This is a genomic window from Pseudomonas sp. FP2254, from assembly GCF_030687695.1.
Classification (GTDB): Bacteria; Pseudomonadota; Gammaproteobacteria; order Pseudomonadales; family Pseudomonadaceae; genus Aquipseudomonas; species Aquipseudomonas quebecensis.
Window position 1 is genome coordinate 57672 of sequence record NZ_CP117444.1, and the last position, 56022, is coordinate 113693.

The following is a 56022-nucleotide window of genomic DNA, read 5'->3' on the forward strand; positions in this document are numbered from 1 at the left end:
CGCGTTCAAGGCGTCACGCTTGAAGGTGAGCCTGATTGATCTGCCTCAGGACGGTGAGATGGAGTTGCGCTTGATCGGCGCGGCGACATTTCTCAAAGTGCCGGCGCTGACCCAGGTGCTGTCGACCGTGCCGGCCGGCACCACTGTGCATGTGCCGCTCAATAACCTGAGTTACATCGATCATTCCTGTCTGGAGTTGCTGGAGGAATGGGGGCGGGCCAATGCTGCCAAAGGGTCGAAGTTGGTGATTGAAGCGCGAGGGTTGAAACGCAGGCTCGAAGGCCGCATCAGGATGACGACGGGGATCGGCTCGGCACCCTCTATCGGCTGACCGAGTCGAATCAACATGTGGGAGAGGACCGGCTCCCTCCCACATCAGATTGAAAGTTTAAGCCGGGCGATCCAGCGCCAGTTCAACCCCCAGCTGGCGGGAAAGGCAAGGCCAGCGCTTCCACGCCGCTTCCGTCTCCGGGCTTTTGAGCTGCTCGCGATAGGCTTCGACGGATTCCAGCGCAAAGCTGTCTTCGTTGAGCATTTCATCCACGGCATGGTGTACGACTTCATCCAGTTGGTTGGCGAACGTTTCGCCGATCAACTGATGGGCAATCACGTTGGCCACGGTGGTATCCGCCGGAATCAGAGGCTGGCCAAAGTGTTTGATATACAAGTCGTTGACCTCTTCCACCAGACGATGGGCCAGGTACGCTTCGTCCAGCAGGCCGTCGAGCCCTTCATGACCTTCCAGCATGGCGGGCGGCTGCAGGAAAAAATGCTCGGCGATCTTCAGCACAGGCTTGATCTGGCTTTCGATACCGGCTTCGCGGGCCACGTCGTTGGCGGCCTCGAGCAACTCCGGGACAAGATCGATGTAAGCAGTGACGAAGCGGGTCATGACTAAGTTGCGATCATCAGCAGCAAGGGAAATGGCCGAATGCAGATCCGGCAATTGTTTTTCCAGTTGCAGGGCAAGCTGGCCCGTTGTGGCTTCGTGTTGATGGGCACGGGAAATCTGCTCGCGCAATGCGGCGGTGTTCATGAAGGCTCCAGTCAAGCAGGTGTAGGAATAGGGACAGCATAAGTTAGCTCGTTTATACGAGCGGCTAAGACGCATTTGTCATAATTATTTCACGGTTATGCGCAGGGGTTATATCGAATAGCCATCGTTCGTCGGAAAAACGATTCCGCACCCGGGTTTATTGAGTTTCTCCGATCATTTTCGCTCATTTGCCCCTACACATTGCGGGGTTGCAGACCCTGTCTATACTCGGATTTGTACGCGATTAGCTGATGACGCCAGACTGCATAAGCAGGCAAGGCTAAGCGGTTGTAAGCAGTATGGAAGCCGCTCCCTTCGACGCAGGTGCACAACCGGCGGGATAACAAGAACGATAAGGGGAACTCGCAATGATGCGACATCCACATGTTTGGATGGGCCTCCTGTTGTGGTCGGTATTCGGCCAGGCGCACGCCGCCTGGACCACGAATATGGCGCCAGGGGCGACAGAAGTCAGTCACGCGGTGTTTGACCTGCACATGACCATTTTCTGGATCTGTGTAGTGATCGGCATCGTCGTGTTCGGCGCCATGTTCTGGTCGATGATCGTCCACCGCCGCTCCACCGGCCAGGTCGCGGCCAAGTTCCACGAGAGCACCACCGTGGAAATCCTCTGGACGGTCGTGCCCCTGCTGATCCTGATCGCGATGGCCATCCCGGCCACCAAGACCCTGATCAATATCTATGACAGCAGTGAGTCGGACATCGATATCCAGGTCACCGGCTACCAGTGGAAATGGCATTACAAATACCTGGGCCAGGATGTTGAATTCTTCAGCAACCTGGCCACGCCGGCGGAGCAGATCCGTAACCAGGCCACCAAGGGCGAGCATTACCTGCTGGAAGTGGACCAGCCGCTGGTGCTGCCGGTGGGCGCCAAGGTGCGCTTTCTGGTGACCGCCGCCGATGTGATCCACTCCTGGTGGGTGCCGGCGTTTGCGGTCAAGCGTGACGCCATCCCCGGATTCGTCAACGAAGCCTGGACCCGTATCGAAAAGCCTGGCCTCTACCGTGGTCAATGCGCTGAGCTGTGCGGCAAGGACCACGGCTTCATGCCCATCGTGGTGGAAGTCAAATCCAAGGCCGACTACGACACCTGGCTCGGCGAGCGCAAGGCCGACGCCGCCAAGCTCAAGGAGCTGACCTCCAAAGAGTGGACCCTTGAAGAGCTGGTGGCCCGTGGCGACAAGGTTTACCACACCACTTGTGTGGCCTGTCACCAGGCTGAGGGCCAGGGCTTGCCGCCGATGTTCCCGGCGCTCAAGGGCTCGAAAATTGCCACCGGGCCTGCGGCCGATCACCTGAGCCTTGTCTACCACGGTAAGCCTGGCACTGCGATGGCCGCGTTCGGCAAGCAGCTCTCGGAAGTGGATATCGCCGCCGTAGTGACCTACGAGCGCAACGCGTGGGGCAACAACAAGGGCGACATGGTCACGCCTAAAGATGTGTTGGCCATCAAGCAGGCGGAAAGCAAATGACTTCTTTCATTGCAAATGCCCTGAACCGCCCCGCCCCTTCTTTTGCAGGAGAACGGCCATGAGCGCTGTGATCGATGACCATGGCCACGCCAGTGACCACGCCCACGGCCCCGCCAAAGGATTGATGCGCTGGGTGCTGACCACCAACCACAAAGACATCGGCACGATGTATCTGTGGTTCGCCTTCACCATGTTCCTGCTGGGCGGCTCCTTCGCCATGGTGATCCGCGCCGAGTTATTTCAGCCGGGGTTGCAGATCGTGGAGCCGGCGTTCTTCAACCAGATGACCACGATGCACGGTCTGATCATGGTGTTCGGCGCGGTAATGCCGGCGTTTGTCGGCCTGGCCAACTGGATGATCCCGCTGATGATCGGCGCGCCCGACATGGCGCTGCCACGCATGAACAACTTCAGCTTCTGGCTGTTGCCGGCGGCGTTCCTGTTGTTGGTGTCGACCTTGTTCACGCCGGGCGGAGGGCCGAATTTCGGCTGGACCTTCTATGCGCCGCTCTCCACCACGTATGCGCCGGAAAGCGTGACGTTTTTCATCTTCGCCATCCACCTGATGGGCATCAGCTCGATCATGGGTGCGATCAACGTGGTCGCCACCATCCTCAACCTGCGCGCCCCCGGCATGACGTTGATGAAGATGCCGCTGTTTGTGTGGACCTGGCTGATCACCGCCTTCCTGCTGATTGCGGTGATGCCGGTGCTGGCGGGCTGCGTGACCATGATGCTGATGGATATTCACTTCGGCACCAGCTTCTTCAGTGCCGCCGGTGGCGGTGATCCGGTGCTGTTCCAGCACGTGTTCTGGTTCTTCGGCCACCCCGAGGTGTACATCATGATCCTGCCGGCCTTCGGCGCCGTCAGCTCGATCATCCCGACTTTTTCGCGCAAGCCGCTGTTCGGTTACACCTCGATGGTCTACGCCACGGCGAGCATCGCGTTCCTGTCGTTCATCGTGTGGGCGCACCATATGTTCGTGGTGGGCATTCCGCTGGTGGGCGAGTTGTTCTTCATGTACGCCACGTTGCTGATCGCCGTGCCGACGGGGGTGAAGGTGTTCAACTGGGTGAGCACCATGTGGCAAGGCTCGCTGACCTTCGAGACGCCGATGCTGTTCGCCGTGGCCTTCGTGATCCTGTTCACCATCGGCGGTTTCTCCGGCTTGATGCTGGCCATTGCGCCGGCGGACTTCCAATACCACGACACCTACTTCGTGGTGGCGCACTTCCATTACGTACTGGTGCCCGGCGCGATCTTCGGCATTTTCGCTTCGGCGTACTACTGGCTGCCGAAATGGACCGGCCACATGTACGACGAAACCCTGGGCAAGCTGCACTTCTGGCTGTCTTTCGTGGGCATGAACATGGCGTTCTTCCCGATGCACTTCGTGGGCCTGGCCGGCATGCCGCGGCGGGTGCCGGACTACAACCTGCAGTTCGCCGACTTCAACATGGTGTCGTCGATCGGCGCGTTCATGTTTGGCGCCACGCAAATCTTCTTCCTGTTTATCGTGATCAAGTGCATCCGTGGCGGCCCACCGGCACCGGCCAAACCGTGGGATGGCGCCGAAGGGTTGGAATGGAGCATTCCATCGCCGGCGCCGTACCACACCTTCACCACGCCGCCGGAGGTCAAATGAAGACGCTGATCCCTTGTGGGAGGGGACTTGCCCGCGATGACGGTATGTCAGCCGACATCAGCCTGGTTTGCGGCGCAGCAGGTGGACGCCATGGCTGACTCCGTGCCCCTCAAGCGCCTGGTCACCCGGCTGTTGATCCTGGTAGTGGCGATGTTCGCCTTCGGCTTCGCGCTGGTGCCCATCTATGACGTGATGTGCAAGGCGTTCGGCATCAACGGCAAGACCGCAGGGCAGTACGAGGGCTCGCAGGTAGTGGACCCGTCGCGCCAAGTGCGCGTGCAGTTTCTGGCCACTAATGCCATCGACATGGTCTGGGAATTTCGCTCCAAGGCCGATGAGCTGGTGGTCAACCCCGGGGCGGTCAACGAGATGCTGTTCGTAGCCTACAACCCCAGCAAAAAACCGATGACTGCGCAGGCGATCCCGAGCATTTCCCCGGCCGAAGCGGCGGTGTACTTCCACAAAACCGAGTGCTTTTGCTTCACACAGCAAGTGCTGCAGCCCGGCGAGCGCATCGAAATGCCCGTGCGTTTCATCGTCGACCGTGACATGCCCAAGGATGTGAAGCATCTGACCCTGGCGTACACGCTGTTTGATATCACCGCGCGCCAACCGCCCGTGGCCGCCCACAGCGGCGGCTAGCTACTGTTTGCCCGCTCAATCAGGAGAGCGAATACATGTCGACTCATGATACGTACTACGTACCAGCGCAAAGCAAATGGCCAATAATTGCCACGTTCGGCCTGTTGACCACCGTGTACGGCCTGGGTCTGTGGTTCAACGATCTCAAGGCGGCGCGCCCGGAATCCCACGGGCCGTGGATCTTTTTCGTCGGTGGCTTGCTGTTGGCCTACATGCTGTTCGGCTGGTTCGGCGCGGTAATAAAGGAAAGTCGCGCCGGTTTGTACAGTGCGCAGATGGATCGCTCGTTCCGCTGGGGGATGAGCTGGTTCATCTTTTCCGAAGTGATGTTCTTTATCGCGTTCTTCGGCGCGCTGTTCTATGTGCGCCATGTGTCCGGTCCCGCGTTGGCCGGCGAAGGTCCCAAAGGCATTGCGCACATGCTGTGGCCGAACTTTGAATTTGCCTGGCCGTTGCTCAACAACCCGGACCCGAAACTCTACCCTGCGCCGGAAGGCACTATCAGCCCGTGGGGCTTGCCGCTGGTCAATACGATTCTGCTGGTCAGTTCCAGCGTCACCATCACCATCGCCCACCATGCCCTGCGCAAAGGCCATCGCGGCGCGCTGAAACTCTGGTTGGCTATCACTGTTCTGCTGGGCCTGGCGTTCCTGGGGTTCCAGGCTGAGGAATATATCCATGCATATAAGGAACTGGGCCTGACATTGGGCTCGGGCGTGTACGGCGCGACGTTCTTTATGCTCACCGGTTTCCACGGCGCCCACGTCACCATCGGCACGGTCATTCTATTTGTGATGCTGATGCGCATCCTGCGTGGGCATTTCAATGCCGAGCACCAGTTCGGCTTCGAAGCGGCCAGTTGGTATTGGCACTTTGTGGATGTGGTGTGGATCGGCCTGTTTTTCTTCGTATACGTGCTGTGAGGCGTTTCACCACGGCGCGTGCGACACCAGCTGGCCGCTGAAAAAGCCCCAGGTGATCAATCCCAGGGTGATCACGGCCAGCACCACGCGCACGGTCAGGGCGGTGACGAGGCGGCTGGAGTGGCCCTCGTCCTTGACGAGGAAGAACAAGCCACTGAACAGGCTCACGACGGTCGCGATCAGCATCAGGGCAATGGCTGCTTTGAGCATGGTGCGGCTCCTGGGCTTTCAAGGGGAGGGGCGATGGAATCCAGTATAGCCAGTGCCTGGCAGCGCTTTCGTCCCGGTATCGCGCCGACGGTAGTGGTGCTACTGCTGTTACCGCTGATGGTGGGGCTGGGCTGCTGGCAGCTGTCTCGCGGCCAGGAAAAGCAGGCGTTGATGGACAGCTACGCAGAGCGCCGCGCCGCCGAACCCATCACCAGCGACCAGCTCACGCAACAGGTGGACCCCGCATTTCGCCGAGTTCACCTGCGCGGGCGGTTCGATGCCGAACACAGCGTACTGCTCGACAACCGCATGCGCGATGGCAAGGCCGGCGTCGAGCTGCTGCAACCCTTCCATGACCAGGCCAGCGGTCTGTGGTTGCTGCTCAATCGCGGCTGGCTGCCCTGGCCGGACCGGCGCACGCCGCCGGCCTTCACCACCCCTGAACAACCGCTGAATCTCGACGCCTGGGTGTACGTGGCACCGGGCGAGACCTTCCAGTTGCAGGCCGACCCGGTCGTGTCGAGTTGGCCGCGCTTGCTCACCGCACTGCACCCGGTCGCATTGTGGGCGGAGCTGGGCCGCAGCGGTTATGCCTACGAGCTGCGCGCCGAACCTGGTCCTGCCACCTACGAAACCCAGTGGCCGGTAGTGGCCATGGGGCCGGAAAAACACTTGGCGTATGCCGTGCAGTGGTTCGCCATGGCAGTGGCGCTGCTGGCGCTTTATCTCTATCTCGGATGGCACCACACAAAAAAGGAGAAGCCCCATGGGAGCGGCCATGAATCCACCCGACCTGTCTGAGCTGCCCGACCGCCGCAAAGGTCGCTGGCAATTGATCCTGATCCTGCTGATGGTCATCGGCCCGATGGTGTTGGCCACGCTCATGTACAAGCTGCAGTTCTGGGTGCCTGACAGCCGCAGCTATCACGGCGAGATGATCGGTGATGGCCAGACCCGCGCCGATATCGGCGTGCAGGCCGACGAGCAGCGCTGGCAACTGTTGGTGACCGCGCCCACCGCCTGCGCCACCGATTGCCGGCAACTGGTGTATCTGGCCCGGCAGCTGCAGATCGGTCTGGGGCGCGATGCCTCCCGCGCCAGCCACGCGCTGGCCAGCGCGCAGCCGCTGAGTGCGGACTACGACGCCAGGCTCAAGGCCGAATATCCGCAGTTGCAACGCTATGTGCTGGATCTGTCGACCTTCAACCGAAACGCCGCCGCGCCGGGTGAGGCGCAGCTGTGGATCGTCGACCCCCACGGCAACCTGGTTCTGCGCTACGACGCCACGGTCAAGGGCAAGGATCTGCTCAACGACCTGCGTCACCTGCTGAAACTGTCAAATATCGGATAAGGGCATCGTCATGGCCAAACCTGGATTTCGCCTCGCGTTGTTTGCCACCCTGCTGGCGCTGATCGTCGTGCTGCTCGGTGCCTATACGCGCCTGACCCACGCCGGCCTGGGCTGCCCTGACTGGCCCGGTTGCTACGGCTTTATCGCCGTGCCCAACAGCGAAGCCCAGCTAGCCCATGCCGAGCTGCATTTTCCCGATACGCCGGTGGAGGCTGGCAAAGGCTGGAGCGAGATGATCCACCGCTACTTCGCCGGCACCCTGGGGTTGGTGATCGGCGTGCTGGCGGCGCGGTGCTGGAGCCATCGGCGCGATTCCGGCCAGCCGGTGAAATTGCCGCTGTTTTTGTTGGTCGTTGTAGTTGCCCAGGCCGCGTTCGGCATGTGGACGGTGACGTTGAAGCTGTGGCCCCAGGTCGTCACCGGGCATCTGCTGGGCGGCTTTGCCACCTTGAGCCTGCTGTTCCTGTTGACCCTGCGATTGTCCGGCGTACTGCCGGCGCTGGTCGTGCCCAGGCGCCTGCAGTATTGGGCGACGGCCGGGCTGGTGCTGGTGATCGGACAGATCGCCCTGGGCGGCTGGGTGAGCTCCAACTACGCGGCGGTGGCCTGCATCGACCTGCCTACCTGCCATGGTCAATGGTGGCCGGCGGCGGACTTTGCCAACGGCTTTCACCTGACCCAGCACATCGGCCCGAACTACCTGGGCGGGCAACTCGACAGCGAGGCGCGCACGGCCATTCACCTGACCCACCGCGTGGGCGCGGTTATCGTCACTTTGGCTCTGCTCGGCCTGGCCTGGCAACTGCGCGCAGTGGGCATGACGCGGCTGGCGGGCCTGTTGCTGATCGCCCTGGCCGCGCAGATCGGCCTGGGCTTGAGCAATGTGTATTTCCATCTGCCGCTGCCGGTGGCCGTGGCCCATAACTCCGGTGGCGCCGGGTTGTTGCTGACGCTGGTGCTGGTCAATTACCACGCGCGTACCAGCCTGGTGCGGGCGCGCAGTCAGCGGCCGTACGGCTGGCGTTTTATCCCGCGCAAACCGGTATCGGGCCTGATCACCCTTAAAGGAGAGATGCCATGGCGACCTTGACCGGCGCGCGGCACGACCAGGCGCTCTGGCGCGACTATCTGGAGCTGACCAAGCCGAAAGTGGTGGTGCTGATGCTGATCACGTCCCTGGTCGGTATGTTTCTCGCAACCCGCGCAGGGGTGCCGTGGACAGTACTGGTTTTCGGCAACCTGGGGATCGCTCTGTGCGCCGGCGGCGCGGCGGCGATCAACCACGTGGTGGACCGGCGGATCGACGCCGTGATGGCTCGCACCCACAAGCGGCCGCTGGCGCAAGGGCGCGTGCAGCCCGTGGCCGCGCTGGCCTTTGCGTTGGTGTTGGCGGTGGCCGGGCTTACGCTGTTGCTGGCGTTTACCAATGCGCTGGCGGCGTGGCTGACCTTGGCGTCGTTATTGGGCTATGCGGTGATCTACACGGGTTTTCTCAAGCGCGCGACGCCGCAGAATATCGTCATCGGCGGCCTGGCCGGGGCCGCGCCGCCGTTGCTGGGCTGGGTTGCGGTTACCGGGCATGTCAGCGCCGAGCCGCTGCTGCTGGTGCTGATTATCTTCGCCTGGACCCCGCCGCACTTCTGGGCCCTGGCCATTCACCGCAAGGAGGAATATGCCAAGGCCGATATTCCGATGCTGCCGGTAACCCACGGCGAGCATTACACCAAGGTGCATATCCTGCTCTACACCTTCGCCCTGCTGGCGGTAAGCCTTATGCCCTATGTGATCCATATGAGCGGCCCGCTCTACCTGGGTTGCGCGCTGGTCTTGGGTGCGCGCTTTCTGCAATGGGCCTGGGTGTTGTACCGTGGCGGTCGGCCGCACGCGGCGATCAACACCTTCAAGTACTCTGTCTGGTACCTGTTCCTGCTGTTTATCGCGCTGCTCGTAGACCACTACTTACTGTTGAACCTATGACTCGAACTCAAAAAACCGTCTTTATCCTGGTGGCCATCGTCGCGTTGATCATGGGCCTGACCGTCAACAAAGTGCTCAACGGCAAAGGCCAGGGCGACCCGACCGCGTTAATCGACGCCGGCATTATCCTGCTGCCGCAAAGCCGTGCGCTGCCGCCGGTGACCATGGCCAATCAGGACGGCCAGCCGGTGCTGATCAATGAATTGAAGGGCAAGTGGAGTCTGCTGTTCTTCGGCTACACCTTCTGCCCGGACATCTGCCCTACTACCCTCGCCCAGCTGCGCCAGATCAAAAGCGAGCTGCCCAAGGACGTTGTGGATAAACTTCAGGTGATCCTGGTGAGCGTCGACCCCAACCGCGATACCCCGACCCAGCTCAAGCAATACCTGGGCTATTTCGATCCGCAATTCCAGGGTCTGACCGGCGCAAATGTGGCTGAGGTGCAAAAGGTCTCGAACGCCGTGAGTATCCCGTTCATCCCGGCCGATACCAGCAAGCCCAACTACACCGTCGATCACAGCGGCAACCTCGCGCTGATCGGCCCGGACGGTACGCAACGTGGTTTTATCCGCGCGCCGTTGAACAACCAGAAGCTGGTGGCGCAATTGCCAGGGTTGTTGCAGCGTCAGTAATAGCCGACACACCACACATGTGGAAGGGGGCTTGCCCCGATAGCAGAGTGTCAGCCGATGTAGATGCCGACTGAAGCACTGCCATCGGGGGCAAGCCCCCTCCCACATTTGCTTTGTGTTGCCTGAGGGATCGGGGCCAGCGTCTGCTGTTGATCGGAATCGAGTTCACGCCGTAATGCTGAATCGAGATGCAAGCCCATCAGGTGGCCGATGTCAGAGGCACTACGGTTGGTCGTCGATTAGCACATTCGAATCTTGCACAAACCTAATGTGGGAGGGGGCTTGCCCCCGATAGCAGAGTGCCAGTCGATGTAGATGCCGACTGAAGCATTGCTATCGGGAGCAAGCCCCCTCCCATATTGTTGATCGCGAGTGGACTGGGGATCAGGTTGTTTCTTCAGGATCAGAACGCCGGCTTGATCGCGCCTTTGTATTTTTCTTCGATGAATTGCTTCACCTCAGGGGTGTGCAAAGCGGCGATCAGTTTCTTCACGGCGTCCGCGTCCTTGTTGTCTTCGCGGGTGACCAGGATGTTCACATACGGCGAGTCGCTGCCTTCAATCAACAGGGCGTCCTTGGAAGGGTCCAGCTTGGCTTCCAGGGCGTAGTTGGTGTTGATCAGCGCCAGGTCGACCTGGGTCAGCACGCGCGGCAGGGTGGCGGCTTCCAGTTCGCGGAACTTCAGGTTTTTCGGGTTGGCGGTAATGTCTTTGGTGGTCGACAGAATGTTGGTTGGGTCCTTCAGGGTAATCAGGCCGTTGTTGGCCAGAAGCAGCAGGGCTCGGCCGCCGTTGGTGGCGTCGTTCGGGATCACAACGTTGGCGCCGCTTGGCAGCTCGTCCAGCTTCTTGAATTTGCTCGAGTACGCGCCCAGGGGCTCCAAGTGCACAGCGCCGACACTCACCAGGTGAGTGCCTTTGGCTTTGTTGAATTCATCCAGGTATGGCTGGTGCTGGAAGAAGTTGGCGTCCAGGCGCTTTTCGGCCACTTGTACGTTGGGCTGCACGTAGTCGGTGAAGACTTTGATCTGCAGGTCCACGCCTTCTTTGGCCAGCGCAGGCTTCACGAATTCCAGGATTTGCGCATGCGGCACTGGCGAAGCAGCGACCTTGATGGTCTCGGCGTGAGCGGAAAACGCGGCAACGGCGGCGAAAGCAACCAGTAGTTTTTTCATCCAGCAAGCTCCTTGTTCGGGCATCTGCCGGCACCAGGCCGGCCATGGCCGTTATTTGCGAGAAAAGTGCACCACCAGCTTGTCGCCGACGGTTTGCAGAATTTGCACCAGGATCATCAGCATCACCACGGTGACCACCATTACATTGTCCTGGAAACGCTGGTAACCGAAACGGATCGCCAGGTCGCCCAGCCCACCGGCACCGACCACGCCGGCCATCGCCGTATAGGAAACCAGTGTAATCGCGGTCACGGTAATTGCCGCGAAAATGCCGGGGCGTGCTTCGGGTAGCAAGGCGTTGGTGATGATCTGGCGCGTGCTGGCACCCATCGACTGCGTGGCCTCGATGATGCCGCGGTCCACTTCACGCAGGGCGGTTTCCACCAGACGTGCGAAGAATGGCGTGGCGCCGATAACCAGCGGCGGAATCGCGCCCGCAACGCCCAGCGTGGTGGCCTCGTCCATGTATATGCCGGTGATCAGTTTGGTTAATGGAAGCATCACGATCAGCAGGATGATGAACGGCAGCGAACGCAGCATGTTCACGACCAGCGACAGAAAGGCGTACAAGCCTTTTTGCTCGAACAGCTGACGTGGGCTGGTCAAGAACAGCAGCACGCCCAGGGGCAGGCCCAGCACGACCGTGAAGAACAGCGAGCCGAGCAGCATGGTCATGGTATCGCCGGTGGCGAGCCAGATTTCGGACCAGTCGATGTCGGCGAAGAAATTCAGGAACAGGTCCATTAGCGCAGCACCTCCATGTGGACGTCGGCGGCGGTGAAGCGCGCAAATGCGGCTTCCATGTCACCGCCAGTGAAGGCGAGGGTCAGTTGCCCGTAGGGGATGTCTTTGATGCGGTCGATTCGGCCGGCCAGGATGCTGTAGTCCACCCCCGTTTCGCGGGCGACGGTACCCAGCAATGGCGCGTAGGTCGCCTCGCCTTGGAACGTGAGCCGCACGATGCGGCCTGGTACGTGGGCGAAGTCATCGCGCTGTTCGCCTTCGTCGACCTGTTCGGCTTCCTGTACGAAACGCTTGGTGGTCGGGTGCTTGGGGTGCAGGAACACATCGGCCACAGGGCCTTGCTCCACGATCACACCGGCGTCCATCACGGCGACCTGGTCGCATACGCGACGGATCACGTCCATTTCATGGGTGATCAGCACGATGGTCAGCTTCAACTCGCGGTTGATTTCAGCCAGCAGTTGCAGGACCGACGCGGTGGTCTGCGGGTCGAGTGCGCTGGTGGCTTCGTCGCACAGCAAAATCTTGGGCTTGGTCGCCAGGGCGCGGGCGATGCCGACGCGTTGCTTCTGGCCGCCGGACAATTGCGCCGGGTACTTTTTGGCGTGGTCCGACAAGCCGACGCGGGCCAGCAGTTCAGCCACGCGTTGGTCGATAGCCTTGCGCGACAAATCGCCGGCCAGGGTCAACGGCAGCGCCACGTTGTCGGCGACAGTCTTGGACGCCAGCAGGTTGAAGTGCTGGAAGATCATGCCGACCTGCTGGCGGAAACGGCGCAGGCCGTTGGCGTCCAGGGCGGTGACTTCTTCGCCATCGACCGTGATCTGACCGCCACTGGGCTCTTCCAGGCGGTTGATCAGGCGTAGCAGTGTGCTTTTACCCGCACCCGAATGGCCGATCAGGCCGAACACCTGGCCGTTCTCGACACGCAGGCTGGTGGGATGCAGCGCGGGGATATCCCTACCGTCGACACGGTAGGTTTTATGGACGTTTTGAAACTCGATCACGTAGCGAACCTTGTGGGGCGCATGAAAAGGGGATCAGCGGTTAGCCGGGCGCGCATTTTAGCCTGTCCGTTTAGCGTTTCTTAGCATTTATTTCGCATCCAACCAGCGATTTGGCAATAACGCGATCAAAGGTCATAAAAAAGGAACGGCGCAAAACCCTGTCAGTCCCTATTTAAGCAACTCGATTTCTCAGGTGCCGTGCCTGGGGTTTTGCTCAAACGAGCCGGGGGAACGCTCTGGCCACTTTGAATAAGGAGTTTTGACTGATGAGCGACAACAAGCCAGCTACCCCGCCCAAGAGCGAACTCGCGGGGACCGATACCCTGGACCGCGGCAATACCAATGCCAAGCTGCAGGCCTTGGAAGCTTTCCGCTCCGACGCCACCGGCCAGGCTTTGCGCACCAACCAGGGCGTGAAGATTTCCGACAACCAGAACAGCTTGAAAGTTGGCTCCCGGGGCCCCTCGCTGCTCGAAGATTTCATCATGCGGGAAAAAATCACGCATTTTGACCATGAACGTATCCCGGAGCGCATCGTGCATGCTCGCGGTACCGGTGCCCATGGCTATTTCCAGACTTACGAAGACCACTCGGCACTGACCAAGGCCGGGTTCCTGCGCACCCCCGAGCATAAAACCCCGGTATTTGCGCGATTCTCCACCGTGCAGGGCCCGCGTGGTTCGGGTGACACGGTGCGCGACGTGCGCGGCTTTGCCGTGAAGTTTTTCACCGAAGAAGGCAACTTCGACCTGGTGGGCAATAACATGCCGGTGTTTTTCATTCAGGATGCGATCAAGTTTCCTGACTTCGTGCATGCGGTAAAACCCGAGCCCCATAACGAAATTCCTACCGGCGGCTCGGCGCACGACACTTTCTGGGACTTCGTCTCCCTAGTGCCGGAGTCGGCGCACATGGTGGTGTGGGCAATGTCCGACCGTGCGATTCCTAAAAGCCTGCGCGCCATGCAGGGCTTTGGCGTGCACACCTTTCGCCTGATCAACACCGAGGGCAAGTCCAGCTTCGTCAAATTCCACTGGCGTCCGAAGGTGGGCACCTGCTCCCTGGTGTGGGACGAAGCGCAGAAGCTTGCCGGTAAAGATACCGACTACCATCGCCGCGACCTGTGGGAGTCCATCGAGAGCGGTGACTACCCCGAATGGGAATTGGGCGTACAGATCGTCGCCGAAGAGGACGAGCATAAGTTTGACTTCGACCTGCTCGACCCGACCAAGATCATCCCCGAAGAGCTGGTGCCGATTACGCCGCTGGGCAAGATGGTGCTTAACCGCAACCCGGACAACTTCTTTGCCGAAGTCGAGCAGGTGGCGTTCTGCCCTGGGCATATCGTGCCGGGTATCGATTTTACCAACGACCCGCTGCTGCAAGGCCGTCTGTTTTCCTACACGGACACGCAGATCAGCCGCCTGGGTGGCCCGAACTTCCATGAAATCCCGATCAACCGACCCGTGGCGCCGTTCCATAATGGCCAGCGCGACGCGCAGCACCGCAGTGTGATCGACAAGGGCCGTGCGGCGTACGAACCGAATTCGATTGATGGCGGCTGGCCGAAAGAGACCCCGCCAGGCCCGACCGATGGCGGTTTCGAAACCTATTACGAGCGCGTCGATGCCAATAAGGTGCGTGAGCGCAGTGAATCGTTCGGCGATCACTTCTCCCAGGCCACGCTGTTTTTCAACAGCATGAGCCACCACGAGAAAGAGCACATCATCGCCGCCTACAGCTTTGAGCTGGGCAAGGTCGAGCGCGAGCATATTCGTGCGCGCCAGGTGAACGAGATCCTCGCCAACATCGATCTGGAACTGGCCAAGCGCGTGGCGCAGAACCTGGGCCTGCCGGCGCCGACCAAGGGCACCGTGCCGCCACGCGAGACCTCGGTGAAAACATCGCCGGCGTTGAGCCAGGTGAACCTGCTGTCGGGGGATATCAAAACACGCAAAGTCGCGATCCTGGCGGCCAACGGTGTGGATGGCGCCGCGATTGATGCGTTGAAAAAGGCTCTGGAGGCCGAAGGTGCTCACGCCAAACTGCTGGGGCCGACCTCGGCGCCGGTGAAGACGGCCGATGGCAAAACCCTGGCGGTGGATGCGTCGATGGAAGGTATGCCATCCATTGCGTTCGATGCGGTGTTTATCCCAGGCGGCAAAGACTCGGTGAACGCCTTGAGCGGTGACGGTGTGGCGTTGCATTACGTGCTGGAAGCCTACAAGCACTTGAAGGCGATTGCCGTGGGTGCGGACGTGAAACCGCTGCTGGATCAGCTGAAGCTTGAAGCGGATGCGGGACTGATCGTCGGCTCGGATGCCAAGGCGTTCAAGGCGTTTTTCGCCGCGATTGCGCAGCACCGAGTGTGGGAGCGTGAGCCGAAGGCCAAGGCGATTCCGGCTTAAGGCAGGAGTTGTTAGTTAGATAGCTATCGGGGGCAAGCACCCTCCCACATTTGAATGTATTCACAGTTCAATGTGTGGGAGGGGGCTTGCCCCCGATGCTTTTACTTCACTGCGCCTTGCGCGGAATCAACACGATCTGCGCCGGGATATTCTTCAGAATCTGCCGGTGGATCTTCAGGTCATACCCCGAATCGATGCGCTTTACCCGTTTGGTCAGCAGGCTGGCCAGCCACGGGTAATCTTCCGTGCGTGGCACCTGGATGCTCACGTCGCACTGGTAATTCACCACGTCGGTGGCAATGGCGTCGAGCTGATGGCGCATGTCTTGAATGTGGGTGAGGTCCAGCGCCACTGTGGTGCTCGGCGCTGCCGGGTCGATGACCTTGGCGGCAGGCTTGGCTTCAGCGGCTTTGAGGGCCTCCTCGGCTTTATCCAGCTCGACTTTGCGGGCATGGGTGATTGCGCTGTTGACGCCGCCGGTCAGCGCCGGTGCCTTAGGCATCAGAGCCCGGGCGCGGCTCAGGGCGGTGGCGGCTGCGTTGACGTCGCCTTTTTGCAGCACGATCTGGCTGCGCTGCAGATAGGCTTCGGCCAGCTGGCGCTGATAGGTTTCCAGCGCCGGATCGTCAGGCGTCTGGGCCTGCAGCGTGGCGAGCTGATCTTCGGCGGTGGCCAGCTCACTGCTGGCCAGGTTTTGCTCCAGCTGCGCGATGGCGGCGGCGCGCGGGTCCGTTGCCTCGGGGGGCGCGGGCGGTGTGCTTTGACAGGCACCCAGCAGCAGGGAAAATGCGGCAAGGAGCAGATAACGTGCGGTGAACGGCTTCATTCCTGCGACTCTCTATTTGCGCAAAAAGCGAGCAAGTCTACACCCCTCGACGGGGCAGGACAAAACTCAGCAGAAACAGGGCGGCGGCGGTGACCACGATCGACGGTCCGGCCGGAGTGTCCTTGAACCACGACAACGCCAGGCCCCCACACACTGCAAGCATCCCCAGCAGGCTGGCGCCGATCGCCATCTGCTCCGGTGAGCGGGCGTGACGCTGGGCGGCGGCGGCGGGAATGATCAGCAGCGATGTGATCAACAATACGCCGACAATCTTCATCGCGACAGCAATCACCACCGCGATCAGCAACATCAGAGCCATGCGCAGCGCGGGCACCGGCAGGCCTTCGACCCTGGCCAGTTCTTCATGCACGGTGACCGCCAGCAACGGGCGCCACAGCGTCACCAGCAACACCAGCACCATCGCACTGCCGCCGAGGATCCAGGCCAGGTCGGTGGGGCTGATCGCCAGCAGATCGCCGAACAGGTAAGCCATCAGGTCGATGCGCACTTCGTGCATGAAGCTCAGTACCACCAGACCCAGGGATAAGGTGCTCGGTGCCAGAATCCCCAGCAGGGTGTCTGAAGCCAGCGGCTGGCGTTGTTGCAGCGTCACCAACAGCACCGCGAGCAGCAGGCAGCCTGCGGTCACGGCGATGGTCGGGCTCACATCCAACAGAAAGCCCATCGCCACGCCCAGCAGCGCGGCGTGTGACAAGGTGTCGCCAAAATAGGCCATGCGCCGCCAGACCACGAACGAGCCCAAAGGGCCCGCGACCAGTGCCAGAGCCAAGCCTGCCAGCAGGGCGTAGAGCAGAAAATCAGCCATGCTTGCAGCTATCTCCATGAACGTGGGTATGAGACGTGCTCGGGTCATCGACCACCGCGCCATGCAGGTCATGCGCATGGTCGTGATGGTGGTGGTAAATCGCCAGGCTCTGCGCGTTTTTGCCGAACAGCTCGACAAATGCCGGGTCGCCGCTGACCTGTTCCGGGTGGCCGGAGCAGCACACATGGCGGTTGAGGCATACCACTTGGTCGGTGGTGCTCATGACCAGATGCAGATCGTGGGACACCATCAGCACGCCGCAGCCATGGCGGTCGCGCAGGCGAGTGATCAGGCTGTAGAGCTCCGCCTGGCCGGCGACATCGACGCCTTGCACAGGTTCGTCGAGCACTAACAGTTCCGGCTCGCGCAGCAGGGCGCGGGCCAGTAGCACGCGTTGCATTTCGCCACCGGAGATGCTCTGCACCGGGCTGTCGATCACCTGTTCGGCACCGACTTCCTTGAGTGCGGCTTGGGCGCGGGCACGGTCCACACCCGGCACCAGGCGCAGGAAGCGCAACACGGACAATGGCAGGGTCGGGTCCACATGCAGTTTCTGTGGCATATAGCCCACGCGCAGTCTGGGCTTGCGCCACACACTGCCTCTGTCGGGTTTGAGCAGGCCGAGCACGGCGCGCACCAGGGTGGTCTTGCCGGCGCCATTGGGGCCGATCAGGGTGACGATCTGCCCCGGCTCCACGCTCAGCGCAATGTTATCCAGCACGTTTTGCCCGGCGAACGTGACGCCGACCTGCTCCAGGCGAATCAACGCGTTGCTCATCAAGCCCCCTGGCAGCCCGAGCACAGGCCGACGACTTCGACCGTTTGCCCTTCGACCCGAAAGCCAACCTCGGCGGCGCTGTGGATAATCGCATCGCTGATGGTTTTTTGTTCAAGTTCGATAGCGGCGTGGCACACCCGGCAGATCAGGAACTGACCTTGGTGCGCATGCTCCGGGTGGTTGCAGCCGACAAACGCGTTGAGGGAGGCGATGCGGTGAACCAAGCCGTTTTCCAGCAGGAAATCCAGTGCGCGGTACACCGTGGGCGGCGCGGCGCGGCGACCGTCCTGTTCGCTGAGCACGCCGAGAATGTCGTAGGCGCCCAGCGGTTTGTGGCTTTGCCAAACCAGTTCCAGCACGCGCCGCCGCAGGGCGGTCAGGCGCAGGCCCTGGCGTGCGCACAGCGCATCGGCCTCCGACAGCGCGGTGTGCACGCAGTGAGAGTGGTCGTGGGGACGGCTGGCAAGCGGTGTTATAGGCATGAGCGGCGACAGATATTTGATAGAGACGTTATTATGTTACCCGTTCCTACGCCATTGAGTGGTCATCGTGTCCCGACTTTTTCCCGTTTTTGTCGTATTTGTCACCAGTTTATTCGTTGTCGGCGCTGCTCAGGCCGAGGTCAAGGTGCTTACCAGCATCAAGCCATTGCAGCTGATCGCCGCGGCGGTACAGGACGGCGTGGCGGTTCCGGAGGTGCTGTTGCCGCCGGGTGCGTCGCCGCATAACTTTGCTTTGCGCCCATCCGACGTACGGCGCGTGCAGTCGGTCGATCTGCTGTATTGGATCGGGCCGGACATGGAAACCTTCCTGCCTCGCGTGCTCAAAAATCGTACAGCCACAACCGTGGCCGTGCAGGACCTGCCGGGCATGCAATTGCGCCGTTTCGCCGAAGACAGCCATTCTCACGCCGACGAAGCCGACGAGCATGACCACGATCATCGTCCTGGCAGTGTGGATGCCCACCTGTGGCTATCGACAGTGAACGCCCGCGTGATTGCCGCGCGTATGGCGTCCGACCTCGCCAGCGCCGACCCTGCCAACGCCGCGCGTTATCAGAGCAACGCCAAGGCTTTCGCCGCACGCCTGGATACGTTGGATGCGCGCCTGAAGGCGCGTCTGGCCGGGATCGGCGACAAACCCTACTTCGTCTTCCACGAAGCCTTCGATTATTTCGAAGCCGCTTACGGCCTCAAGCATGCGGGCGTGTTCAGCGTCGCGGCCGAGGTTCAGCCGGGCGCCCAGCACGTCGCAGCGATGCGTACGCGGTTGCAGGAGGTGGGCAAGACCTGTGTGTTCAGCGAGCCCCCGCTGCGTCCGCGTTTGGCTGAAACCCTGGTGGCAGGTCTGCCGGTGAAACTGGCGGAGCTGGACGCGTTGGGTGGTTACACCCCTGCGACTGCGCAAGGTTATGAGCAGGTGCTGGAAAAGCTGGGCAATGACTTGGCGGGGTGCCTGGAGTCGTTGTAAGCCTCAGCGACGATCATATGCGGGAAAGGTTCGCGCCCTCCCGCATGTTCGACCGGGCTGCTCCTCAGAGTGCGAATGGCAGGCGGACGGTGACCTGCTGACGCTGCGCCAGGCGATGCTCGAACTCGGCGGGATCGTGGATGAGAACATCCTGCCCGGCAAACGACTCGGCCGCGATCAGGCGCGACAGCCAAAAGCGTACACACGCCACCCGCAGCAGGGTTGGCCACAGTTCGGCTTCCTTGGCTGTAAAGGGCCGCAGGCTCGCATAGGCACCCAGCAGTGCGCGGGCACGGGGGGCGTCGATCACACCCTCAGCGTCCGAACACCAGTCGTTCAGGGCAATCGCCACGTCGTACAGCATCGGGCCCGAGCAGGCATTGTAGAAGTCGATCAGACCGGTCAGGTGCGTGCCTTCGAACATCGCGTTGTCGCGAAACAGGTCCGCGTGCACGTTAGCGCGAGGCAAGGCGAGGATCTGCGCCTTATGCGCAGTGATTTCATCGAGCGCGGCCTGCAGCAGGCGCTGCTGGTCGTTATTGAGGTGAGAAATCAGCTGCTTGCCTTCGCTGAGCATCCAGTCCAGCCCGCGATCGGTCTTGCGCTCCAGCAGCTTGTCACCCTGAGTCGCCAAGTGCAGGTGGCCGAGCAGTTCGCCGACCTGGGCGCAGTGCTGGGCATTGGCGTCCTTGATGTGCTTGCCGGCCAGACGCGGTTGCAGCAGGGCCGGTTTACCGGCCAATTCGCGCAGGGCCACGCCGTCGGCGGTGCGCAGGGCGTATGGAACGGGGAGGTCGGCGTCGTGGAGCACGTCCAGCAACTCGATGAAGAACGGCATCTCCTGCACCGGGCCACGTTCGACCAGGGTCAGGACAAACTCGCCCTGCTCCAGGCTGATAAAGAAGTTGGTGTTTTCGCTACCGGCGGCAATCCCCTGGAAATCAAGCAGGCGGCCGAGCCCGTAGGGGGCAAGAAAGGTTTCCAGCTCGGGCCGAGCCAGGGGGGTAAACACAGACATGGTTAAAACTGCCAGTACGGGCGCCGCGGTGGGCGGCGCCGATTGAAGTTAAGAAATCATTTCCATTCGAAGATCTTCCATGACGGGATCAGCATATCCGGCTGGTCAGAGCGGATGAAGTTCGCGTCGGTTCCGTCCGCGCGCACCAGGAAATACGGAGGGGCTCCCTTCGGAGTCACCTTGATGGCGTACAGAAAACCGTTTTGGCGATACTCCTGGATGGTCTTGTCGCCTTCCGTGCGAATGGTGACTTCCGGGTCGCCCGAGGGCGCATCGTCCGCCGCCATGGCAGCCATCGGAGCGAGTGCAATCAAGCCGGTCAACAGCAGGCGATTGAATGTACGCATGATAACCTTGTCCCTTTGTTTTCATTGGTCCGGCTATTCTAGCGCCTGACCCGCCGAAAAGGTTGATCCTGCACATGAGCCAAGCCCCCCTCGTCCTGGTGGACGGTTCGTCCTACCTGTACCGCGCCTTCCACGCGTTGCCTCCGCTCACCACCTCCAAAGGCCTGCCGACCGGTGCGGTCAAGGGCGTGTTGAACATGCTCAAGAGTCTGCGCAAACAGTACCCGGACAGCCCGTTCGCGGTGGTGTTCGACGCCAAGGGCGGGACTTTTCGCGATGACATGTACGCCCAATACAAGGCCAACCGCCCCAGCATGCCCGACGACATGCGCCTGCAGATCGAACCGCTGCATCAGAGCGTGATCGCCCTGGGCTTCCCGTTGCTGTGTGTCGAAGGCGTCGAGGCCGACGACGTGATCGGCACCCTGGCGCGCAGCAGTGCGGCCGCTGACCGCCCGGTGGTGATCTCCACGGGTGACAAGGACATGGCGCAGTTGGTCGACGGGCACATTACCCTGGTCAATACCATGACCGGTAGCGCCCTGGACGTGGAGGGCGTAAAGGAGAAATTTGGCGTCGCTCCCGAGCAGATCATCGATTACCTGGCACTGATGGGGGACTCGTCCGACAACATCCCCGGGGTTCCCGGCATCGGTCCCAAAACCGCCTCCGGCCTGCTGGTGGGCGTCAATGGCGGCCTCAAAGAACTTTATGAACAGCTGGATATGGTGCCGACGCTGCCGATCCGTGGGGCCAAGAACCTGCCGGCCAAGCTGGAAGAACATAAGGAGATGGCGTTTCTTTCCTACCAATTGGCGACCATCAAGATCGATGTACCCCTTGATGTCGGCCTGGACGACCTGCACTTGATCGAGCCGGACCGGGACAAGCTGCTGGAGCTGTATACCCTGCTGGAATTCAAGAGCTGGTACGACGAAGTGCAGCGCGACGCCAAGCGTGTCGAGCTCAAGGCTTCGACCGAAGTCATACCTGCCGTTGCAGCGGTGGCGGACGCAGTGGTCATCGCCCCCGTCGAGGCGGTATACACCACCATTCTTGACCAGGCCACATTCGACGCCTGGTTGCGCAAGCTCGACGCTGCGACGTTGATTGCGTTTGACACCGAAACTACCGGGGTCGACGCCCATCAAGCGCAGTTGGTCGGTGTGTCCTTTGCCGTGCAACCCCACGAAGCGGCCTACGTCCCGCTGACTCATTCCTACATCGGCGCGCCGCAGCAACTGGATCGTGACACCGTGCTGCTGGCCCTCAAACCACTTCTGGAAGACCCGAACAAGCTCAAGGCCGGCCAGCACGCCAAGTTCGACATGAACATCCTGGCCAACTGCGCCATCGGCGGTGATCCCGCGCATGGCATCACGGTGCGCGGCATCGCGTTCGACACCATGCTCGAATCCTATGTGCTCAACTCCACCGCGACTCGCCACGATATGGACAGCCTGGCGAAGAAATACCTGGACTACGACACCGTCAGCTTCCAGGACATCGCCGGCAAAGGCGCCAAGCAACTCACGTTCGACCAGATTGCGCTTGAGCAGGCTGGTCCCTATGCCGCCGAAGATGCGGATATAACGCTGCGTCTGCACCAGGCGCTGCACGCGCAGCTGGCCGCTATCCCGAGCCTGGCCGATGTACTGACGGATATCGAAATGCCGTTGGTCCCGGTGTTGGCGCGCATCGAACGCCAGGGTGCCTTGGTGGATGCCGACCTGCTGGGTGTCCAGAGTATCGAGCTGGGCAATAAGATGGTGGAGCTGGAGCGCCAGGCGTACGAGATCGCCGGTGAGGCGTTCAACCTCGGTTCACCCAAGCAACTGGGGGCGATTCTCTATGAAAAACTCGGGCTGCCGGTGCTGAAGAAAACCGGCAAAGGCCAGGCCTCCACCGCTGAAGAAGTGCTGGCGAAGCTGGCCGAAGATGATTACCCGCTGCCCAAGGTGCTGATGCAGTACCGCAGCATGAGCAAACTCAAGAGCACCTACACCGATCGCCTGCCGCAGCAGATCAACCCGCGCACCGGGCGCATCCACACGTCTTATCAACAGGCGGTCGCAGCGACCGGGCGACTGTCTTCCAGCGACCCGAACCTGCAGAACATTCCCGTGCGTACCGCCGAGGGGCGGCGCATCCGCCAGGCGTTTGTCGCGCCCAAGGGCTACAAGCTGCTGGCGGCGGACTATTCGCAGATCGAGCTGCGAATCATGGCGCACTTGTCCAAGGACGAAGGGCTGATGAATGCCTTCCGCCATAACCTGGATGTGCATACGGCCACGGCAGCCGAAGTGTTCAAGGTCGAGCTGGATGCGGTCACGTCCGACCAGCGTCGCAGCGCCAAAGCGATCAACTTTGGCCTGATCTACGGCATGGGTGCGCAGAAGCTGGGCAAGGACATCGGTGTTGATACCAAGACCGCCAAGGCTTACATCGACGTCTACTTCGCCCGCTACCCGGGCGTGCGCGAATACATGGAGCGCACCCGTGCCCAGGCGGCCGATCAAGGGTATGTCGAGACCTTTTTCGGACGCCGGCTATACCTGCCTGACATCAACTCCAATAAACCGCAGGAGCGCGCGGCGGCGGAACGCACCGCGATCAACGCGCCGATGCAAGGCACTGCGGCGGACATCATCAAGAAAGCCATGGTGCGGGTGGACAACTGGCTGACCGATTCGGGCCTGGATGCCAAGGTGATCCTGCAGGTGCACGATGAACTGGTGCTGGAAGTGCGTGAGGATCTGGTGCCGCAAGTCAGCGAGAAGATCCGCGAGCACATGAGCGCGGCGGCGCAACTGGATGTGCCGTTGCTGGTAGAAGTAGGTGTGGGCGATAACTGGGACGAAGCACATTGATTGTCGACGCGTTGCCACCACCCTGCGCGGTGGCGATGCGCCTTATGTCGGAAACGCCTGACAGTTATTTCCAATAGTTTTCGAGCACCCTGGAACTTAACCTGTGAACTGCCACTCAGAGTTACTGAATGGGTGGTGAAGCCCTTCAATGCTCCTATGTTGTGTTAAGTGTTGGCAGATATCTGGGCCCCGCCCTAGCGGTCCGGAACTTGAACCCCGAACTTCCCCTCCCCATAAGAAGTCCGGGGTTTTTTTTGCCTGCAGAAAAGTTATTCGGCGATTTCCGCGCCCTTGTCGGCCAATTCCATCCAGCCCGCGAGAACGGTGTAAGCCTCTTCCAAGCCCAGGCGCTTAGGGGCGGAGAACAATTGGATGGTGATCGTGTCGCCCCAACCCTTGCGGATTTCGGATTGCACTTTGAGCAAGGTGTTCTTGGCGGCGCCGTAGGTCAGCTTGTCGGCTTTGGTCAACAGAATGTGCATCGGCATGCCGCTGGCAACGGCCCAATCGAGCATCAGCAAGTCGAAGTCGGTCATTGGATGACGTATGTCCATCATCAGGATCAAGCCCTTCAAACTCTCCCGGCCACCCAGATAAGCCTCCAGGTGACGCTGCCAGTGCAGCTTCAACGGGATAGGTACTTTTGCGTAACCGTAGCCCGGCAGGTCGACCAGACGCCGATCATCGTCTAGCTTGAAGAAATTGAGCAGTTGCGTGCGACCCGGGGTTTTCGAGGTGCGCGCCAGGCTGGCGTGAGTCAGGGTGTTCAGGGCGCTGGATTTACCGGCATTGGAGCGGCCGGCGAAGGCGACTTCGAAGCCTTCGTCATCGGGGCATTGGTCAACTTTGGCAGCGCTGAGCATAAACGTGGACTGTTGGCACAGGCCGAGGATGGGATTCTTGAGTTGCATGAGATTTCCGATGTGGGCGGTGCCGAAAAAGGGTGCGGCAAGCGGTGTCGTTTCCGTTTCAGTAGCGCCAGTATATAATGCCGCAGATTTTGTGTGTGCTTTGTCCCAGCGAAGGATGAAGTTCACGGGAGCGATAGACCTTTATTGCGCATTAGAACGCAAAACGCTCTCAAACCCTGAATGGGTCGACGTATGACCCGCTGGTTGCTCGCGTTCGGAGCCCTGATACCGCTTTATGGCGCGCAGGCTACACAGGATCCGGAGGCGCTGTACAACCGAGTTTGCGGGGCTTGCCATGCTGGCCAGTTGCCGAGCGCCCCGAAGCGGGGTGACGCGGCAGCCTGGGCGCCAAGACTGGCGCAAGGCATGGACACGCTGGTGCAGCACGTGACACAGGGTTTCAAGGCAATGCCGCCGCGTGGTTTGTGCATGGACTGCAGTACTGAGGATTACCAGGCCGTCATTGAGTTGATGGTGAGTAGACCCGGTAGATAACTCTTAAACCCCTTAGCCGTAGTTGGATTAGCTGATGAACAAACTGATCGTGAGTCTGCTGTTGACCCTGGGCATCACCGGTGTGGCCCATGCTGCAGGCGACGCTGCTGCGGGCCAGGCGAAAGCCGCCGTGTGTGGTGCTTGCCACGGGCCGGATGGCAACAGCCCGGCGCCGAACTTCCCCAAGCTGGCCGGCCAGGGTGAACGTTACCTGACCAAGCAGTTGCAGGACATCAAGAGCGGCAAGCGCACGGTGCTGGAAATGACCGGCTTGCTGACCAACCTCAGCGATCAGGACCTGGCGGATCTCGCCGCCTATTTCGCCGGCCAGAAAGGCAGTGTGGGAGCTGCCGATCCGAAGCTGGTGGCGCGCGGGGAGAAGCTGTTCCGTGGCGGCGACCTGGACAAAGGCCTGCCGGCCTGTACCGGTTGCCACTCGCCCAATGGCGCGGGTAATGCCGCCGCCGGGTTCCCACATCTGGGTGGCCAGCACGCGCAGTACATCGCCAAGCAACTGACCGATTTCCGCAAGGAAGAAGCCGGCCGTGCCAACGATGGCGATGCGATGACCATGCGCACCATCGCCCGCAAGCTCAGCGACGAGGACATCGCGGCCGTGTCCAGTTACATCCAGGGCCTGCACTGATCGACGCGGCGACGTTAACGCTCGATTAATACAGCGATGCAAGCATAAAAAGGGTGGCTTTGGCCGCCCTTTTTTGTGGCCGCTGCCGTTACACTAACGAACTCATGCCCGCGTAGACCGGTCACAACCAAGGTCGCGTGAGGCGACTTTATTTGTCCAGGAGTAAAGCATGCGTAATCTGATCCTCAGCGCCGCTCTCGTCACTGCCAGCCTTTTCGGCATGACCGCGCAAGCTGCCGACGTGCCGCTTGAAGCCGGTAAAACCTATGTTGAATTGGCCAACCCAGTGCCAGTCTCGGTGCCGGGCAAGATCGAAGTGGTTGAGCTGTTCTGGTACGGCTGCCCGCATTGCTACGCTTTTGAACCGACCATCAACCCATGGGTTGAAAAATTGCCGAAAGACGTTAACTTCAAGCGCATTCCGGCCATGTTCGGCGGCCCGTGGGACGCCCACGGCCAACTGTTCCTGACCCTGGAAGCCATGGGTGTTGAGCACAAGGTCCACAATGCGGTGTTCAATGCTATCCAGAAAGAAGGCAAGCGCCTGACCAAGCCTGATGACATGGCTGACTTCGTTGCCACTCAGGGTGTCGACAGAGACAAGTTCATGGCCACCTTCAACTCCTTCGCCATCCAGGGCCAGATCAAACAGGCCAGGGAGCTGGCGCAGAAGTACGGCGTGCAAGGCGTTCCGACCATGATCGTCAACGGCAAATACCGTTTCGACCTGGGCTCCACCGGTGGTCCTGAACAGACCCTCAACGTCGCCGACCAGCTGATCGCCAAAGAGCGCGCAGCCAAGTAAGGGGCCTGTCATGCGCCGCTGGGGTACCGAACGCGTCGTTGGCCTGCATGATGCGCGGGTCAATGAGGATCATCTGGAATCCACGGGCCTGGCGGCAGACAGCCGCCTGCGCCTGCTCAGCTTCAATATCCAAGTCGGTAACAGCACCGAGAAGTATCGACACTACCTCACCCGTGGCTGGCAGCACTTGCTGCCGCACAACGGGCGGGCCGGCAACCTGCAGAAGATCGGCGACCTGCTGAGCGATTTCGACCTGGTGGCGCTGCAGGAGGCCGATGGCGGCAGCATGCGCTCCGGCTACATCAACCAGGTGGAACACCTGGCCAAGCTTGGGGCGTTTCCCTATTGGTACCAGCAACTCAATCGCAACCTCGGGCGTCTGGCGCAACATAGCAACGGCGTGCTCAGCCGCCTCAAACCGTCCGCTATCGAAGACCATCCGCTGCCAGGCCCCAAGGGGCGTGGTGCGATCCTTGTGCGTTTCGGCGAAGGACCGGAAGCCCTGGTCGTGGTCATGATGCACCTGGCGCTCGGGGGGCGGACGCGCAATCTGCAGCTGGCCTATGTGCGCGACATGATCGGCAACTACAAGCATCAGGTGCTCATGGGGGACATGAACACCCATGCCAACGATCTGCTTTTGAATTCCCCGCTGCGTGACCTCGGCTTGCTGGCGCCACAGGCCGAAGCCACATTCCCGAGCTGGCGCCCGCAACGCTGTCTTGACCATATCCTGCTCAGCCCTACCCTCACGCTTGAAAGCGTGCAGGTGCTGGCGCAGCCCATTTCCGATCACCTGCCGGTCGCGGTAGAAATACGTCTGCCGGGTTCGCTCACGGCGGATGCATTGCCCGCGTTGAGCCCAGGCCCTCGCGGACCTCTTGCATGAGCGACGATGCCCAGCGCTGGAAAGAAAAATACCTGTTAAGCGTTGAGCAACAAGAAAAGCTCGAGCGCCGCTGGGCCGCACGTCTGGACTTGCTGCGCCGGGGGCTGGTACGCAGCACTCTGGCGGCGGAAGGCACCGATCGCGCCGTTGACCAGTGCATGAAGGAAATGCGTGACGTGGTGCGCACCGACGACATGGACGCCGCCCTTGCGGCTTTGCTGCCGCGCCTGGAAAAGGCCGTGCTGGACTCGGAGCAGCGCCGCGAGACGCGGGTGGAGCAGATGAATACCGCGCTCACCGCGCTGGTCACGCAGTTACAGAAATTACCGCTGCCCCGCGAAGTGGCGCGCCCGCTGAAAGCCTTTGCCAAGCAATTGGACAGTCGTGTCGGCCAGGCTCGGGAGATCCCCCTGTTGCTCAGCGAACTGAGCGGGCTGCAGGGGCAGGCGCTGGATAACCTGGAGCCGGATGGCGAAATCGCGCGGCCCGGGCCTGGGCTTCTGCAGCGGTTGTTCGGTACCAAGGAAGCCGTCAGTGAGCCTGCCGCCGGCGAGCCTGCCTCGCCCGCTGCGGCACCCCCTGCCGTGCCCCAGGTTCCCGTTGAGCCCCAGGAGCCGGAGCAATCCGAGGAATTGACTCAAGCCTTGCGTGCCTTTGCGCCGCAAGCTGCTGCCGCAGAACCCGCTGCCGATACGCCAGCCGAGCCTGCCCACGTCACTGGCGAAACGTTTATTTACGAGGCTCCGGTCCAAGCCAACGCAGTGGCGCAGCCTCCCGACGCTGTCGCGACACCCGCGCAGCTCCCGGAATCGCCGACGCAAGCGCCGCCCTCTGAAAGCGCCCTCGCCGCTTTTATAGACGAGCACGATGCACCTGAGGCGCCGCAGGAAACCGCTATCGGTAGCCTCTCGCTTCCTCCTGTGCTGAGTGTCGAGTCGCTCGACCCCGACGAGCTGCAAGCGGACGCCCAGTATGCGTTACTGGATTCTCCGGAGCCTTCCTACAGCTCCGTGGCCAAGCACATCGAAGACACGTTGATTGGCCTGCTCGAAGAGCTGGACCTGCCGGAGCGTCATCGACCCCAGGCCGAAGCCCTGCGCGAGCGCTTGGCCAACGGCTTGAACTGGTACGAGCTGCTGCCGATCCTGGATGATCTGGCGATCCTGATGCTGGCGATTACCGACAGCGGCCAGCATGAGTTCGAGGCTTATCTCAAGCGGCTCAATGAACGCCTGGAAGCTTTCCAGGGGCACTTGAAGGTCGCCACTGATGAACACGCCGACAGTAACTGCGCCGCGCGGGAGCTGGATACGCAGATTCGCGAACAGGTCGACGGCCTGCAAAGCAGCGTGCAGGACGCCGCCGACCTGGACAGCCTCAAGCAACTGCTGGAGAACCATCTGGAGGGTCTGCTGGGCACCATGGACCAGCACCAGCAACAACGCGACCAGCGCGAGCAGGAAGTGGCGGCGCGCCTCAAAGGCTTGGCCGAGCGGGTCGCCAACATGGAGCAGGAAGCTCAAGGCTACCGTGAGCACTTGGAAGTGCAGCGCCAGAAAGCCCTGATCGACCCCCTGACCGGCTTGCCCAACCGCGCGGCCTGGAGCGAGCGCCTGGACCACGAAATCAATGCGTGGCACCAGCGCGGCAACAACCTTTCACTGGCCATGCTGGACCTGGACCATTTCAAACGCATCAACGACGGCTACGGCCACCTGGCCGGCGATAAGGTGTTGAAGATCATCGCCAGCGTGTTGAGCAAACGTCTGCGGCCTAACGATTTTATCGCGCGTTTTGGCGGTGAAGAGTTTGTGTTGCTGATGCCCGACTCGTCCCTGGCCGACGCCTTGGCGGTGGGGGAAGGATTGCGTGAGGCGATTCAGGCCTGTCCGTTCCACTTCAAGGGCGAACGGGTGACGGTCACGGTCTCGATGGGCGTGGCGCAGTTGCAGTCTGGCGAGCGCAGTGAGTTGGCGCTCAAGCGTGCCGATGAAGCGTTGTATCGAGCCAAGGCGGCGGGGCGCAATCAGGTGCAGGCGGCTTAAGATGTTCCTTCTGTGTAAATTGCCCGCTGCGCCTCAAGCGGTACGTTACACTGTTGCATTATCGTCTTCAGTGTACTGTTCTCCGCCATGAAATCCCTTTGTTTCGCCTTTGCGGTTCTTCTGCTCGCCGGTTGCGCCAGCGGCCCGCGCCTGAATACCAGCCACCCTTCGGTCAACTATGACAACCGCGTGCAATTCGTGGTCGTCCACTACACCTCGGCCAATCTTGAACGTTCCCTGGCCCTGTTGACCCACGGGCAGGTGAGCAGCCATTACCTGATCGGCGATGACGCTTCGGCAACCATCTACAAGCTGGTGGATGAAAGCCAGCGCGCCTGGCACGCCGGTGAGAGTGATTGGATGGGCCGCACCTGGCTCAACTCCAGCTCCATCGGTATTGAGATCGTGAACCCCGGTTACACCGATACGCCGACAGGGCGCCTGTGGTACCCGTATTCGGACGCGCAGGTGAAAGCGTTGATCGTGCTACTCAAAGACATCAGCAAACGCAACGGCATCGACCCGAAAAATATCATCGGCCATAGCGATATAGCGCCGCTGCGCAAGCTCGACCCGGGGCCGCTGTTCCCGTGGAAGCGCCTGGCCGATGAAGGGCTGGGTATGTGGCCGGATGCGCAGGCAGTAGCGCGGTTCAAGCTGCAGTACGCTGCGGGTTTGCCAAGCATCACCTGGTTCCAGGAAGAGCTGGCTCGCCTGGGCTACCAGACCCCGCAAACGGGTGAACTGGATGTGGCCACGCGGCATGTGCTGGCGGCGTTCCAGATGCATTTTCGGCCAGCGTTGTTCGACGGCACGCCGGATGCTGAAAGTGCGGCGATCCTGCGTGCCCTCAGCCGGCGCTGACCCTTAGAGCGGCAGCGCCATGTAGAACTGAGTGCCCTGCCCCGGTCGCGAATACACGCCCATGCGGCCACCGTGCAATTGCACAATCTCCTTGCATAGCGCCAACCCCAGTCCGGCGCCGCCTTTTTTGCGGCCCACTTGCACAAAGGGCTCGAAGATGCGGCCTTGCTGCCCATAGGCAATGCCTTCGCCATTGTCTTCGACGCTGATAATCACCCGCTCGCCATGACGGCGTGCCTGCAGGCGAATCTGGCCTCCGTCGGCCGTATGGCGCAGGGCGTTGGCCAACAGGTTGTCGAGCACCCGCTCCAATTGCGCCCGGTCGGCGTACAGTCGTGGCAGGTCGGGCTGCGCTTCTATGAGCAGTTCGATGTGCTGCACGTTGGCCTGCTCAATGAAGCGCCCGCGGGCATGTTCCAGCAGGTCGGGAATCTCGCAGGGGCCGAGGGTGAGTTTCTGCAGGCCGTTCTGGTAGCGCGAGAAGTTGAGCAGGTCGTTGATCAATTGCATCAAGCGCTGCATTTCTTCGTTTACCGTATCCAGCAGGTCCGCTTCACGGGACTCGGCGGGGAATTTGGCGCGCTCGCGAAACAGCCCGAACGCCATGTGCATGCCGGTCACGGGGGTGCGCAGCTCATGGGAGGCGCGCAGCACAAACTCACTGCGCACACGTTCGAAGGCGCGTTGCTCGGTCACGTCGTGCATGACCATTACCGCGCCAAGGATGTGGCCCTGAGTGTGGCTCACCGGCGTCAGGCTGTAGGTCAGCAGGCGCAGCTCACCCTCGACTTCCACTTCAAGATCTTCGGGCGCGCGCTCAAGGTTGCCGCCGCGCAGCACCAGGTGCAGCTGTTCATCCAGCTCCGGACGCGACAGCGCTTCTCCCAGGCCCTGGCCGAGGCGTTCTTCGTCCCAACCCAGCTGGCGTTGGGCAACCGGGTTGAGGTGTTCCAGGCGCCCTTGGCGGTCAATCATCAACAGGCCATCATCAATGCTGTCGAGCACCGCCTGCAGGCGCTGCTGGCCGGCCAACAATTCGTCCACATTGGTGGCTTGGTGCTGGCGCAATGCCTCGGCCATGATCCCGAAGCGCCGGGTCAACTGGTTCATTTCCGCCGCTGACGAGATCGGCAGTGTGACTTCGAAATCACCCTGGCCGATTTTATCGGCAGCCTTGGCCAGCGCTTCGATGGGGCCGCCGAAGCGCCGTGCGATTCCGTGCGCAGTCACGAAACCGATGATCAGCACCGCAAGGCCCACCAGGCCCATCAGTCCAGCGATCAGCAGCGCGCGGTCGCGGGATTTGCGCTCGCTGGTATTGATGGCTTCCAGCGCGCGCTTGTGCTCGGCGATCAAACCGTTGCGCAGCACGTTGAATGTCTGGGTGAGCTTGTCGTTATTGCCGCTGATCAGCGAGGCCGGTTGGGATTCGTCGAAGGCCTTGAGGAAATTCAGGTAGTCGCTGCGCGCCTGGCTGAATCCGCTGGTCATGCCGTCCTGCCGCTCATGGGCGATGCCTTCGTCCAACAGTTCGAAATACTGCTGCTTGGAGATCTCCAGGGCTTTTGGATTGGGGCGTTCGTCGAGCATCAGGATCAACTGGTCGCCCAGGCTCTGGCGCAGCTTCAGGCCCAGTTCCAGGGTGACGAAATTGCTGCGGATCAGTGACTCCTGGGTCTTGGCCATCTGCATGACGCTGACCAGGCCCAGGATCAATCCAAGCAGGGCGACGGTGATCAGCGCCGAGATACTCAAGAACAGCCGAGTCCGCAGCTTCATCGCTAACTTCATAAGGTACAGCTCACAGGTTGTACTGTTTTCGTTTGCGGTACAGCGTCGACGCGTCAATGCCGAGGGTGCGGGCCGCCTGATCGAGCGTGTCGCTGGTGGCCAGTACGGCGCCGATGTGGGCTTTTTCCAGCTCATCCAGGCTCAGCGCGGCACCGATGCGCGGAGCGTTGTTGGTCGGTTGCTCGGCCATCCCCAAGTGGCTGATTTCAACCTTTTCCTGCGGGCAAATAATGCTCGCGCGCTCCACCACGTTGCGCAACTCGCGGATATTACCCGGCCAGCGGTAGTTGAGCAGCGCTTCACGTGCCTGGTCGCTGAACCCCCGCGCGGGCCGTGCGTATTCCTTGACGAAGCGGGCCAGGAAGCGGTCGGCGAGAGTCAGAATGTCTTCACTGCGCTCCCGCAGCGGCGGCAGGTGGAGGGTGATGACATTGAGACGGTACAGCAAGTCTTCCCGAAAGCGGCCGTCGCGCACCATGTCTTCCAGGTTCAGGTTAGTGGCGGCGAGGATGCGCACATCGGCGCGCCGGGTCACCGGATCGCCCACGCGCTCGTACTCCTTATCCTGGATGAAGCGCAGGAGTTTAGGCTGCAACGTGAGGGGAAAGTCGCCAATCTCGTCAAGAAACAACGTACCGCCGTCGGCCTGGTTGACCCGGCCCAGGGTGCTTTCGCTGGCGCCGGTAAACGCGCCGCGGCTATGGCCGAACAGTTCGCTTTCCATCAATTCGGCGGTCAGCGAAGGGCAGTTGATGGTCACGCAGGACTTCTTCGAGCGTTTGCTCCAGCCGTGGATGGCCCGCGCCAGTTCACCTTTACCGGTGCCCGACTCGCCGAGGATCAGGATGTTGGCGTCTGTGCCGGCCACTTGGCGCGCGGTTTCCAGCACCACCATCATCGCCGGGCTATGGGAGTCGAGGCCGTCCTTGGGCTGGCGCACGGCGCCTTCCAGCGCTTCCAGGCGAGCCGAGAGTTGGCGCACCTCCAATTGCTTGGCCGTAGCCAGACGCAGTTGGTCCGGGCTGCAGGGCTTGACCAGATAGTCAGCGGCGCCGGCCTGGATGGCATCCACAGCGGTGTCCACGGCAGAGTGCGCCGTCACGATCACCACGCGCATCCATGGCGCCTGTATGCGCATCTGGGCCAGTACATCCAGGCCATTGTCTTCGCCCAGGCGCAGATCCAGGAAGCACAGGTCGAACACTTGGCGTTGCATCAGCGCGTCGGCTTGGGCGGCGCTGTTAGCGGTGGCGACGGTGTAGCCTTCATCTTCCAGGCAATAACGGAAGGTGCGGAGGATCGCGGACTCGTCATCCACTAAAAGAATGCGGCCTTGAAGTTCCTTGGCTGATTCCATCTGTCCCGCGCTCCTTAACTGATAAATGATGGTGTTTAGTCCCGGAATAATCGGGCAAGTTGCATGGTTTATTCTGATCGATAAACGGCGACGTCGTGCAGGTATCTGCGCATCTTCTTACAACGGGCGAGATCAGCCTGGGTTTTCCCGCCTTGCGCTCAATTGGGCATCAACGGCCCCGCTTTCTATCCGTTGATCCGACCGCTGACCATCGTGCATTTCGCACGGCCCATAGGGGGGCATCGTGCAGGATGCTGGCCTTGTCATCGAGCATGAATCTATAAACTGCTGATTTTAAAAGGTTTTATTTTGTTAAAAACCTGGCATGGGCTCTGCAATATCCCCTCACAAGAGCGTCATGAATGAATAATCAGAATGCGGGAGAACAGCAGCATGACTCGCCAAACCCTCAGCCAATTGCGTGTATCGCCACTGCGCTTGCAGCAAGGTCTGTTTGCCAGCCTGGCCCTGATGGTCACGTTGATTGCAGGCCAGCAGATTCAGCATTGGCAGGAGAGTCAGCAGCAAGCCCAAGTATTCGAGCGTCCGGCCATGATGCAGACCCATTTCAGTTCGATGCAGGGCCGTCCCGTTGCCAGTGTTACGGGTGAGGTCAGCGTCAAGCAATTGCGAGTGGCTGATCAGGATTCAACCCTGGATCAGCTGCCAGCCCAGGAACGGTGGGTTTTCTAAGCAAAACAAGCGGTCGTCCGCACCGGGCGTCCGTACGGCATGACCGCTGTAACCCCTAATAGAAGCGTAAGGAGAATCACCATGTTGAGTTGGGCAATCACATTTCTGATCATCGCCATTGTTGCTGCAGTGCTGGGCTTCGGTGGTATCGCGGGCACCGCAACCGGTATCGCCAAGATCCTGTTTGTCGTCTTCCTGGTGATGTTCATTGCTTCGTTCTTCTTTGGTCGTCGCGGCCGAGGCTGAATATGAGCACTTTGTCTCTCAAAGCCATTGTTGCCGCCCTGTTGCTGGGCGGCAGCGGTCTGGCGATGGCCGCCAATGATGGCCAGACGCGGGCCAACGAATTGCTCAGCGCGGATCCGCAATACCGTGAAACCTGGCAAGGCGTGGTGAAGAAAGAAGAGCGCTTGCCGGAATGGGTAATGAACCTGACCGGTACGGCTGAACAGATGAACGCCGTTGAAGAAGATGGCGATAAGTACTTGGTCGGGCCGCTCTGCGAAACCGCTGACACCTGCCTGAACAAGCGCTTGATCGTTGCTTTCAGCTTCGACAAGGAAGACGCCTACGCCATGTTGGTGGAAGTGCCTGCCGGCCTGCCGGCGGACAAATCCCCTACGCGGCATGCCGATTACCGTTTTATCGGTAAGCCGGACGAAGGCATGCAAAAACTGCTGATGGAACAGCTTAAGAAAGATCCGAATTGGTACTAGGTTTCGCCTGCGGCGCTGCCGCAGTCGGAGCCGGCGTCCATAGAAAGAAGCCCCTCGCTTCTTTCTAGCTGTACGGTTCGACAAGAGCCGTGCATGACCAGGGGGCCGGGTCGCTCTGATCGATTGGGATCGGCGTGACCTACGGGTACAGGGTGTGCCTGCGCAAGGGCCGGGTCAGGTGAAAAGCTGCGACGCAAGTTCACAAGTCATCGACTTGCTGAACTTGCGGCGGGCTTACAGCGTCCTGCGTGCCTTATGCCGCCCATAGCCGCTTATTTTGGTTTTGCTCGCTCTCAACCATTACTGAGTGTGTCGCGTTGACCATCTATCGAGAAAGTTTTGCCGGGTGTATAGGACATTTCCGACACCAGACAGCTGAATTCCCAGGCATTTGTGCCGACCGATCCAACCCCTCCTTCATCCCTGCATAAGCCTGGTTTGGCCGTTTTACGGCATATTCAACGGGCAATATGTCGCATTTGAACTGACCGTTCGGACAGTTATCATTGCAAAAAGCCATGCCGATTCGGCATAGGGTAGGCGTTTACGGCATTAGACGTCGCCCCCTTGCATGGGAATAGTTGCGCCTTTTTTCGCCTGCCAATAAGCCATTTCGGCCATCGGGCGGCGACCTTCCATGGAGGCGGATGCTCACACTTTTTCGCTCTCGAGCGTTCCAGCTGGCGCATTTGCCTTAAGTCCACTTGAAGTAAGGGTAATGACATGAAGAAGGCAAAGCTAAGCCTCGCCTGGCAGATCCTCATCGGTTTGGTACTGGGGATCGCAATCGGCGCAGTGCTCAACCATTTCAGTGCCGAAAAGGCCTGGTGGATCAGCAATGTGCTGCAGCCGGCGGGCGATATCTTTATCCGCCTGATCAAGATGATCGTGATCCCGATTGTGATTTCCTCGCTGATCGTCGGCATTGCCGGTGTCGGCGATGCGAAGAAACTCGGTCGCATCGGCGTCAAAACCATCCTTTACTTCGAAGTGGTCACCACCATCGCCATCGTGGTCGGCCTGTTGCTGGCCAACCTGTTCCATCCCGGTGCCGGGATCGACATGAGTACCCTGGGTACCGTGGACATTTCCAAGTACCAGGCGACTGCCGCCGAGGTGCAGCACGAGCATGCGTTTATCCAGACCATCCTCAACCTGATCCCCTCCAACATTTTCGCCGCCGTCGCCCGTGGTGAAATGCTGCCGATCATCTTCTTCTCCGTGCTGTTCGGCCTGGGCCTGTCGAGCCTCAAGCCAGAACTGCGCGAGCCGCTGGTCACGATGTTCCAGGGCGTGTCCGAGAGCATGTTCAAAGTCACCCACATGATCATGAAGTACGCGCCGATCGGTGTATTCGCCCTGATCGCCGTGACCGTGGCCAACTTCGGGTTCGCCTCGCTGCTGCCGCTGGCCAAGCTGGTGATTCTGGTTTATGTCGCCATTCTGTTCTTCGCCTTCGTGGTCCTGGGCCTGATCGCGCGCCTGTTCGGCTTCTCGGTGATCAAGCTGATGCGCATCTTCAAGGATGAGCTGGTGCTCGCCTACTCCACCGCCAGTTCCGAAACGGTGTTGCCACGCGTGATCGAGAAGATGGAAGCCTACGGCGCGCCGAAGGCGATCTGCAGCTTTGTAGTGCCGACCGGGTACTCGTTCAACCTCGACGGTTCGACCTTGTATCAGAGCATCGCCGCGATCTTCATCGCCCAGCTGTATGGCATCGACCTGTCGATCGGTCAGCAACTGATGCTGGTACTGACCCTGATGGTCACCTCCAAAGGCATCGCCGGCGTACCGGGTGTGTCCTTCGTGGTGCTGCTGGCCACCCTGGGCAGCGTGGGCATTCCGCTCGAAGGCCTGGCGTTCATTGCCGGTGTCGACCGTGTGATGGACATGGCGCGTACCGCCCTGAACGTGATCGGCAACGCCCTGGCGGTACTGGTGATTTCCCGTTGGGAAGGCATGTACGACGATGCCAAGGGCGAGCGCTACTGGAACTCGCTGCCGCACTGGCGCAGTAAGCCGGCGATGCCGACTGCTCAGGCCACTCGCGGTTGATCGCACGCTGGCACTGACCCTAACCCCGGAGAAATCCGGGGTTTGTCGTTTCTGCCAGCCCCGCTATCATTCGCCCCATCATTCGAGGGGATTCAACTGATGCTCAATGGCCTGTGGCTTGGCTTCTTTGTCGTGGCAATGGTCTCAGCCTTGGCGCAATGGCTGGTGGGCGGTAACGCCGGGATTTTCGCGGCGATGGTGGAAAGCATTTTCGCCATGGCCAAATTGTCGGTGGAAGTGATGGTGCTGCTGTTCGGCACCCTGACCTTATGGCTGGGCTTTTTGCGCATCGCCGAGAAAGCCGGGATCGTCGATTGGCTGGCCAAGGCACTGGGCCCCTTGTTCCGTCGCCTGATGCCGGAAGTGCCGGCCGGCCACCCTGCCATCGGCCTGATCACCCTCAACTTCGCCGCCAATGGTCTGGGCCTGGACAACGCCGCCACCCCCATCGGCCTCAAAGCCATGAAGGCGCTGCAGGAACTCAACCCGCTGCCGACCACGGCGAGCAATGCGCAGATCCTGTTCCTGGTGCTCAACGCCTCGTCGTTGACGCTGCTGCCGGTGACCATCTTCATGTATCGCGCCCAGCAGGGTGCCGCCGACCCGACGCTGGTGTTCCTGCCGATCCTGCTGGCGACCAGCGCGTCGACACTGGTGGGCCTGCTGTCGGTCGCCATCATGCAGCGCCTGCGGTTGTGGGACCCTGTGGTGCTGGCCTATCTGATACCCGGCGCGCTGGTGCTGGGCGGCTTCATGGCGTTACTGGCGACCCTGTCCGCCACGGCGCTGGCCGGGTTGTCGTCGATTCTCGGCAACCTGACCCTCTTCGGTCTGATCATGTTGTTCCTGCTGGTCGGCGCGTTGCGCAAGGTGAAGGTGTACGAGGCATTTGTCGAAGGCGCTAAAGAAGGCTTCGACGTCGCCAAAAACCTGCTGCCGTACCTGGTGGCAATGCTATGTGCGGTGGGCGTGTTACGTGCCTCCGGCGCGCTGGATTTCGGCCTTGAAGGTATTCGCCATGTGGTGGCGTGGACGGGCATGGACACGCGCTTTGTCGATGCTTTGCCGACCGCCATGGTCAAGCCGTTCTCCGGCAGTGCCGCACGGGCGATGCTGATCGAAACCATGCAGACGCAGGGCGTGGACAGTTTTCCGGCACTGGTGGCCGCGACGATTCAGGGCAGTACCGAAACCACCTTCTACGTGTTGGCGGTGTACTTCGGCTCGGTGGGCATCCAGCGCGCGCGGCATGCGGTGGGTTGTGCATTGCTGGCTGAGTTTGCTGGCGTCGTGGCGGCTATTTCGGTGTGCTACTGGTTCTTTGGCTGAGGCTTAGATAGCTATAGGGGGCAAGCCCCTCCCATCTATTGGCCTGTGAATACATTCAAATGTGGGAGGGGGCTTGCCCCCGATGAGGCCCTCAGCGTTTCACACCCATGTTGCCCTGTGCCACCACCCAATCCACCACCTGCTTATTCAGCTGATCCCCAGCCTGACCAAAAGCAGCCACCACCGCCGGCACCTGGGTATCGCTCACCGGCTGGCGCACTTCAAAGCGCCGACTGGCAATAATCCGTTGATCGTTCCCTCGCACCAGTCGCGCGTCGAGGCGGATCACTACGTCCACCGCGCGGCCTCGATACTCACTCTGAAACGCCTGCAACTGCCCGCCAAGCTCATAGTCGGCCTGCAGGTTGGTGTCGTCGGTGCTGAGCAGCGTTACCCGACCATCGCGCTGGAAGCCGTCGAGCAGGCGATTGCGCAACAGCACGGGAGTCGGATCGCTCCAGCGCGCGTTTGCATAGCTGCTGATCAGGTCGCCATTGGGCACCACGGCAATGCGTGGGCTGTCGAGAAATTCGCTGGTTTGCGGCTTGGTCACGCGCAGCGACCAACTCACCGGTGTGCCTTGGGCCGTGGCTTGGGCCGACGCCAGACGGTACACGTCGGACGGGTCGGCCTTGGGCAGGATCGAACACGCGCTGATCAGCGCCAGGGCCATAGGGGCGATCAGTTGATATGCACGCTTCATGGCGTGAACTCCTTGTTCTTGTCACTGCCCAGCAGGTAGCCGCTGGGGTTGGCTTCCAGGCGGCGGGAGATGGCGCGCAGCGAACCGAGGGTTTCGCGCAGTTCGCGCACGGCCGGCGCCAGTTCGTTGAGCCCTTGCATGCCGCTGTTAACCGAATCCTTGTTGTTGGTCAGCAAGGTATTGATGGTGGCAGTGCTTTGCTCAAGGGACTTCATGGCCTGTTCGGCGCTGCCGAAGGCCTGCTTGCCCTGCTCGTTCAGCAGGCCATTGGCATTGCGCATCAGCACGGTCGTCTGCTCCAGCGCAGCCGTAGCCTGTTTGCTGACCTGCAACAGTTGCTGCATCACCACTTTGATATCGCCACGCTGATCGGCGATGGCGCCTGTGGTTTGCTCCAAATGCGCCAGGGTGTTGCTCAGGTGCTCGACGTTTTGCGCAGAGAACATGCTGTTGGCGTTGTGCAGCAGCACATTAATGCTGGTCATCAGGTCATTGCTGTTATTGAGCAGGCGCGCGATGGGCGAAGGCGAGGCGATGATTTCCGGCAGATTGCCATTCTTACCCTTGAGTTCGGGGCTTTGTGGCGTGCCGCCGCTGAGCTGGATGATCGAGGTACCGGTGATGCCGGTCAGCGCGAGCTTGGCCTGAGTGTCTTCCTTGATCGGCGTCTGCCCGGCCAGGCGAATGCGGGCGAGGACGCGCCGCGGGTCTTTGGGGTCCAGGCGCAGGCTGATCACGTCACCCACCTTGATGCCGCTGTATTGCACCGCGCTGCCCTGTGACAGACCGCTGACCGCTTCGTTGAAGACCACTTCGTAGTCCTGGAACGCGCTGTCGACGCTGGACTTGGCCAGCCACAGGCCAAACAGCATGGCGCCGACCACCACGATCACGCTGAACAGTCCGATCATCACATGATGGGCTCGGGTTTCCATGTCATACCTCGTTGAGCGATTGAGCGGCATCCAATGCCGCGCGGCCACGGGGGCCGTGGAAATATTCGTGAATCCACGCGTCGTCCGTTTCCGAGACGACATCGATGGCATCGGCCACCAGCACTTTTTTCCGGGCCAGCACCGCCACGCGGTCGGTGATGGTGTACAGCGTGTCCAGGTCGTGGGTCACCAGGAACACACTCAAGCCCAACGCGTCGCGCAGGGTCAGGATCAGTTGGTCAAATTGCGCCGCGCCGATCGGGTCGAGGCCGGCGGTGGGCTCATCCAGAAACAGGATGTCCGGATCCAGCGCCAAGGCGCGGGCCAGGGCGGCGCGCTTGATCATGCCGCCGGACAGCGACGCCGGGTACTTGTCGGCCGCCGACAGCGGAAGCCCGGCCAGCGCCAGCTTCACCGCGGCCAAATGCTCGGCATCGGCACGGCTGAGGCCCGCGTGCTCGATCAACGGCAGCGCGACGTTTTCGGTCACCGTCAGCGAGGAAAACAGCGCGCCCTTCTGGAACAACACACCAAAGCGCCGTTCCACCAGGGAACGCTCCTGTTCCGGCAGGTTTGGCAGGTTCTTGCCGAACACCCGCACTTCACCCTCGCTTGGCCGGCGCAGGCCGACGATGCTGCGCAGCAGCACTGATTTACCGCTGCCGGAACCGCCGACCACGGCGAGTATTTCGCCCTTGTACAAGTCCAGGTCGAGGTTTTCATGCACGCTTTGGCTGCCAAAGCGATTGCACAGGCCGCGCACTTCAATCACCGCCTCGGCGGGTGTTCGGTGTAGACGGCTCACCAGCTCATCTCCATGAAGAACAGCGCCGCGACCGCATCCAGCACGATCACTACAAAGATCGATTGCACCACGCTGGAAGTGGTGTGCGCACCGACCGACTCGGCGCTGCCGCTGACCTTGAACCCTTCCAGGCAGCCAATGGCGGCGATCAGGAAGGCGAACACCGGCGCTTTCACCATGCCCACCAGAAAGTGTTGAACGCCAATGTCCGATTGCAGCAGCGAGAGAAACATCGCCGGCGAAATATCCAGTGCCACGGCGCACACCACGCCGCCGCCGATAATCCCCGAGAGCATCGCCAGGAACGTCAGCATCGGCAGCGCCACCAGCAGCGCCAGCACGCGGGGCAGTACCAGCAGCTCCATCGGGTCCAGGCCCAGGGTGCGGATGGCGTCGATTTCTTCATTGGCTTTCATCGAACCGATTTGCGCGGTAAACGCACTGGCGGTGCGGCCGGCGATCAGGATCGCGGTCAGCAACACGCCGAATTCCCGTAGGAAAGAGAACGCCACCAGGTCCACGGTAAAAATTGTCGCGCCGAAGCTTTTAAGCACGGTGGCGCCGAGAAAGGCCACCACGGCGCCTACCAGGAACGTGAGCAAGGCCACGATGGGCGCGGCGTCCAGGCCAACCTGTTCAAGGTGAGCGACCATCGGGGTCAGGCGCCAGCGTTTGGGGCGCAACAGGCCGCGGGCCAGGGTTTCGAGGATCAGGCCGATAAAGCCGAGCAGTTGCTTGCTGTCCTGCCACACCTTGTCCACGGCCGCGCCGATACGCGCCAGCACCTGAATACCGGTGGCTTCTTCGGGCGCTTTGTCCGGCACGCAGAAGTCGTTGAGGGAGCGATACACCGTTTTAAGGAGTGCGCGGTCGGCGGCGGACAGGCTGCAATCGGTCTGCTCGGCGGATTGCTCGATGCGAGTCGGCCCCAGCAGTTCCACCAGCAGCGACGCGCCGGCGGTGTCCAGGGCACCGAGCCCGTTGAGGTCGATACGCGCGCCGGCATCGTATTGGCCGTCGAGTTTGTCCGACAGCTTCTTCAGGCTCGCATAGTGGGCAAGCGTCCAGTCCCCCGTAATCCTGAGCAACGGAGGGGTGGTGGACGTATCGAGATGGGCGGCGCCGGCCGTGATGCGGGTGGTCATAAGCTGCGAGCGTGTCTGTTTTCACAAAGCCCTACGTAATAGCACGAAGCTGCCTACTGTGGGTTGTCCGTTTGTGCTGTGTCGGTGACTTTAAAGCGCAGCACGCCGATAACCTGTCCATCCTCGGTCAATACCTGGACCTGCCAGCGCCCTGCCGAGTCCCCCGGGAAGTTCTGCTTGTGGGTCCAGGCACGGTAGCCTTCCTTGCGCCCGCCATGAATGTCCAGGGCAATGCGGTCTACTTCCTTACCGTTGAATTTCCACACGTGGTAGATGCGCTCATCCAACCCGCGCGGCGCGTTAATCGCGGTATAAGCGTACAACCCGCCGCTGCGCAGTTGTGCGGCGGAGACTTCCTTGAGGTCATGCCCTGGCGTACGGTCCTGCAGCTGGGTACTGATGGCCACCTCTGTCATCCACAGGGTGGCCGGCGGCACCCAGCTGCGCAGGAACCAGCCGGCACAACCAATGGCCGCAGTAACACCCAGCAACATGGCCCAACCTTTAAGACTGCGCAGCGGCATGCTCACCGCCAGGCTTGGAATTGATAGCGCCATGGCCACGCCAAGGGCGAGTTTGTAGCTCTCGGCGGTGGTCAGGTGCAGGATGATCGGCAGCGCAGTGAGCAGCGCGGCGAACAGGGTCAGGGTGTGCAGGGCCAGGAACAGTGAACGCTTGGGCGCCAGCCATTTGTAGTACAACGGGTCGATGATCGACACCAGCGCTGCCGCGCCGAGCAGCCCTGTGAACACCGATTGGCCGCTGTTCCACGCGGTGGTGACGAAGAAGAACGGCAGTACGAAAAACAGGCTTTCCTGGTGGATCATCTGGGTCGCGTAGCGCAGCAGGGGCTCGGGGATCTCGCGCTTGAAGAGTTTGGTGAACAGTTGGGTAAAACTGTTCTCGAGCATCAGCCAGAGCCAGCTCACCAGCATGATCACGGCGATCCAGCTGGCCATCCCCTGCTGACGGTCCACCAGAATGAAGCTGCCTACCCCCGAGATGAAGCCGCCGAGTGCAATCACCCCTGGGTAGCGCTTCATCAGTTCGAGGATGCGCTGGATATAGTGGGTCAGGTTGGGCATTCGGCGGTTCGCACTGTGTAGGAGAAATCTTAGACAGAATAGCGTCTTAGGCTGCTGTTCGGTGCCTCATTACTCAACCCGTTTGCGATAACGGCGCACGCCCACCCAGCCGATCACCATCAGTGCCAGCAGGCCTGCGCCGCTCCAACTGAGGGTGTCGTAACTGAACAGCGGCTTTTCGATGCGCCAGTAGCCCGGTTGCTTGAGAAGCTCGCGCAAGGCCTGGTTTGCCTGGTCCAGCTTGATGGCCTTGATGCGCTTGGCGGGGTCGCTGAAATGGCCATTGTCGTAGTCGCCTGCGGCACTCCAGTAGTAGTCGGCCAGTGCGCTGTTGCCCTGCACGGCCCAGGCTTGTCGGGCGATGGCCGCTTGTTGCAGGCGTGTAAAGGTGGCCGGGTCCAGGCCGTCCTTGAGCAGTTGCGCCTTGAGGTCGTGCAGCACCTGTTCGGCTTCGTCGAGGTTTTCGCGCTCAAGATCGGCATTCAGGCTCAGAAAGCCGACGCCTCCGAGCACTTCGCGCTCGGCCCAGGGGCCGTAGGACAACCCATGCCTGAGGCGCAACTGGCGGTACAGCGCCCAGTCCAGGTAGTCCTTGAGCAGGTCATAGGTTTCATCATGTTGGTCGTCCAGTACCGGTTCCGGCAGCAGCCAGTGCAATTTGGCGCTGTTGCCCACCCAACCGTGGATCAGTTCGCGATGACTGGCGGCCGTTTGCTGGATCTGCGGCAGCGGCAAATGTTCGCTGGGCTCGACCGGCGTCAGTTGCCCGTAGGTGCGCTCGAGATAGGCCGGCAGCAGTTTATCGAGGTCGCCGACGATGATCAGCGTCATGTTATTGGGCGCGTACCAGTCCTTGCGTAGCGTTTGCAATTGATCGCGGGTCAGGTGATTGACCTCGGCACGTTCGGCGCATTTGAGCCCCAGTTCGACGGCCAGCTGGTTGCTGGCGGTGTGGCCCAGATCCTGGCGATCAAGCAGGCGTTGCAGCCGTGAGTAATGGCCGCCGTCCTCACGCTCCACCACCTGTTTGGCTGCATTGATGTGGGCGTCGGTCAGCTCGGTGCGGGTGAGGATCGCCAGCAGCAGGTCCAGCACTTTGCGCTGGTTGTACGCGGGGGCCTCGATCACGAAGGTGGTGTCCGCATTACTGGTGTAGGCGTTCCATTCGCCGCCCAGGGCCTGCATGCGCTCTTCTAGGTCGCCCTCGCCGCCGCCATCGATGCCGCTGAACAGCAAGTGCTCGAACAGATGGGGCAGCTCTTTGTCTTCGCACGGGAAGTCATCCAAGCCCACGCCGACCACCAGGCGAATAGCCACATGCCCGCGCTCGGTGCCGGGTTTGAGCAGCAATTGCAGGCCGTTGGGCAAGGTGTAGCCCTCGACTTGCAAGCGGTCAAAGGCAAAGGCATGAGCGGCGCCCAACAGCAGGCAGACGAATAACAGGCGACGCATAACTGGCTTCCTGGCGAGTGAGGTCAGTTGTAACTGACTTCACGGGCCATCTTACGTTCAGGGGGAATGCGTGATGTCGGCAATATCTTCGGCCGAGAGTGCGCCGGTGTCGGACGTTTCCAATACGACATAGGCACTGCTGCAAAACAACGAGTTCAGACGCTTCATGTCGGCAATCAGCTCAAGGTGCAGGGAACTGGTTTCCAGGCTTTGTACGATCTTGCGCTGCAGACGGCTTACATGGGCGTGGGCCAGGCGCCGCTCCTGCGCGCGGAAGCGGCGTTTCTCGCGCAGCAACTGGCGGGCACTTTCCGGGTCGGCGCTCAGAAACACCGACAGGCCCAGGCGCAGGTTGGCGATCAACTGGCTGTGCAGGTCGGTGAGTTCTTCCAGGCCCACCTCCGAGAATTGTCGGCGCTGGGACGTTTTCTGCTGCTGGACCTTGCGCAGCATGCGTTCGATCAAGTCGCCGGCCAGCTTCAGGTTGATCGACAGTTCAATGATTTCGGCCCAGCGGCGGCTGTCTTGTTCGCTGAGGTCTTCACGCGGCATTTGCGCCAGATAAAGCTTTATGGCGCTGTAGAGCGCTTCAACGTCATCGCTGAGGCTGCGCATTTCCTGGGTGATGGCCGTCTGTTTGCCGCGCAGCACTTCCTGCATGGCGGTGAGCATATTGTCGATCAGGTCGCCCAGGCGCAGGGTTTCTCGCGCGGCGTTGGCTAGCGCCAAGCTAGGGGTGGTGAGGGCGGTAGGGTCCAGATGCCGTGGTTTGGCTTTGCCGTTGACCTCTTCACGCTCGGGCAGCAACCAGGCACACAGGCGCGCCATGGGGCCGATGGTCGGCAGCAGGATCAGGCAGCGGCTGACGTTGTAGAGCAGATGAAAGGTGATGACCATGCCCTGGGCGCTGTAGTCCAGGTTATCCATCCAGCGTACGAGCGGGTCGAGCACCGGGATGATCAGCAACAGGCCGATCAGTTTGTACAGCAGGCTGCCGAGTGCCACTTGGCGACCGGCTGCGTTTTGCATGCTGGTACTGAGAAACGCCAGCACGCCGCTGCCGATATTGGCGCCGATCACCAGACCGATTGCCACATGCAGGCCGATCACACCGGCACCGGCGAGGGTGGCGGTCAGCAGCACGGCGGCCAGGCTGGAGTAGGAGATCATCGCGAACAGGGCGCCGACCAAGGCATCGAGCAGGATGTCGCCGGTCAGCGAGGCAAAGATGACTTTGACGCCCTGGGCATGGGTGATTGGCCCCGCCGCTTCGACGATCAACTGCAGTGCCAGAATGATCAGCCCCAGGCCGATGCCCACCCGACCCAACTGCCCTGCGCGCGTCTGTTTGCGCGACAGGAAGAAAATCACCCCCAGGAAGATCAACAGCGGCGACAGCCAGGACAGGTCAAAGGTGAGCACCCGTGCCATCAGGGCGGTGCCCACATCGGCACCGAGCATGGTCGCCATGGCGGGCATCAGCCCCATCAGGCCCTGGCCGACGAACGACGTCACCAGCATGGCCGTGGCGTTGCTGCTCTGCACCATGGCCGTCACCAGAATGCCGGCGATAAACGCCAGCCAGCGCTTGGCCATGTTCTGACCGATGACTTGGCGCAAGTTGGAACCGTAGACCCGCAGGATGCCGGTACGGACGATGTGCGTGCCCCAGATGAGCAGGGTCACGGCGGAAAGCAGATTGAGCAAGGTCAGCATGCTCGGCCCCCCGTGTGGGTGGGCTCCAGAAGGAGCCAATGAAAAATTGCCGCGTGCCGTTCTACGTCTTGTACTTAAGCTGTAGTTGGCGAATGGGCTCGGCGCCAGGATCGCATAGCTAAAGTGGGGATTGAAACAAAACTGTCATGAAATCAGCTTTTTGCGATCAAAAAAAACGGGGCGCGAGGGCCTAATGCCAGTCAGTTAAGGAGGAACACTGTAACTGTGGCGAGCGGGCTTGCCCCGCGTTGGGCTGCGCAGCAACCCCAATAGGAGCGTCGCAGTATGCCAGGCAGCTCCGGGACTATGTTTTGGGGCTGCTGCGCAGCCCAACGCGGGGCAAGCCCGCTCGCCACAGGTGACTGATTGTCCGTTCCGTCTCTTAACTGACCGGCATTAGGCGCGAGGGCCCCGTTTTTATTCAGGCTCGGGGTTACTGACCCGGAATGTCCTTGCGCAGTTTCACCGGATCCTTCTGCTTCTTCTTCTTTGCGATCGCGGTGCGCATCTTGATGTTCACCGCTTCCACCGCCAGCGAGAATGCCATGGCGAAGTAGACGTAGCCCTTCGGTACGTGCACATCGAAAGATTCGGCGATCAGCACGGTACCCACCACCAGCAGGAACGACAGCGCGAGCATTTTCAACGACGGGTGCTTGTCGATGAATTCGCTGATCGTGCCGGCCGCCAGCATCATCACCAGTACGGCGACGACGATCGCGGCGATCATGACCGGTACATGGGACACCATGCCGACCGCAGTGATCACCGAGTCCAGGGAGAACACAATGTCGATGATCGCGATCTGGATGATGGTGTAGATGAACTTGCCACCGGCGCCCTTGGGCTCGTCCTGGGTTTCGTCTTCACCTTCCAGCGCGTGGTACATCTCCTGGGAGCTTTTCCACAGCAGGAACAGGCCACCGAAGAACAGGATCAGGTCGCGACCGGAAATGCCTTGGCCGAGGACCACGAACAGGTCGGCGGTCAATTGCATGACCCAGGTGATCGACAGCAGCAACAGGATACGCGTGACCATGGCCAGCGCCAGGCCGAAGATCCGGGTACGTGCCTGCATGTGCTTGGGCATGCGGCTGACCAGGATCGAAATCATGATGATGTTATCGATGCCCAGGACGATCTCGAGGGCCGTCAGGGTGAAGAAGGCAATCCAGATTTCCGGATTGGTCAGCCATTCCATGTGTATACCTTTGCGCGAGTGTTAAGCCGCGCCGGTAGGACCGGCGCAGCGGGTTGTACGGTTATAGAGTGCTGAACAGCGGAAAAATCCCCATCAGCAAGGCGGCGAACATTATGCACAGGCACACCAGCACTGCCCACTTCAGGGTGAAACGCTGGTGATCGCCAAATTCGATACCGGCCAGGGCCACCAACAGGTAGGTCGATGGCACCAGCGGGCTGAGCAAGTGCACCGGTTGGCCGACGATGGAGGCGCGTGCCATTTCCACGGCGGTGATGCCGTAGTGGCTGGCGGCTTCGGCGAGTACCGGTAGCACGCCATAGTAAAACGCGTCGTTGGACATGAAGAAGGTAAACGGCATGCTCACCAGCGCGGTGATGACCGCCAGGTATGGGCCCAACGCTTCAGGGATGACCGCCAGCAGGCTCTTGGACATGGCATCGACCATGCCGGTGCCCGACAGGATGCCGGTGAAGATGCCTGCGGCGAAGATCAGCCCCACCACCGCCAGTACACTGCCGGCGTGGGCGGCGACGCGGTCTTTCTGTTGTTGCAGGCACGGGTAGTTGACGATCATTGCAATGCTGAACGCCACCATGAACAGCACCGGCAGCGGCAACAGGCCTGCAATCAGCGTGCACATCAGGGCCAGGGTCAGGGCGCCGTTGAACCAGATCAGCTTCGGACGGCGAGCATCCGGGTACTGCGACACACTGATCTCGCTGTGGTCGATTTCGTCGCCTTGCAGGTGCAGTTCACCCAGGCGCGCTCGTTCGCGCTTGCCGTACATATAGGCAATCACCAGGATCGCCACCACACCGGCGGCCATGGCGGGAATCATCGGTACGAAAATATCCGACGGGTCCACATGCAGCGCACTGGCGGCGCGGGCGGTCGGGCCGCCCCAGGGCGTCATGTTCATCACGCCGCCGGCGAGAATGATCAGGCCGGCCATGATCCGCGGGCTCATGCCGATGCGCTGGTACAGCGGCAACATGGCGGCCACGCAGATCATGTAAGTGGTGGCGCCGTCACCGTCGAGGGACACCACCAGGGCCAGCACGGCAGTACCCACCGAGACTTTCAGCGGGTCGCCCTTGACCATCTTGAGGATCTTGCGCACGGCCGGATCGAACAGGCCGGAGTCGATCATCAGGGCAAAGTAGAGGATGGCGAACATCAGCATCACGCCGGTCGGCGCGAGCTTGGTGATGCCTTCAAGCATCATCGGACCGATCTTCGGTGCGAAACCGCCGAACAGCGCGAACAGGATCGGCACGATGATCAGGGCGATCAGCGCGGACAGGCGCTTGGTCATGATGAGGAACATGAACGTGATGACCATGGCAAAGCCAAGGAAAGTCAGCATAGGAATACTCCAGGCGTAGCGCGGCTAGGGAATGGCGAACCGGGACGGGTCAGCGCAGAACGAAAGGCACGAGACGTACGGGAGGAGTTGGAGCGAACAGGCGGGTACGGACGGACATCGGGGATCACCATTGTTGTTGTGTACAGCCGATCTATTGCCGGCAGTTGGGGGCGATCCTAGACGCGTAAGCTTTCAGCCAGCTTTCGCCGGCAAAACAGTCAGTGTGGGCAAGACGCGCGGTCTTCAAGCTTGTGCAGGTCAAAATCTATCAAGGGGCAAGCCCCTCCCACCTTCACGGCAGTTCGAGCCCGCCCGCCGCTTTGTGCAGTTTGCGCAGATGTTCACCGACCTGCTTGAGGTTGGCTTCACACGCGGCAATCTCGGCGGCGCGGGATGGTTCAAGCAGCGCCCTCACCTCTTTGTCCAGCTCACCGGTCAGTGACTGGAGCTGCTTTTGGCGTTCGGCGCTTTCTGACTCCAGGCGTTCGGCTTCCGACGGTTGCGGCAGGCCATAGCCTCCGGCGCCGAGCAGTTCGGCCGGGCGACTGAGAAAGCCGCTGTTGGCGAGGATCTGTTGCAGCGTGGCATTGGCTTTCTCCATGCCGCCATTTTTCAACTCGCGGGCACCGAGGTAGCGTTGCTTGACCTCATCCTGGGCCAGCATCAGCTGTTTGCGAAAACTGGCCTGTTCCAGCAGCAGCAACGCCGCGCTGGTGCGCAGATCGGCCTGGTCGAACCATTGGCGACGTTGCGCCGCGTCCAGCGCCAACCAATCTTCAACCTGGGTCTGTTTGATCGGTAGATGCTTGCGCAATACATCGAACATCGCCTGATAGCGTTCGCGGAACGAGTCGAAGTGATAGCCCAGGCGCAGCGCTTCGCGTTTGTCGTCCAGTACGCTGGTATCGGCCAGGCCGCGAGCCTGCAGCACTTCCAGCAGACCATTGGGGGTGATGTTGTCCAGGCCGGTCAGTTGCGGGTTGGCGCTGCCGCTGCGCAACAGCTTGAGGCTTTCGACGGCGCAGTTGTTGGACAGGAAGAAATAGTTTCCGTCGTAGCTCCAATGCATTTCAGCGGCGTGCTCGACGGTTTCGTTGATCTCCTGGCGCGACAATTTCAGCGGGACGGAGGCCAGGCCGCGCAGCTCAGTCTTGGTGTATTCGTCGATGACCTGGGCCAGCGGCAATACGAACAGGCGCGACGGGTATTTGCCCACCAAGCCGTCCCAGCTCGACAGCTGCACGTCACCGACGAAGGCGCGGTAGGACAGCACCAGGTGCTGGTCCAGGTCCAGCCGACAATCGGGCCCGCGCGGCCGGCCGGGGGCGCAGATCACCAGCCGCAGCATGCTGTGGCCCCAGCGGCTTACCAGGTTCTGGTTGGCTTCGGCCAGCAGATAGTCAATCTGGTACACCCGCTCGGGATCGATATGGCCCAGCGGCGTCTTGGCGAAATCATTGCCGGCATTGAGAAACGCGTACGTCTTGGCGCACGCGTCCTGCTCGGGCGGCGTCCAGCCGAAATGGTCACGGTAATAGCGGAACAACGCCGGGCGGCGGCAGGCGTAGCTCGGGTCGAGGAGGAAGTACTCCATGTTGACCGCGACGAACTCCAGTGGGCTGGTGGTTTCGTAGAGGTCCGGGCTGCGCACGACCTGGCGGTTGTGCTGCTCGCGCTCGCCGCGCCGGCCGACGTATTGCGGCCAACCGGCGAGGTCGAGCAATCGAGGATCATCGCTGAGGGTAAAGCGCCGGTCGTTCTGGCCCCGGCACTGATCCGGCAGGCCGATCACGCCAGTGATGCCGTTCTGGCGGCTGCAGCGCTGGATCAGCGCGCGTTCGTCTTTGGACCACAGGCGCGCGCGATCATAGATGTGGGTCAGTTCGTGCAGAACCGTGGCGAGCATTTCCCGGCGCACCGTACCGTGGGGACGATTGGTTTGACGGGCGGCGGCGCTGCCGTCGGTCAGGCTGGTCAACAGGTTGCGGTTGAGGTCCAGCTCCGACACCAGAGAGGCCTGGCCGTAGGCGTTGCCGGGCATTTTGTCGGTCCAGCCGACATCGATGCGCCGGTCCAGTTGCTCGATAAAGCGCGGTGGCAACGCGCGCATCGCCTCATCGAGCAAAGCCTGGCTGGCTTGTTGCTCAGCCGGGCTCAAGCCATCGGACTTGAGCCGCAGCTGCAGGCTGGCCTGCGCTGCGCCGGTACACAGCAGCACAGTCCCGGCCAGCAGCCAGGCGGCGAGGCGCCTCACAGTGCGAGGATGGCTTCGGCGAGAGTCTGGTCAGTGGCATCGCGAGCTTCCGGCACGCGGGTGCGCAGGGTATCGAAGGCGGCTTCAAGTTGCGCGCCGCGGATCTCACCGTTGGTGGCAACAAAACTGGCGGCATCATCGTGGGCTTCGCGCACGACTTTGGAGTCGCGGATTGAGGTGGTGGTGTCCGAGGTGAAATCAATGGTGCGGCCAAAGGCGCGAACAATGATGTTACTGGTGGCCACCAGCGTGTGTGCCTGGGCAACATCGGCCAATAACAGCAGGCCAAGGGTGGCGGCGATCAGCGGGCTACGCATGGGATGACTCCGAAATACAAAGATGTTTATTGGACGAGTATTGCTTGCGCCAGTTCACGGTCGCTGGCGTTAAGTTTTGGCTGGGTGCGGCGCAGGTAATCCAGCGCTGATTCCAGCCTTGCTCCCCGCCATTGGCCGTCAGTGGCGACAAACACGGCAGCATCATCCTGGGCTGCCATCAGCAACTTTCTATCGAAGGGCGCGGAGGTCACCTTGCTGGTGGCAAAGGCGCTCGCGACAGTGCCTTGAAGGGTCACGTCAAAGGCCGATGCCAGAGGCGACCAGCTCGCTGAAAACAACACAGGGACAAGGAACAGTCGGTATGAAAAAGCCATGGGACTCGACAACTGGAAACGAGCGCCAAGGCTAGCGCAATGCCCGGACGAGAGCCAGCGCGGAGGCGTCCGGGAGCGGCTCGCGCTCCCTTGCCCGTTGCCTCAAATGGCCAGGATGGCCTGGGCCAGCTGTGCGTCAGTTGCGGTGTTCAATTGCGGGGCTTGTTGGCGGATCTGGGCCAGAGCGCTTTCCAGCTTCACTCCACGAATGGCGCCTTCGCTGGCGACAAAGCTGGCGGCGTCGTCACGGGCGGCGCGTACCACCTTGTTGTCGCGCAGGGATGACGTGGCATCGGAGGTGGCGTCGGAGGTGGCTTTCAGCGCGCCGACAATGGAGTCGGTGGTCACGATGAAGCTGCTAGCGTTGGCGGTGGCAGCCAGGGTCAACAGCGCAGCGGCACTAAGAAGGCGAAGACGGGGCATGGGGTGACTCCTTGGGTGAACGGATAAAGTGGTGCAGAACAGCCTTGGGGATCAGACGCCTGCTCCCCGTGCTTCGCCACTTGGTAGCGGGATATTAAGCTGCCGTTTATGCGTTCGGATAGCGTCTTGACTGCCTAGTCACGCCAAAAAGGCTTGGACAGCTCGGCCATGCGATCTCCTGGCGTAATGCCTGCATCGGCCAAGTCCCGCAAATCAAGCTGAGTTAACTGACGTCGACCTTGAGCACGCAGGGCCCAACGGCCTAGAGCCTCGACGAAGCGCAGTGCCAGCCGTTTATATAAAGCGGGTTGGAAGTTCATCTGTGTGGCCTCGATTCTGGTCTGGCACACCAGAATGGCTGAGCTGGTTTAACCAATACAGATACAACGGCACTGAATTGTACTTATCATCTGTTGGATTATTTTAACTGTACTGGTCCTGCGCTGCGGGTTCTGTTTTTCGTCGCAATCGAATCCCGGAAACGACAAAGCCCACCTCCGGTTTCCCGGGGCGGGCTTTGTTTTGTTCAATCTGGTTGCTGGCAGTGGACCGTTCAGGTCAGGGCCAGCGAGCGCTCATCAGCGCCAGAACGGCTTGCTCAGCTCTTCGTAGCGTTGTGCTTCGCTGATACCGGCATCAGCCAGCAGGCGCGAATCCAGACGAGCCAGTTGGTGGCGGCTGGAGATGCGACGTTGCCACAGCATCAGGTTGGCCAGAACGCGCAGAGGCAGAGCGGCTTGGTTGTTTACGGCTTTTTCAGAGAACAGTTCGGAACTGAGTGTACGTTCCATGATGGCATCCTTCCGCTTGTGGCGGGATTAGGTAGTGGTTTAACTGATGCCAATGATCCTCCTGCGGCGCAACACTCTCTAGATACAGTTCACTTGTATTGTGAGGGGCCAGTTAACTGTTTATAGGGGCTGTACTGTACGGAAACGGGGCAACTGTACCTGTCTGCACTGAAGTAGTGCGAAATAGTCGGTTTCGAGTGACTGTGTCAGCTATTTCCCTAGGAAAAGACCGGTACAGCAGTACAGTTTTTTCAGGAATGGCGCGGATTACTGCAGGGCTGATGAAACTGTATTTGCACCAGCCCGCATCTGTATGAATCAAGCCTTTAGCATATGCCCGGTTTCTTCCAGATTGATGTGCCAGCTCAGTGCCTCGCGCAGGATATGCGGGGTGTGTCCGCCGAGTGTGCAGGCGGTCTCGAAGTAAGTGTTCAGCGCATCACGGTACGCTGGGTGCACACAGTTATCGATGATCACTCGCGCCCGTTCCCGTGGCGCCAGGCCGCGCAGATCGGCCAGGCCGACTTCGGTGACCAGGATGTCCACATCATGCTCGGTGTGGTCCACATGGCTGACCATCGGTACCACGCTGGAAATCGCGCCGCCCTTGGCGATGGATTTGGTCACGAAGATCGCCAGGTGCGCATTGCGCGCGAAGTCACCTGAGCCGCCGATGCCGTTCATCATCCGCGTGCCGCAGACGTGGGTGGAGTTGACGTTGCCATAGATGTCGAACTCCAGGGCTGTGTTGATGCCGATAATGCCCAGGCGTCGCACCACTTCAGGGTGGTTGGAAATTTCCTGGGGACGCAGCACCAGTTTGTCCTTATAGCGCTCCAGGTTGCCGAACACGTCGGCATTGCGCCGTTGCGACAGAGTGATCGAGCTGCCCGAGGCGAAGCTCAGCTTGCCGGCGTCGATCAGGTCGAATGTCGAGTCCTGCAACACTTCCGAATACATGGTCAGGTCTTCGAAAGGCGAGTCGATCAAGCCGCACATCACAGCGTTGGCGATGTTACCGATGCCCGCTTGCAGCGGCCCGAGTTTGTTGGTCATGCGCCCGGCGTCCACTTCCTGCCTGAGGAAGTTGATGAGGTGGTTGGCGATGCCTTGGGTGTCGCTGTCGGGCGGGGTTACGGTCGACGCTGAGTCCGCCTGATTGGTGATGACGATCGCGACGATCTTCTCTGGCGGAATCGGGATTGCGGTGCTGCCGATACGATCGTCCACCTTTACCAATGGGATCGGCGTGCGGGTTGGACGGTAGGTCGGAATATAGATGTCGTGCAGCCCTTCCAGATTCGGATTGTGCGCGAGGTTGATCTCGATGATCACCTGTTTGGCGAAAATTGCGAAACTGGCTGAGTTACCCACCGACGTGGTGGGCACGATGTGGCCTTGCTCGGTGATAGCGATGGCTTCGATCACCGCAATGTCCGGCAGCTTGAGTTGATTGTTGCGCAGTTGCTCGACGGTTTCCGACAAATGCTGATCGATAAACATCACCTGGCCTGCGTTGATGGCCTTGCGCAAGGTGCTGTCGACCTGGAATGGCATGCGCCGGGACAACACACCGGCTTCGGTCAGTTGCTTGTCCAGGTCATTGCCCAGGCTGGCGCCGGTCATCAGGGTGATTTTCAGCGGGGAGGTCTTGGCCCGTTCGGCCAGGGCGTGGGGGACGGCCTTGGCTTCACCGGCGCGGGTGAAGCCGCTCATGCCGACGGTCATGCCGTCCTCGATCAGTGCGGCGGCGTCTGCCGCGCTCATGACCTTGTTCAACAACGAAGGCAAGCGGATACGATCACGGTACATGAATGGTTATCTCGGGCTACGGAAGCAAGGTAGGCAGTGTAGTGATTTCAAAAAAATTCGGCCCGCTACCATGGTCGAATGCAAGCTAGCGATTTAGAGCCTTTGGTCGGGTTTCATCCCGCAATAAAAAACCCCAGCCTATGTCGCGCCGGGGTTTCGAGTATTGCGCTGGAGCAGTGTTACTCGACGGCTTTGACCATGTCTTCGATGACCTTTTTGGCGTCACCGAACACCATCATGGTCTTGTCGAGATAGAACAGCTCGTTGTCCAGCCCCGCATAGCCGCTGGCCATGGAGCGCTTGTTGACGATGATGGTCTTGGCCTTGAAGGCTTCGAGGATCGGCATCCCGGCAATCGGCGATTTCGGATCGTTCTTCGCGGCCGGGTTGACCACGTCGTTGGCACCCAACACCAGCACTACGTCGGCCTGGCCGAACTCGGAGTTGATGTCTTCCATCTCGAACACCTGGTCGTACGGCACTTCCGCCTCGGCGAGCAACACGTTCATGTGTCCGGGCATGCGACCGGCCACCGGGTGGATCGCGTATTTCACCGTAACACCGTGGTGAGTGAGTTTCTCGGTCAACTCTTTGAGCGCATGCTGCGCCCGCGCCACCGCCAGGCCATAGCCTGGCACGATGATTACGGTGTCGGCGTTGGTGAGCAGGAAGGTGGCGTCGTCTGCCGAACCGGATTTCACCGGACGCGCTTCCTTGGAGCCAGCGGCCGCACCGGCGTCTGGCGTATTACCGAAGCCGCCGAGCAACACATTGAAGAACGAGCGGTTCATCGCCTTGCACATGATGTACGACAGGATCGCGCCGCTGGAGCCTACCAGTGAGCCGGCAATGATCAGCATCGAGTTGTTCAGCGAGAAACCGATGCCGGCCGCCGCCCAGCCGGAATAGCTGTTGAGCATTGAGACGACTACCGGCATGTCCGCGCCACCGATCGGGATAATGATCAGCACGCCCAATACAAACGCCAGCGCCAGCATCAGTGCGAAGGCGGTGAGGTTGCCGGTGAACATGAACGCCAGACCCAGGCCCAGGGTTGCCAGCCCAAGCACCAGGTTCAGTTTGTGCTGGCCGCCGAACTGTACCGGTGCCCCCTGAAACAGGCGGAACTTGTACTTGCCCGACAGCTTGCCGAAAGCGATCACCGAGCCGGAAAACGTAATCGCACCGATGGCCGCGCCCAGGAACAGTTCCAGGCGGTTGCCGGCAGGAATCGCATCGCCAAGGTGTTTGACGATGCCCAGGGATTGCGGCTCGACCACGGCGGCGATGGCGATAAACACCGCGGCCAGGCCGATCATGCTGTGCATGAACGCCACCAGCTCCGGCATCTTGGTCATTTCTACCCGCTTGGCCATGATCGAGCCGGCGGTGCCACCGATCAGAAGGCCGACGATCACATAGCCGATGCCGGCAGTGGCCAGCTCAGCGCCGAGCTTATAGATGAGGCCCACGGTGGTAAGTACGGCCAGCGCCATGCCGAGCATGCCGAACAGGTTGCCGCGACGCGACGTGGTGGGGTGCGACAGCCCCTTGAGGGCCTGGATGAAACAGATCGACGCGATCAGGTACAGCGTCGTGACGAGATTCATGCTCATGACTTCGGCGCCTCTTCTTTTACTTTCGGGGCTTTCTTCTTGAACATTTCCAGCATTCTGCGGGTGACCAGGAAACCTCCGAAC

At 60.9% G+C, this 56022-nt stretch carries 56 protein-coding genes (2 of these 56 running past the window's edge); 24 read left to right on the plus strand and 32 right to left on the minus strand.

The annotated features are described in order from the left end of the window. Positions 1-331: the 3' portion of a SulP family inorganic anion transporter gene (locus PSH94_RS00275; RefSeq protein ID WP_253509872.1), read on the plus strand. It extends 1217 nt beyond the left edge of the window; 331 of the gene's 1548 nt are visible here — the last part of the coding sequence; its start codon lies off the left edge, out of view; its stop codon occupies positions 329-331. 57 nt (positions 332-388) lie between these two features. Here the strand turns inward: PSH94_RS00275 and PSH94_RS00280 are convergent, their stop codons facing one another. After that, positions 389-1036, minus strand: coding sequence for a hypothetical protein (locus PSH94_RS00280; protein ID WP_305436048.1), 648 nt, complete (start codon positions 1034-1036; stop codon positions 389-391). 368 nt (positions 1037-1404) lie between these two features. On the opposite strand from PSH94_RS00280, the gene coxB reads away from it, so the two are divergent. The 4 genes from coxB to PSH94_RS00300 all read left to right on the plus strand — a co-directional run bounded on the left by coxB (position 1405) and on the right by PSH94_RS00300 (position 5745). Next, the gene (coxB, locus tag PSH94_RS00285; RefSeq protein ID WP_181077437.1) at positions 1405-2532 is read left to right on the plus strand and encodes a cytochrome c oxidase subunit II; all 1128 of its coding nucleotides are present in this window, start codon (positions 1405-1407) and stop codon (positions 2530-2532) included. Between the two features lie 58 nt (positions 2533-2590). Beyond that, positions 2591-4180 (plus strand): cytochrome c oxidase subunit I, encoded by a 1590-nt coding sequence (gene ctaD, locus PSH94_RS00290; protein WP_034101690.1) that lies wholly within the window; start codon positions 2591-2593, stop codon positions 4178-4180. A gap of 90 nt (positions 4181-4270) precedes the next feature. Next, on the plus strand, positions 4271-4822 hold the full coding sequence (locus PSH94_RS00295) for a cytochrome c oxidase assembly protein (RefSeq protein WP_181077434.1): 552 nt from the start codon (positions 4271-4273) through the stop codon (positions 4820-4822). Positions 4823-4857: 35 nt separating this feature from the next. Then, positions 4858-5745, plus strand: a complete 888-nt coding sequence (locus PSH94_RS00300; RefSeq protein WP_253509873.1) for a cytochrome c oxidase subunit 3 — start codon at positions 4858-4860, stop codon at positions 5743-5745. Between the two features lie 6 nt (positions 5746-5751). Here PSH94_RS00300 and PSH94_RS00305 read toward each other — a convergent pair whose 3' ends face one another. Continuing rightward, entirely contained in the window at positions 5752-5955 is a 204-nt protein-coding gene (locus PSH94_RS00305; RefSeq protein ID WP_181077430.1) for a twin transmembrane helix small protein, read from the minus strand. Positions 5956-5988: 33 nt separating this feature from the next. On the opposite strand from PSH94_RS00305, the gene PSH94_RS00310 reads away from it, so the two are divergent. The 5 genes from PSH94_RS00310 to PSH94_RS00330 are packed head-to-tail and all read left to right on the plus strand — an operon-like array spanning position 5989 to position 9915. After that, a complete protein-coding gene (locus PSH94_RS00310) occupies positions 5989-6756 on the plus strand; it encodes an SURF1 family protein (RefSeq protein ID WP_181077429.1) in 768 nt (255 codons plus the stop codon). After that, the gene (locus PSH94_RS00315) at positions 6722-7306 is read left to right on the plus strand and encodes a hypothetical protein (protein ID WP_181077427.1); all 585 of its coding nucleotides are present in this window, start codon (positions 6722-6724) and stop codon (positions 7304-7306) included. The genes PSH94_RS00310 and PSH94_RS00315 overlap by 35 nt, the downstream gene beginning before the upstream one ends. A gap of 10 nt (positions 7307-7316) precedes the next feature. Next, on the plus strand, positions 7317-8396 hold the full coding sequence (locus PSH94_RS00320; RefSeq protein WP_305436049.1) for a heme A synthase: 1080 nt from the start codon (positions 7317-7319) through the stop codon (positions 8394-8396). Then, positions 8384-9283 (plus strand): heme o synthase, encoded by a 900-nt coding sequence (gene cyoE / locus PSH94_RS00325; protein ID WP_305436050.1) that lies wholly within the window; start codon positions 8384-8386, stop codon positions 9281-9283. The genes PSH94_RS00320 and cyoE overlap by 13 nt, the downstream gene beginning before the upstream one ends. After that, positions 9280-9915, plus strand: coding sequence for an SCO family protein (locus PSH94_RS00330; protein ID WP_181077422.1), 636 nt, complete (start codon positions 9280-9282; stop codon positions 9913-9915). The genes cyoE and PSH94_RS00330 overlap by 4 nt, the downstream gene beginning before the upstream one ends. Before the next feature lie 403 nt (positions 9916-10318). Here PSH94_RS00330 and PSH94_RS00335 read toward each other — a convergent pair whose 3' ends face one another. Genes PSH94_RS00335 through PSH94_RS00345 form a run of 3 tightly spaced genes read right to left on the minus strand, consistent with a single transcriptional unit; the run spans position 10319 to position 12840 of the window. Continuing rightward, positions 10319-11089 carry a MetQ/NlpA family ABC transporter substrate-binding protein gene (locus tag PSH94_RS00335; protein WP_266245257.1) on the minus strand — a complete coding sequence of 257 codons (771 nt, stop codon included), beginning with the start codon at positions 11087-11089 and terminating at the stop codon, positions 10319-10321. A 51-nt stretch (positions 11090-11140) separates the two neighbouring features. After that, positions 11141-11833: a methionine ABC transporter permease gene (locus tag PSH94_RS00340; RefSeq protein ID WP_266245259.1), complete on the minus strand. Its 693-nt coding sequence runs from the start codon at positions 11831-11833 to the stop codon at positions 11141-11143. Further along, positions 11833-12840: a methionine ABC transporter ATP-binding protein gene (locus PSH94_RS00345; RefSeq protein ID WP_305436051.1), complete on the minus strand. Its 1008-nt coding sequence runs from the start codon at positions 12838-12840 to the stop codon at positions 11833-11835. The genes PSH94_RS00340 and PSH94_RS00345 overlap by 1 nt, the downstream gene beginning before the upstream one ends. A 266-nt stretch (positions 12841-13106) precedes the next feature. Here PSH94_RS00345 and katE point away from each other — a divergent pair, with 266 nt between their 5' ends. Then, positions 13107-15248, plus strand: a complete 2142-nt coding sequence (gene katE / locus PSH94_RS00350; protein WP_181077417.1) for a catalase HPII — start codon at positions 13107-13109, stop codon at positions 15246-15248. A 106-nt stretch (positions 15249-15354) separates the two neighbouring features. On the opposite strand, the gene PSH94_RS00355 is transcribed toward katE, so the two are convergent. From PSH94_RS00355 to zur, 4 genes are read right to left on the minus strand one after another with little or no spacing between them, the layout of a single operon-like run. Then, complete coding sequence (locus PSH94_RS00355) at positions 15355-16074, minus strand: PA5502 family lipoprotein (protein ID WP_253509879.1); 720 nt, start codon at positions 16072-16074, stop codon at positions 15355-15357. Between the two features lie 37 nt (positions 16075-16111). After that, on the minus strand, positions 16112-16900 hold the full coding sequence (gene znuB / locus PSH94_RS00360; protein WP_181077413.1) for a zinc ABC transporter permease subunit ZnuB: 789 nt from the start codon (positions 16898-16900) through the stop codon (positions 16112-16114). Next, positions 16893-17678 carry a zinc ABC transporter ATP-binding protein ZnuC gene (znuC, locus tag PSH94_RS00365; protein ID WP_181077411.1) on the minus strand — a complete coding sequence of 262 codons (786 nt, stop codon included), beginning with the start codon at positions 17676-17678 and terminating at the stop codon, positions 16893-16895. Before znuC ends, znuB begins: the two co-directional genes overlap by 8 nt. Further along, complete coding sequence (zur, locus tag PSH94_RS00370) at positions 17678-18160, minus strand: zinc uptake transcriptional repressor Zur (protein WP_181077409.1); 483 nt, start codon at positions 18158-18160, stop codon at positions 17678-17680. Before zur ends, znuC begins: the two co-directional genes overlap by 1 nt. Positions 18161-18218: 58 nt before the next feature. On the opposite strand from zur, the gene PSH94_RS00375 reads away from it, so the two are divergent. After that, positions 18219-19148 (plus strand): zinc ABC transporter substrate-binding protein, encoded by a 930-nt coding sequence (locus PSH94_RS00375; protein WP_285428412.1) that lies wholly within the window; start codon positions 18219-18221, stop codon positions 19146-19148. Between the two features lie 64 nt (positions 19149-19212). Here PSH94_RS00375 and PSH94_RS00380 read toward each other — a convergent pair whose 3' ends face one another. Together PSH94_RS00380 and PSH94_RS00385 are read right to left on the minus strand one after the other, a co-directional pair. Then, on the minus strand, positions 19213-20166 hold the full coding sequence (locus tag PSH94_RS00380) for a homoserine kinase (RefSeq protein ID WP_305436052.1): 954 nt from the start codon (positions 20164-20166) through the stop codon (positions 19213-19215). Between the two features lie 56 nt (positions 20167-20222). Further along, complete coding sequence (locus tag PSH94_RS00385; protein WP_017528747.1) at positions 20223-20513, minus strand: DUF2782 domain-containing protein; 291 nt, start codon at positions 20511-20513, stop codon at positions 20223-20225. Between the two features lie 74 nt (positions 20514-20587). On the opposite strand from PSH94_RS00385, the gene polA reads away from it, so the two are divergent. Then, the gene (polA, locus tag PSH94_RS00390; RefSeq protein WP_305436054.1) at positions 20588-23383 is read left to right on the plus strand and encodes a DNA polymerase I; all 2796 of its coding nucleotides are present in this window, start codon (positions 20588-20590) and stop codon (positions 23381-23383) included. 269 nt (positions 23384-23652) lie between these two features. On the opposite strand, the gene yihA is transcribed toward polA, so the two are convergent. After that, a complete protein-coding gene (gene yihA / locus PSH94_RS00395) occupies positions 23653-24294 on the minus strand; it encodes a ribosome biogenesis GTP-binding protein YihA/YsxC (protein ID WP_078046252.1) in 642 nt (213 codons plus the stop codon). A gap of 192 nt (positions 24295-24486) precedes the next feature. Here yihA and PSH94_RS00400 point away from each other — a divergent pair, with 192 nt between their 5' ends. The 6 genes from PSH94_RS00400 to PSH94_RS00425 all read left to right on the plus strand — a co-directional run bounded on the left by PSH94_RS00400 (position 24487) and on the right by PSH94_RS00425 (position 30038). Beyond that, on the plus strand, positions 24487-24789 hold the full coding sequence (locus tag PSH94_RS00400) for a cytochrome c5 family protein (RefSeq protein WP_181077401.1): 303 nt from the start codon (positions 24487-24489) through the stop codon (positions 24787-24789). 34 nt (positions 24790-24823) lie between these two features. After that, positions 24824-25435 carry a cytochrome c gene (locus PSH94_RS00405; RefSeq protein WP_181077399.1) on the plus strand — a complete coding sequence of 204 codons (612 nt, stop codon included), beginning with the start codon at positions 24824-24826 and terminating at the stop codon, positions 25433-25435. A gap of 169 nt (positions 25436-25604) precedes the next feature. Then, positions 25605-26240, plus strand: coding sequence for a thiol:disulfide interchange protein DsbA/DsbL (locus PSH94_RS00410; RefSeq protein WP_181077397.1), 636 nt, complete (start codon positions 25605-25607; stop codon positions 26238-26240). 10 nt (positions 26241-26250) lie between these two features. Then, positions 26251-27129 carry an endonuclease/exonuclease/phosphatase family protein gene (locus tag PSH94_RS00415; RefSeq protein ID WP_181077395.1) on the plus strand — a complete coding sequence of 293 codons (879 nt, stop codon included), beginning with the start codon at positions 26251-26253 and terminating at the stop codon, positions 27127-27129. Continuing rightward, the gene (locus tag PSH94_RS00420; protein ID WP_305436058.1) at positions 27126-29174 is read left to right on the plus strand and encodes a diguanylate cyclase; all 2049 of its coding nucleotides are present in this window, start codon (positions 27126-27128) and stop codon (positions 29172-29174) included. The genes PSH94_RS00415 and PSH94_RS00420 overlap by 4 nt, the downstream gene beginning before the upstream one ends. 87 nt (positions 29175-29261) lie before the next feature. Next, complete coding sequence (locus tag PSH94_RS00425; RefSeq protein ID WP_305436060.1) at positions 29262-30038, plus strand: N-acetylmuramoyl-L-alanine amidase; 777 nt, start codon at positions 29262-29264, stop codon at positions 30036-30038. A gap of 3 nt (positions 30039-30041) precedes the next feature. Here PSH94_RS00425 and PSH94_RS00430 read toward each other — a convergent pair whose 3' ends face one another. Together PSH94_RS00430 and algB are read right to left on the minus strand one after the other, a co-directional pair. Continuing rightward, entirely contained in the window at positions 30042-31829 is a 1788-nt protein-coding gene (locus PSH94_RS00430) for a KinB sensor domain-containing domain (protein ID WP_305436062.1), read from the minus strand. A 10-nt stretch (positions 31830-31839) separates the two neighbouring features. Beyond that, positions 31840-33186, minus strand: coding sequence for a sigma-54-dependent response regulator transcription factor AlgB (algB, locus tag PSH94_RS00435; RefSeq protein ID WP_124384508.1), 1347 nt, complete (start codon positions 33184-33186; stop codon positions 31840-31842). A 393-nt stretch (positions 33187-33579) separates the two neighbouring features. Between algB and PSH94_RS00440 the strand changes: the two genes are divergently transcribed. The 5 genes from PSH94_RS00440 (at position 33580) to PSH94_RS00460 (ending at position 37979) form a co-directional block, all read left to right on the plus strand. Then, on the plus strand, positions 33580-33879 hold the full coding sequence (locus PSH94_RS00440) for a hypothetical protein (protein WP_305436067.1): 300 nt from the start codon (positions 33580-33582) through the stop codon (positions 33877-33879). An 81-nt stretch (positions 33880-33960) separates the two neighbouring features. Beyond that, positions 33961-34125: a DUF1328 domain-containing protein gene (locus PSH94_RS00445; protein WP_003170804.1), complete on the plus strand. Its 165-nt coding sequence runs from the start codon at positions 33961-33963 to the stop codon at positions 34123-34125. 2 nt (positions 34126-34127) lie between these two features. Continuing rightward, positions 34128-34595, plus strand: coding sequence for an inhibitor of vertebrate lysozyme family protein (locus PSH94_RS00450; protein WP_181077387.1), 468 nt, complete (start codon positions 34128-34130; stop codon positions 34593-34595). A gap of 723 nt (positions 34596-35318) precedes the next feature. Continuing rightward, positions 35319-36650, plus strand: coding sequence for a glutamate/aspartate:proton symporter GltP (gene gltP, locus PSH94_RS00455; protein WP_181077386.1), 1332 nt, complete (start codon positions 35319-35321; stop codon positions 36648-36650). A 99-nt stretch (positions 36651-36749) separates the two neighbouring features. Then, positions 36750-37979, plus strand: a complete 1230-nt coding sequence (locus PSH94_RS00460; RefSeq protein ID WP_305436070.1) for a nucleoside recognition domain-containing protein — start codon at positions 36750-36752, stop codon at positions 37977-37979. 91 nt (positions 37980-38070) lie between these two features. Here the strand turns inward: PSH94_RS00460 and lptE are convergent, their stop codons facing one another. The 18 genes from lptE to PSH94_RS00550 form a co-directional block, all read right to left on the minus strand. Further along, positions 38071-38682, minus strand: a complete 612-nt coding sequence (gene lptE, locus PSH94_RS00465; RefSeq protein WP_305436072.1) for an LPS assembly lipoprotein LptE — start codon at positions 38680-38682, stop codon at positions 38071-38073. Continuing rightward, positions 38679-39617, minus strand: coding sequence for an MlaD family protein (locus PSH94_RS00470; RefSeq protein ID WP_181077381.1), 939 nt, complete (start codon positions 39615-39617; stop codon positions 38679-38681). The genes lptE and PSH94_RS00470 overlap by 4 nt, the downstream gene beginning before the upstream one ends. Position 39618: 1 nt before the next feature. Next, positions 39619-40422 carry an ABC transporter ATP-binding protein gene (locus PSH94_RS00475; protein ID WP_181077379.1) on the minus strand — a complete coding sequence of 268 codons (804 nt, stop codon included), beginning with the start codon at positions 40420-40422 and terminating at the stop codon, positions 39619-39621. Further along, positions 40419-41567: an ABC transporter permease gene (locus PSH94_RS00480; protein WP_181077377.1), complete on the minus strand. Its 1149-nt coding sequence runs from the start codon at positions 41565-41567 to the stop codon at positions 40419-40421. The genes PSH94_RS00475 and PSH94_RS00480 overlap by 4 nt, the downstream gene beginning before the upstream one ends. A 53-nt stretch (positions 41568-41620) precedes the next feature. Further along, positions 41621-42652, minus strand: coding sequence for a DUF5924 family protein (locus PSH94_RS00485; RefSeq protein ID WP_181077375.1), 1032 nt, complete (start codon positions 42650-42652; stop codon positions 41621-41623). Between the two features lie 69 nt (positions 42653-42721). Then, the gene (locus PSH94_RS00490) at positions 42722-44104 is read right to left on the minus strand and encodes a pitrilysin family protein (RefSeq protein WP_253509886.1); all 1383 of its coding nucleotides are present in this window, start codon (positions 44102-44104) and stop codon (positions 42722-42724) included. Between the two features lie 57 nt (positions 44105-44161). Continuing rightward, entirely contained in the window at positions 44162-45820 is a 1659-nt protein-coding gene (locus PSH94_RS00495; RefSeq protein ID WP_181077372.1) for a Na/Pi cotransporter family protein, read from the minus strand. A 433-nt stretch (positions 45821-46253) separates the two neighbouring features. Then, on the minus strand, positions 46254-47021 hold the full coding sequence (locus PSH94_RS00500; protein ID WP_181081888.1) for a TerC family protein: 768 nt from the start codon (positions 47019-47021) through the stop codon (positions 46254-46256). A gap of 61 nt (positions 47022-47082) precedes the next feature. Next, positions 47083-48390, minus strand: coding sequence for a CitMHS family transporter (locus PSH94_RS00505; protein ID WP_034101743.1), 1308 nt, complete (start codon positions 48388-48390; stop codon positions 47083-47085). Between the two features lie 292 nt (positions 48391-48682). Next, positions 48683-50644, minus strand: a complete 1962-nt coding sequence (locus PSH94_RS00510; RefSeq protein ID WP_305436078.1) for a DUF4105 domain-containing protein — start codon at positions 50642-50644, stop codon at positions 48683-48685. After that, a complete protein-coding gene (locus PSH94_RS00515) occupies positions 50641-50961 on the minus strand; it encodes a DUF2388 domain-containing protein (protein WP_181081886.1) in 321 nt (106 codons plus the stop codon). The genes PSH94_RS00510 and PSH94_RS00515 overlap by 4 nt, the downstream gene beginning before the upstream one ends. 26 nt (positions 50962-50987) lie before the next feature. Beyond that, positions 50988-51296 (minus strand): DUF2388 domain-containing protein, encoded by a 309-nt coding sequence (locus PSH94_RS00520; RefSeq protein WP_305436080.1) that lies wholly within the window; start codon positions 51294-51296, stop codon positions 50988-50990. A 102-nt stretch (positions 51297-51398) separates the two neighbouring features. Continuing rightward, on the minus strand, positions 51399-51719 hold the full coding sequence (locus tag PSH94_RS00525) for a DUF2388 domain-containing protein (protein WP_181081884.1): 321 nt from the start codon (positions 51717-51719) through the stop codon (positions 51399-51401). 134 nt (positions 51720-51853) lie between these two features. Next, positions 51854-52039: a DUF1127 domain-containing protein gene (locus tag PSH94_RS00530; protein ID WP_181081883.1), complete on the minus strand. Its 186-nt coding sequence runs from the start codon at positions 52037-52039 to the stop codon at positions 51854-51856. Between the two features lie 258 nt (positions 52040-52297). Beyond that, positions 52298-52510, minus strand: coding sequence for a DUF1127 domain-containing protein (locus PSH94_RS00535; protein ID WP_181081882.1), 213 nt, complete (start codon positions 52508-52510; stop codon positions 52298-52300). Positions 52511-52828: 318 nt separating this feature from the next. Further along, on the minus strand, positions 52829-54322 hold the full coding sequence (locus PSH94_RS00540; RefSeq protein WP_181081881.1) for an acetyl-CoA hydrolase/transferase family protein: 1494 nt from the start codon (positions 54320-54322) through the stop codon (positions 52829-52831). A 179-nt stretch (positions 54323-54501) separates the two neighbouring features. Continuing rightward, positions 54502-55938, minus strand: coding sequence for an NAD(P)(+) transhydrogenase (Re/Si-specific) subunit beta (locus PSH94_RS00545; protein ID WP_181081880.1), 1437 nt, complete (start codon positions 55936-55938; stop codon positions 54502-54504). After that, positions 55935-56022: the 3' portion of an NAD(P) transhydrogenase subunit alpha gene (locus PSH94_RS00550; RefSeq protein WP_124413458.1), read on the minus strand. Its footprint extends 236 nt past the window's final position; the window shows 88 of its 324 coding nt (coding positions 237-324); its start codon lies off the right edge, out of view — the gene reads right to left on this strand; its stop codon occupies positions 55935-55937. The genes PSH94_RS00545 and PSH94_RS00550 overlap by 4 nt, the downstream gene beginning before the upstream one ends.

Coding starts and splice junctions, on each gene's coding strand:
- PSH94_RS00280 (WP_305436048.1), bottom strand. CDS start 1,036: ATGAACACCGCCGCATTGCGCGAGCAGATTTCCCGTGCCCATCAACAC.
- coxB (WP_181077437.1), top strand. CDS start 1,405: ATGATGCGACATCCACATGTTTGGATGGGCCTCCTGTTGTGGTCGGTA.
- ctaD (WP_034101690.1), top strand. CDS start 2,591: ATGAGCGCTGTGATCGATGACCATGGCCACGCCAGTGACCACGCCCAC.
- PSH94_RS00295 (WP_181077434.1), top strand. CDS start 4,271: ATGGCTGACTCCGTGCCCCTCAAGCGCCTGGTCACCCGGCTGTTGATC.
- PSH94_RS00300 (WP_253509873.1), top strand. CDS start 4,858: ATGTCGACTCATGATACGTACTACGTACCAGCGCAAAGCAAATGGCCA.
- PSH94_RS00305 (WP_181077430.1), bottom strand. CDS start 5,955: ATGCTCAAAGCAGCCATTGCCCTGATGCTGATCGCGACCGTCGTGAGC.
- PSH94_RS00310 (WP_181077429.1), top strand. CDS start 5,989: ATGGAATCCAGTATAGCCAGTGCCTGGCAGCGCTTTCGTCCCGGTATC.
- PSH94_RS00315 (WP_181077427.1), top strand. CDS start 6,722: ATGGGAGCGGCCATGAATCCACCCGACCTGTCTGAGCTGCCCGACCGC.
- PSH94_RS00320 (WP_305436049.1), top strand. CDS start 7,317: ATGGCCAAACCTGGATTTCGCCTCGCGTTGTTTGCCACCCTGCTGGCG.
- cyoE (WP_305436050.1), top strand. CDS start 8,384: ATGGCGACCTTGACCGGCGCGCGGCACGACCAGGCGCTCTGGCGCGAC.
- PSH94_RS00330 (WP_181077422.1), top strand. CDS start 9,280: ATGACTCGAACTCAAAAAACCGTCTTTATCCTGGTGGCCATCGTCGCG.
- PSH94_RS00335 (WP_266245257.1), bottom strand. CDS start 11,089: ATGAAAAAACTACTGGTTGCTTTCGCCGCCGTTGCCGCGTTTTCCGCT.
- PSH94_RS00340 (WP_266245259.1), bottom strand. CDS start 11,833: ATGGACCTGTTCCTGAATTTCTTCGCCGACATCGACTGGTCCGAAATC.
- katE (WP_181077417.1), top strand. CDS start 13,107: ATGAGCGACAACAAGCCAGCTACCCCGCCCAAGAGCGAACTCGCGGGG.
- PSH94_RS00355 (WP_253509879.1), bottom strand. CDS start 16,074: ATGAAGCCGTTCACCGCACGTTATCTGCTCCTTGCCGCATTTTCCCTG.
- znuB (WP_181077413.1), bottom strand. CDS start 16,900: ATGGCTGATTTTCTGCTCTACGCCCTGCTGGCAGGCTTGGCTCTGGCA.
- znuC (WP_181077411.1), bottom strand. CDS start 17,678: ATGAGCAACGCGTTGATTCGCCTGGAGCAGGTCGGCGTCACGTTCGCC.
- zur (WP_181077409.1), bottom strand. CDS start 18,160: ATGCCTATAACACCGCTTGCCAGCCGTCCCCACGACCACTCTCACTGC.
- PSH94_RS00380 (WP_305436052.1), bottom strand. CDS start 20,166: ATGTCTGTGTTTACCCCCCTGGCTCGGCCCGAGCTGGAAACCTTTCTT.
- PSH94_RS00385 (WP_017528747.1), bottom strand. CDS start 20,513: ATGCGTACATTCAATCGCCTGCTGTTGACCGGCTTGATTGCACTCGCT.
- polA (WP_305436054.1), top strand. CDS start 20,588: ATGAGCCAAGCCCCCCTCGTCCTGGTGGACGGTTCGTCCTACCTGTAC.
- yihA (WP_078046252.1), bottom strand. CDS start 24,294: ATGCAACTCAAGAATCCCATCCTCGGCCTGTGCCAACAGTCCACGTTT.
- PSH94_RS00400 (WP_181077401.1), top strand. CDS start 24,487: ATGACCCGCTGGTTGCTCGCGTTCGGAGCCCTGATACCGCTTTATGGC.
- PSH94_RS00405 (WP_181077399.1), top strand. CDS start 24,824: ATGAACAAACTGATCGTGAGTCTGCTGTTGACCCTGGGCATCACCGGT.
- PSH94_RS00410 (WP_181077397.1), top strand. CDS start 25,605: ATGCGTAATCTGATCCTCAGCGCCGCTCTCGTCACTGCCAGCCTTTTC.
- PSH94_RS00415 (WP_181077395.1), top strand. CDS start 26,251: ATGCGCCGCTGGGGTACCGAACGCGTCGTTGGCCTGCATGATGCGCGG.
- PSH94_RS00420 (WP_305436058.1), top strand. CDS start 27,126: ATGAGCGACGATGCCCAGCGCTGGAAAGAAAAATACCTGTTAAGCGTT.
- PSH94_RS00425 (WP_305436060.1), top strand. CDS start 29,262: ATGAAATCCCTTTGTTTCGCCTTTGCGGTTCTTCTGCTCGCCGGTTGC.
- PSH94_RS00430 (WP_305436062.1), bottom strand. CDS start 31,829: ATGAAGTTAGCGATGAAGCTGCGGACTCGGCTGTTCTTGAGTATCTCG.
- algB (WP_124384508.1), bottom strand. CDS start 33,186: ATGGAATCAGCCAAGGAACTTCAAGGCCGCATTCTTTTAGTGGATGAC.
- PSH94_RS00440 (WP_305436067.1), top strand. CDS start 33,580: ATGACTCGCCAAACCCTCAGCCAATTGCGTGTATCGCCACTGCGCTTG.
- PSH94_RS00445 (WP_003170804.1), top strand. CDS start 33,961: ATGTTGAGTTGGGCAATCACATTTCTGATCATCGCCATTGTTGCTGCA.
- PSH94_RS00450 (WP_181077387.1), top strand. CDS start 34,128: ATGAGCACTTTGTCTCTCAAAGCCATTGTTGCCGCCCTGTTGCTGGGC.
- gltP (WP_181077386.1), top strand. CDS start 35,319: ATGAAGAAGGCAAAGCTAAGCCTCGCCTGGCAGATCCTCATCGGTTTG.
- PSH94_RS00460 (WP_305436070.1), top strand. CDS start 36,750: ATGCTCAATGGCCTGTGGCTTGGCTTCTTTGTCGTGGCAATGGTCTCA.
- lptE (WP_305436072.1), bottom strand. CDS start 38,682: ATGAAGCGTGCATATCAACTGATCGCCCCTATGGCCCTGGCGCTGATC.
- PSH94_RS00470 (WP_181077381.1), bottom strand. CDS start 39,617: ATGGAAACCCGAGCCCATCATGTGATGATCGGACTGTTCAGCGTGATC.
- PSH94_RS00480 (WP_181077377.1), bottom strand. CDS start 41,567: ATGACCACCCGCATCACGGCCGGCGCCGCCCATCTCGATACGTCCACC.
- PSH94_RS00485 (WP_181077375.1), bottom strand. CDS start 42,652: ATGCCCAACCTGACCCACTATATCCAGCGCATCCTCGAACTGATGAAG.
- PSH94_RS00490 (WP_253509886.1), bottom strand. CDS start 44,104: ATGCGTCGCCTGTTATTCGTCTGCCTGCTGTTGGGCGCCGCTCATGCC.
- PSH94_RS00495 (WP_181077372.1), bottom strand. CDS start 45,820: ATGCTGACCTTGCTCAATCTGCTTTCCGCCGTGACCCTGCTCATCTGG.
- PSH94_RS00500 (WP_181081888.1), bottom strand. CDS start 47,021: ATGGAATGGCTGACCAATCCGGAAATCTGGATTGCCTTCTTCACCCTG.
- PSH94_RS00505 (WP_034101743.1), bottom strand. CDS start 48,390: ATGCTGACTTTCCTTGGCTTTGCCATGGTCATCACGTTCATGTTCCTC.
- PSH94_RS00515 (WP_181081886.1), bottom strand. CDS start 50,961: ATGCGTAGCCCGCTGATCGCCGCCACCCTTGGCCTGCTGTTATTGGCC.
- PSH94_RS00520 (WP_305436080.1), bottom strand. CDS start 51,296: ATGGCTTTTTCATACCGACTGTTCCTTGTCCCTGTGTTGTTTTCAGCG.
- PSH94_RS00525 (WP_181081884.1), bottom strand. CDS start 51,719: ATGCCCCGTCTTCGCCTTCTTAGTGCCGCTGCGCTGTTGACCCTGGCT.
- PSH94_RS00530 (WP_181081883.1), bottom strand. CDS start 52,039: ATGAACTTCCAACCCGCTTTATATAAACGGCTGGCACTGCGCTTCGTC.
- PSH94_RS00535 (WP_181081882.1), bottom strand. CDS start 52,510: ATGGAACGTACACTCAGTTCCGAACTGTTCTCTGAAAAAGCCGTAAAC.
- PSH94_RS00540 (WP_181081881.1), bottom strand. CDS start 54,322: ATGTACCGTGATCGTATCCGCTTGCCTTCGTTGTTGAACAAGGTCATG.
- PSH94_RS00545 (WP_181081880.1), bottom strand. CDS start 55,938: ATGAGCATGAATCTCGTCACGACGCTGTACCTGATCGCGTCGATCTGT.